56 protein-coding genes and 1 pseudogene (1 of these 57 cut by a window edge) are annotated in these 56,245 nt (G+C 72.1%); 41 read left to right on the forward strand and 16 right to left on the reverse strand.

The genetic code is table 11. From position 1 onward, the window contains the following. On the reverse strand, positions 1–838 hold an 838-nt coding region (gene pstS / locus VMS22_17500), incomplete at its 3' end, for a phosphate ABC transporter substrate-binding protein PstS (GenBank protein HXJ35830.1). Between the two features lie 255 nt (positions 839–1,093). Between pstS and VMS22_17505 the strand changes: the two genes are divergently transcribed. From VMS22_17505 to VMS22_17515, 3 genes are read left to right on the forward strand one after another with little or no spacing between them, the layout of a single operon-like run. Beyond that, positions 1,094–2,419 carry a putative porin gene (locus VMS22_17505; GenBank protein HXJ35831.1) on the forward strand — a complete coding sequence of 442 codons (1,326 nt, stop codon included), beginning with the start codon at positions 1,094–1,096 and terminating at the stop codon, positions 2,417–2,419. A gap of 14 nt (positions 2,420–2,433) precedes the next feature. Next, the gene (locus VMS22_17510) at positions 2,434–3,306 is read left to right on the forward strand and encodes an NAD(P)-dependent oxidoreductase (GenBank protein HXJ35832.1); all 873 of its coding nucleotides are present in this window, start codon (positions 2,434–2,436) and stop codon (positions 3,304–3,306) included. Positions 3,307–3,339: 33 nt separating this feature from the next. Continuing rightward, entirely contained in the window at positions 3,340–4,356 is a 1,017-nt protein-coding gene (locus VMS22_17515; GenBank protein HXJ35833.1) for a TIGR03617 family F420-dependent LLM class oxidoreductase, read from the forward strand. On the opposite strand, the gene VMS22_17520 is transcribed toward VMS22_17515, so the two are convergent. Further along, a complete protein-coding gene (locus VMS22_17520) occupies positions 4,337–4,897 on the reverse strand; it encodes an isoprenylcysteine carboxylmethyltransferase family protein (GenBank protein ID HXJ35834.1) in 561 nt (186 codons plus the stop codon). The two genes, VMS22_17515 and VMS22_17520, sit on opposite strands and share 20 nt — an antisense overlap. Before the next feature lie 65 nt (positions 4,898–4,962). Here VMS22_17520 and def point away from each other — a divergent pair, with 65 nt between their 5' ends. Both def and VMS22_17530 read left to right on the forward strand, forming a co-directional pair. Beyond that, on the forward strand, positions 4,963–5,511 hold the full coding sequence (gene def, locus VMS22_17525) for a peptide deformylase (GenBank protein HXJ35835.1): 549 nt from the start codon (positions 4,963–4,965) through the stop codon (positions 5,509–5,511). Between the two features lie 124 nt (positions 5,512–5,635). After that, complete coding sequence (locus tag VMS22_17530; GenBank protein ID HXJ35836.1) at positions 5,636–8,155, forward strand: ATP-binding protein; 2,520 nt, start codon at positions 5,636–5,638, stop codon at positions 8,153–8,155. Here the strand turns inward: VMS22_17530 and VMS22_17535 are convergent. Then, complete coding sequence (locus VMS22_17535; protein ID HXJ35837.1) at positions 8,152–9,666, reverse strand: Rne/Rng family ribonuclease; 1,515 nt, start codon at positions 9,664–9,666, stop codon at positions 8,152–8,154. The two genes, VMS22_17530 and VMS22_17535, sit on opposite strands and share 4 nt — an antisense overlap. After that, on the reverse strand, positions 9,663–12,503 hold the full coding sequence (locus VMS22_17540) for a TIGR03960 family B12-binding radical SAM protein (GenBank protein ID HXJ35838.1): 2,841 nt from the start codon (positions 12,501–12,503) through the stop codon (positions 9,663–9,665). Before VMS22_17540 ends, VMS22_17535 begins: the two co-directional genes overlap by 4 nt. 83 nt (positions 12,504–12,586) lie before the next feature. On the opposite strand from VMS22_17540, the gene tatA reads away from it, so the two are divergent. After that, entirely contained in the window at positions 12,587–12,787 is a 201-nt protein-coding gene (gene tatA, locus VMS22_17545) for a twin-arginine translocase TatA/TatE family subunit (GenBank protein ID HXJ35839.1), read from the forward strand. Positions 12,788–12,802: 15 nt separating this feature from the next. Here tatA and VMS22_17550 read toward each other — a convergent pair whose 3' ends face one another. From VMS22_17550 to nadA, 8 genes are all read right to left on the reverse strand, one after another. After that, positions 12,803–13,645 carry a zinc-ribbon domain-containing protein gene (locus VMS22_17550; GenBank protein HXJ35840.1) on the reverse strand — a complete coding sequence of 281 codons (843 nt, stop codon included), beginning with the start codon at positions 13,643–13,645 and terminating at the stop codon, positions 12,803–12,805. After that, entirely contained in the window at positions 13,642–14,676 is a 1,035-nt protein-coding gene (locus VMS22_17555) for an MlaD family protein (GenBank protein HXJ35841.1), read from the reverse strand. Before VMS22_17555 ends, VMS22_17550 begins: the two co-directional genes overlap by 4 nt. A gap of 1 nt (position 14,677) precedes the next feature. Continuing rightward, positions 14,678–15,412, reverse strand: coding sequence for an ATP-binding cassette domain-containing protein (locus tag VMS22_17560; GenBank protein HXJ35842.1), 735 nt, complete (start codon positions 15,410–15,412; stop codon positions 14,678–14,680). Further along, entirely contained in the window at positions 15,409–16,221 is an 813-nt protein-coding gene (locus tag VMS22_17565) for an ABC transporter permease (protein HXJ35843.1), read from the reverse strand. Before VMS22_17565 ends, VMS22_17560 begins: the two co-directional genes overlap by 4 nt. 33 nt (positions 16,222–16,254) lie before the next feature. Beyond that, on the reverse strand, positions 16,255–17,322 hold the full coding sequence (locus VMS22_17570) for a lysylphosphatidylglycerol synthase transmembrane domain-containing protein (GenBank protein HXJ35844.1): 1,068 nt from the start codon (positions 17,320–17,322) through the stop codon (positions 16,255–16,257). After that, positions 17,303–18,277 (reverse strand): hypothetical protein, encoded by a 975-nt coding sequence (locus tag VMS22_17575; protein ID HXJ35845.1) that lies wholly within the window; start codon positions 18,275–18,277, stop codon positions 17,303–17,305. Before VMS22_17575 ends, VMS22_17570 begins: the two co-directional genes overlap by 20 nt. Before the next feature lie 64 nt (positions 18,278–18,341). After that, complete coding sequence (locus VMS22_17580; protein HXJ35846.1) at positions 18,342–19,007, reverse strand: NUDIX domain-containing protein; 666 nt, start codon at positions 19,005–19,007, stop codon at positions 18,342–18,344. Continuing rightward, positions 19,004–20,014, reverse strand: a complete 1,011-nt coding sequence (nadA, locus tag VMS22_17585) for a quinolinate synthase NadA (protein HXJ35847.1) — start codon at positions 20,012–20,014, stop codon at positions 19,004–19,006. The genes VMS22_17580 and nadA overlap by 4 nt, the downstream gene beginning before the upstream one ends. 110 nt (positions 20,015–20,124) lie before the next feature. Here nadA and bioB point away from each other — a divergent pair, with 110 nt between their 5' ends. Then, on the forward strand, positions 20,125–21,171 hold the full coding sequence (bioB, locus tag VMS22_17590) for a biotin synthase BioB (GenBank protein HXJ35848.1): 1,047 nt from the start codon (positions 20,125–20,127) through the stop codon (positions 21,169–21,171). A gap of 20 nt (positions 21,172–21,191) precedes the next feature. Beyond that, positions 21,192–21,386: a hypothetical protein gene (locus tag VMS22_17595; protein HXJ35849.1), complete on the forward strand. Its 195-nt coding sequence runs from the start codon at positions 21,192–21,194 to the stop codon at positions 21,384–21,386. A gap of 11 nt (positions 21,387–21,397) precedes the next feature. Here the strand turns inward: VMS22_17595 and VMS22_17600 are convergent, their stop codons facing one another. Continuing rightward, positions 21,398–22,741 carry a metallopeptidase TldD-related protein gene (locus tag VMS22_17600; protein HXJ35850.1) on the reverse strand — a complete coding sequence of 448 codons (1,344 nt, stop codon included), beginning with the start codon at positions 22,739–22,741 and terminating at the stop codon, positions 21,398–21,400. Between the two features lie 6 nt (positions 22,742–22,747). After that, positions 22,748–24,175 carry a metalloprotease TldD gene (tldD, locus tag VMS22_17605; GenBank protein HXJ35851.1) on the reverse strand — a complete coding sequence of 476 codons (1,428 nt, stop codon included), beginning with the start codon at positions 24,173–24,175 and terminating at the stop codon, positions 22,748–22,750. A gap of 233 nt (positions 24,176–24,408) precedes the next feature. On the opposite strand from tldD, the gene VMS22_17610 reads away from it, so the two are divergent. Continuing rightward, a complete protein-coding gene (locus VMS22_17610) occupies positions 24,409–25,431 on the forward strand; it encodes a DHHA1 domain-containing protein (GenBank protein HXJ35852.1) in 1,023 nt (340 codons plus the stop codon). Positions 25,432–25,706: 275 nt separating this feature from the next. On the opposite strand, the gene VMS22_17615 is transcribed toward VMS22_17610, so the two are convergent. Both VMS22_17615 and queG read right to left on the reverse strand, forming a co-directional pair. After that, positions 25,707–27,467, reverse strand: a complete 1,761-nt coding sequence (locus VMS22_17615; GenBank protein HXJ35853.1) for a hypothetical protein — start codon at positions 27,465–27,467, stop codon at positions 25,707–25,709. Positions 27,468–27,500: 33 nt separating this feature from the next. Next, positions 27,501–28,622, reverse strand: a complete 1,122-nt coding sequence (gene queG / locus VMS22_17620) for a tRNA epoxyqueuosine(34) reductase QueG (GenBank protein HXJ35854.1) — start codon at positions 28,620–28,622, stop codon at positions 27,501–27,503. Positions 28,623–28,675: 53 nt separating this feature from the next. Here queG and VMS22_17625 point away from each other — a divergent pair, with 53 nt between their 5' ends. From VMS22_17625 to VMS22_17780, 32 genes and pseudogenes are all read left to right on the forward strand, one after another. Next, positions 28,676–29,497 carry a flagellin gene (locus tag VMS22_17625; GenBank protein ID HXJ35855.1) on the forward strand — a complete coding sequence of 274 codons (822 nt, stop codon included), beginning with the start codon at positions 28,676–28,678 and terminating at the stop codon, positions 29,495–29,497. A 57-nt stretch (positions 29,498–29,554) separates the two neighbouring features. Beyond that, complete coding sequence (locus tag VMS22_17630; protein ID HXJ35856.1) at positions 29,555–30,379, forward strand: flagellin; 825 nt, start codon at positions 29,555–29,557, stop codon at positions 30,377–30,379. Positions 30,380–30,440: 61 nt separating this feature from the next. After that, positions 30,441–31,790 carry a flagellar filament capping protein FliD gene (fliD, locus tag VMS22_17635; GenBank protein HXJ35857.1) on the forward strand — a complete coding sequence of 450 codons (1,350 nt, stop codon included), beginning with the start codon at positions 30,441–30,443 and terminating at the stop codon, positions 31,788–31,790. Between the two features lie 5 nt (positions 31,791–31,795). Further along, positions 31,796–32,188 carry a flagellar export chaperone FliS gene (fliS, locus tag VMS22_17640; GenBank protein HXJ35858.1) on the forward strand — a complete coding sequence of 131 codons (393 nt, stop codon included), beginning with the start codon at positions 31,796–31,798 and terminating at the stop codon, positions 32,186–32,188. Continuing rightward, entirely contained in the window at positions 32,185–32,604 is a 420-nt protein-coding gene (locus VMS22_17645) for a hypothetical protein (GenBank protein ID HXJ35859.1), read from the forward strand. Before fliS ends, VMS22_17645 begins: the two co-directional genes overlap by 4 nt. Before the next feature lie 128 nt (positions 32,605–32,732). Then, positions 32,733–33,800 (forward strand): DegT/DnrJ/EryC1/StrS family aminotransferase, encoded by a 1,068-nt coding sequence (locus tag VMS22_17650; GenBank protein HXJ35860.1) that lies wholly within the window; start codon positions 32,733–32,735, stop codon positions 33,798–33,800. Beyond that, entirely contained in the window at positions 33,781–34,674 is an 894-nt protein-coding gene (locus tag VMS22_17655; GenBank protein HXJ35861.1) for an N-acetylneuraminate synthase family protein, read from the forward strand. Before VMS22_17650 ends, VMS22_17655 begins: the two co-directional genes overlap by 20 nt. 10 nt (positions 34,675–34,684) lie before the next feature. After that, the gene (locus VMS22_17660; GenBank protein ID HXJ35862.1) at positions 34,685–35,593 is read left to right on the forward strand and encodes a DMT family transporter; all 909 of its coding nucleotides are present in this window, start codon (positions 34,685–34,687) and stop codon (positions 35,591–35,593) included. A gap of 753 nt (positions 35,594–36,346) precedes the next feature. Continuing rightward, positions 36,347–38,608, forward strand: a complete 2,262-nt coding sequence (locus tag VMS22_17665) for a hypothetical protein (GenBank protein HXJ35863.1) — start codon at positions 36,347–36,349, stop codon at positions 38,606–38,608. Continuing rightward, a complete protein-coding gene (locus VMS22_17670) occupies positions 38,598–39,497 on the forward strand; it encodes an ATP-binding protein (protein HXJ35864.1) in 900 nt (299 codons plus the stop codon). Before VMS22_17665 ends, VMS22_17670 begins: the two co-directional genes overlap by 11 nt. A 28-nt stretch (positions 39,498–39,525) precedes the next feature. Beyond that, the gene (locus tag VMS22_17675) at positions 39,526–40,890 is read left to right on the forward strand and encodes a sigma-54 dependent transcriptional regulator (protein ID HXJ35865.1); all 1,365 of its coding nucleotides are present in this window, start codon (positions 39,526–39,528) and stop codon (positions 40,888–40,890) included. Positions 40,891–40,961: 71 nt separating this feature from the next. Continuing rightward, positions 40,962–41,327, forward strand: coding sequence for a flagellar basal body rod protein FlgB (flgB, locus tag VMS22_17680; protein HXJ35866.1), 366 nt, complete (start codon positions 40,962–40,964; stop codon positions 41,325–41,327). Next, positions 41,327–41,776, forward strand: a complete 450-nt coding sequence (gene flgC, locus VMS22_17685; protein HXJ35867.1) for a flagellar basal body rod protein FlgC — start codon at positions 41,327–41,329, stop codon at positions 41,774–41,776. The genes flgB and flgC overlap by 1 nt, the downstream gene beginning before the upstream one ends. Positions 41,777–41,783: 7 nt before the next feature. Then, entirely contained in the window at positions 41,784–42,098 is a 315-nt protein-coding gene (gene fliE / locus VMS22_17690) for a flagellar hook-basal body complex protein FliE (protein HXJ35868.1), read from the forward strand. A gap of 16 nt (positions 42,099–42,114) precedes the next feature. Then, entirely contained in the window at positions 42,115–43,665 is a 1,551-nt protein-coding gene (gene fliF / locus VMS22_17695; protein HXJ35869.1) for a flagellar basal-body MS-ring/collar protein FliF, read from the forward strand. Between the two features lie 16 nt (positions 43,666–43,681). Continuing rightward, a complete protein-coding gene (fliG, locus tag VMS22_17700) occupies positions 43,682–44,734 on the forward strand; it encodes a flagellar motor switch protein FliG (protein ID HXJ35870.1) in 1,053 nt (350 codons plus the stop codon). Next, positions 44,721–45,335 (forward strand): FliH/SctL family protein, encoded by a 615-nt coding sequence (locus tag VMS22_17705; GenBank protein HXJ35871.1) that lies wholly within the window; start codon positions 44,721–44,723, stop codon positions 45,333–45,335. Before fliG ends, VMS22_17705 begins: the two co-directional genes overlap by 14 nt. A gap of 7 nt (positions 45,336–45,342) precedes the next feature. Further along, complete coding sequence (locus tag VMS22_17710) at positions 45,343–46,659, forward strand: FliI/YscN family ATPase (protein ID HXJ35872.1); 1,317 nt, start codon at positions 45,343–45,345, stop codon at positions 46,657–46,659. Between the two features lie 3 nt (positions 46,660–46,662). Further along, positions 46,663–47,091, forward strand: coding sequence for a hypothetical protein (locus VMS22_17715; protein HXJ35873.1), 429 nt, complete (start codon positions 46,663–46,665; stop codon positions 47,089–47,091). After that, positions 47,088–47,684, forward strand: a complete 597-nt coding sequence (locus VMS22_17720) for a hypothetical protein (protein HXJ35874.1) — start codon at positions 47,088–47,090, stop codon at positions 47,682–47,684. Before VMS22_17715 ends, VMS22_17720 begins: the two co-directional genes overlap by 4 nt. 173 nt (positions 47,685–47,857) lie before the next feature. Further along, positions 47,858–48,085 (forward strand): hypothetical protein, encoded by a 228-nt coding sequence (locus tag VMS22_17725; GenBank protein ID HXJ35875.1) that lies wholly within the window; start codon positions 47,858–47,860, stop codon positions 48,083–48,085. A 107-nt stretch (positions 48,086–48,192) separates the two neighbouring features. Continuing rightward, positions 48,193–49,788, forward strand: coding sequence for a flagellar hook-length control protein FliK (locus VMS22_17730; GenBank protein HXJ35876.1), 1,596 nt, complete (start codon positions 48,193–48,195; stop codon positions 49,786–49,788). Then, positions 49,785–50,480, forward strand: a complete 696-nt coding sequence (locus tag VMS22_17735; GenBank protein HXJ35877.1) for a flagellar hook capping FlgD N-terminal domain-containing protein — start codon at positions 49,785–49,787, stop codon at positions 50,478–50,480. The genes VMS22_17730 and VMS22_17735 overlap by 4 nt, the downstream gene beginning before the upstream one ends. A gap of 28 nt (positions 50,481–50,508) precedes the next feature. After that, on the forward strand, positions 50,509–51,765 hold the full coding sequence (locus VMS22_17740) for a flagellar hook protein FlgE (protein HXJ35878.1): 1,257 nt from the start codon (positions 50,509–50,511) through the stop codon (positions 51,763–51,765). Between the two features lie 157 nt (positions 51,766–51,922). After that, complete coding sequence (locus VMS22_17745) at positions 51,923–52,429, forward strand: flagellar basal body-associated FliL family protein (GenBank protein HXJ35879.1); 507 nt, start codon at positions 51,923–51,925, stop codon at positions 52,427–52,429. Positions 52,430–52,439: 10 nt separating this feature from the next. Then, positions 52,440–53,411, forward strand: a complete 972-nt coding sequence (locus tag VMS22_17750) for a FliM/FliN family flagellar motor switch protein (protein ID HXJ35880.1) — start codon at positions 52,440–52,442, stop codon at positions 53,409–53,411. A 52-nt stretch (positions 53,412–53,463) separates the two neighbouring features. Continuing rightward, positions 53,464–53,733, forward strand: a pseudogene (gene fliN, locus VMS22_17755) (flagellar motor switch protein FliN). Then, positions 53,730–53,987, forward strand: a complete 258-nt coding sequence (locus tag VMS22_17760; GenBank protein HXJ35881.1) for a flagellar biosynthetic protein FliO — start codon at positions 53,730–53,732, stop codon at positions 53,985–53,987. The pseudogene fliN and the gene VMS22_17760 overlap by 4 nt, the downstream one beginning before the upstream one ends. Beyond that, positions 53,987–54,646, forward strand: a complete 660-nt coding sequence (gene fliP, locus VMS22_17765; GenBank protein HXJ35882.1) for a flagellar type III secretion system pore protein FliP — start codon at positions 53,987–53,989, stop codon at positions 54,644–54,646. The genes VMS22_17760 and fliP overlap by 1 nt, the downstream gene beginning before the upstream one ends. Before the next feature lie 12 nt (positions 54,647–54,658). Further along, positions 54,659–54,928 (forward strand): flagellar biosynthesis protein FliQ, encoded by a 270-nt coding sequence (fliQ, locus tag VMS22_17770; protein HXJ35883.1) that lies wholly within the window; start codon positions 54,659–54,661, stop codon positions 54,926–54,928. Between the two features lie 9 nt (positions 54,929–54,937). After that, positions 54,938–55,714, forward strand: a complete 777-nt coding sequence (gene fliR / locus VMS22_17775; GenBank protein HXJ35884.1) for a flagellar biosynthetic protein FliR — start codon at positions 54,938–54,940, stop codon at positions 55,712–55,714. Next, a protein-coding gene (locus VMS22_17780; GenBank protein HXJ35885.1) for an EscU/YscU/HrcU family type III secretion system export apparatus switch protein crosses the window boundary here: on the forward strand, positions 55,707–56,245 show its 5' portion. It continues 535 nt past the right edge of the window; 539 of the gene's 1,074 nt are visible here — the first part of the coding sequence; the start codon lies at positions 55,707–55,709; its stop codon lies beyond the right edge, outside the window. Before fliR ends, VMS22_17780 begins: the two co-directional genes overlap by 8 nt.

The following is a 56,245-nucleotide window of genomic DNA, read 5'->3' on the forward strand; positions in this document are numbered from 1 at the left end:
TCGCGATCGGGTAGGCGTCGGGGGCATCCGGATCGGTGATCGAGACGCGGAAGTCGCTGGGCATCTTCGCCGCCGCTGCGGCGGCAGCGGCCGTGACGCTCTCGAGGGTCGGCGAGGCGAACGTGCCGGCCCGATTCTTGATGTCGGCGTAGGAGAGCTTGTTCTGGACCGCGTAGACCAGCTCGACGTACCCGATGGCATTCGGCGTCTGCTTCACGAGCCCCGTCACGCCCTCGTTCCCCTTCCCGCCGAGACCAACCGGCCAGGCGACCGACGTGCTGCGCCCGACGTTCTTCGACCACTCCGGGCTCACCTTGGAGAGATAGTCGACGAAGACGTAGGTCGTGCCGCTACCGTCGGAACGGTGAACGGGTACGATCGGCTGGGCAGGGAGCGCCACGCCCGGGTTCTCCTTGACGAGCGCGGGGTCGTTCCACATGGTGATCTTCCCGAGGAAGATGCCCGCGAGCGCTTCCGGCGTGAGACGGAGCTTGTCGACGCCGGCCACGTTGTAGGTGGCGACCACCGCGCCGAGGACCGTCGGAAAGTGCAGGATCGGGGTCTTCGCCTGCGCGAGCTGCTCGTCGGTCATGGGGCCGTCGGACGCCCCGAAGTCGACCGTCCCCTCGAGCACCTGGCGGATCCCGCCGCCGCTGCCGATCGACTGGTAGTTGATCTGGACGTCGGAGTTCTTCTTCCGATACTCGTCGAACCACTTGGAGTAGATGGGGTAGGGAAAGGTCGCGCCGGCACCGTTGATGAGCTTCGCGGCGCCTCCCAGGGAGGCCGTTAGGATCAGAATGGCGGCCGCGAGCAACGCGAGACGTCGTGTCAGCATACGTCCTCCTTCATTGCGCGCAGGCTACCAGACGGATTGTTACGACATGGTTACCCGGCAGTGAAGACCCTCCAGGCAAAGGGGGGAGTCTTGGGCCATTGTTACGAAAAGATAACAGATGGCGGAAATCCCAGTGAACCCGCCGTTGTGGGGCCGTGATGGCACTCGACTTTCGTCTCCGCGTTCGACAAGAGGGCGCCTCCACCACCGAACAGGGGGGACCTGATGCGACAACGTATAGCGCAAGGGTTGGCGGTGCTGGCGCTTCTGGGGATGTGTGTACCGGCGCGCGCGGCGATGACGACCGAGCAGCGCCTCGAGGCGCTTGAGCGCCTCATCCGCAGCCAGCAGGAGGAGATCCGCCAGCTGCGCAACGAGCTGAAGCAGCAGAAGGCGGTCGGCACGGCGACGCAGCAGCAGGCCGAGCGCGCCGAGGAGCAGGCGAAGACGGTCGAGAAGAAGCAGACCACGATGTCGAAGGTGCACGAACAGCTGAGCAAGTTCACGCCCTTCGGCGATTTCCGCCTGCGGTACGAGGGCTTCTTCGACCAGGCGACCAAAGAAGGCACGAAGACCACGGCGCGCAACCGCGTGCGTATCCGCTACCGGCTGGGCTTCACGTACAAGTACAGCGACGAGCTGTCGGCGACCATCCGCCTCGCCAGCGGCAACCCCGACGACCCGATCTCGACCAACGAGACCCTCACCGGCGACTTCACGCGCAAGCACGTGAATCTCGACTGGGCGTATATCACCGTGACGCCGGGCCAGACGTTCGGCTGGCGCCCCGGCATCTTCAGCATGACGGGCGGCAAGTTCCCGAACCCGATCTTCCGGGTGGGACAGATGGTGTTCGACGACGACCTGTCGCCGGAAGGCTTCAGCGAGACCCTGACGCTCCTCGACCACCCGTATGGCGGGCTCGATCAGGTGAGGATCTACGGCGAGCAGTGGACGTTCAACGAGGTCAGCAACGGGTCCGACGGTTGGATGTTCGGCGGACAGATCAATCCCGTGGGCCACGTGGGCGACGTCGTTCTGGAAGGCGGCATCGGCCAGTACTGGTGGAACAACGCCAACCTCATCGCCCAGGCCCTCAACACGAACTCGTCGCTCGTCAACACCAACCTGGTCTACAAGATGGCGGACGGCGACGTGGTCGCGTACCAGAGCGGCTACTACGAGACGAACGTCACGGCGGCAGCGACGATCCCCGAGGTCGCCGGCAAGCCACTGAAGCTCTACGTCGACTACGTGCACAACTGGCAGGCGGTCAACCACGACTCCAACGGCATCATGGGCGGCCTGCGCTTCGGTCAGACGAAGCAGGCCGGCGACTGGGATCTCTGGCTCTACTACGAGTACCTGCAGCAGGAAGCCGCGATCTCGGCCTTCACGTTCAGCGACTTCGGCAACGGCGGCACGAATGTCCAGGGCCCCGTCATCGCGCTCGACTACCAGCTCTTCGACCCCCTCACGCTGACGGCCACCAGCTACTTCACGTCGTTGATCGACCCGCCGCCGGATCTCGACAACCGCATGCAGGTGCGGGTGCAGCTGGACGCACAGATCAAGTTCTAGTACCCGACGACGCCATGCGCGTCGGGCTCGTCGGTACGGGCATCATGGGTGCGCCCATGGCGCGGAACCTCCTCCGCGCCGGGCACACCGTCACGGTGCACAACCGGAGCCCCGCGCGCGTGGCGCCGCTCGTCGAAGCGGGCGCGACGGTGGCGGCCTCGCCGCGCGAGGTCGCGGCGCGCGCCGACGCCGTCGTCACCTGCGTGCCCGACACGCCGGACGTCGAGGCTGTCGTCGCGGGACCGAATGGCATCCTCGATGCGGCGCAGCCCGGGCTCCTCGTCGTCGACATGAGCACGATCGCACCAGGCGCAGCGCGTGCGCTCGCCGAGCGTACCGCCGCGCTGCAGGTCGATTTCCTCGACGCTCCCGTGTCCGGCGGAGAGCAGGGTGCGATCAACGGGACGCTCTCGATCATGGTCGGCGGGCGGCGCGACGCGTTCGATCGCGCTGCGCCGATCTTCGCCGCCATCGGCAAGACGGCGACCTACATGGGCGCGTCCGGCCAGGGGCAGATGACGAAGCTCGTGAACCAGGTCGTCGGCGCGGCGACGCTCGCGGCCGTGGCCGAGGGCATCCAACTCGGCGCCCGGGCCGGTCTCGATCCGGCGGCGCTTATCGACGCGATCGGCGGCGGCGCGGCGTCGTCGTGGATGTGGACGAACCTCGGCCCGCGCATGCAGCGACGCGACTTCACGCCGGGATTCATGGTGAAGCTCCAGCAAAAGGATCTCCGGCTCGCGATCGCCGCCGCCGCCGAAGTGGGCGCGCCGCTCCCGCTCACTGCCCTCGTGCAGCGGCTTCTCGCCGCCGTCGAGGCGCGCGGCGACGGGGCCCTCGGCACGCAGGCGATCGTGACCGCCATCGAGGCGCTCGCGCGCGGTTGACCGGCCGCGTCAGCGTCGAGTAGGGGTCCCGGAATGCGCATCGACACGGGGCTCCTCTCCTCCGATCTCGCTGGCGTCGCCAAGGCCGCGCGCGACGCCGAAGCGTCGGGCTACGACGGCCTGTGGACGGCCGAGGCGGGGCACGATCCGTATCTCGCCTGCGCGATCGCGGCGACCGCGACCGAGCGCGTCTCGATCGGCACCAACATCGCCGTCGCGTTCCCGCGCAGCCCCCTCGTCCACGCGCAGATCGCGTGGGATCTGCAGGCGGCGTCGCGCGGGCGTTTCGTCCTCGGGCTCGGCACGCAGGTGAAAGGTCACAACGAGCGGCGCTACTCGACGGCGTGGCTGCCGCCGGGACCGCGTCTGCGCGAGATGATCCAGCTCATCCACCACATCTGGGACGTTTGGCAGAACGGCGTGAAGCCTGGATTCGCGGGCAAGTTCTACCAGTTCAGCCTGATGACACCGTTCTTCAGCCCGGGACCGATCGAGTGGCCGAAGGTGCCGATCTACATCGCTGGCGTGAATCCCTACATCTGCCGGCTCGCTGGCGAGCTGTGCGACGGCTTCCTCGTGCACCCGTTCCACTCGATCAAGTACATGCACGACGTCGTCCTGCCCAACATCGAGCTGGGCCTCGCGAAGTCCGGCCGCACCCGCAAGGACGTCCACCTTTCGACGACCGCCTTCGTCGTGACCGGCAAGAGCCGCGACGAGATCGAGCGCAACAAGGCGCCCGTGCGGCAGCAGATAGCCTTCTACGCGTCCACGCGCACCTACATCGGCGTGCTCGAATCGCACGGGTGGGGCGAAACGTGCATCCGTTTGAACGAGAAGGCCGCCAAGGGCGACTGGACCGGCATGTCGTCGCTCATCACGGACGAGATGCTCGAGGTCTACGCCGTGCAGGGAACGGTCGACGAGCTGCCCGACCTCGTCAAGAAGAAGTACACGGGCGTGATGGACCGGCTCGGGTTCTACGTGCTCCCCGGCGTGCTCGGCGATCCCGCCGAGCGTCGCGCGCTCGTCAAGGCCTGCCAGAGCTGAAGCGCGGGACGACGCACGGGACGCGCGCCCGATAGGCATCCCACCGCGGCCCGAACGCCGCTGCGAGCGCGCGCTCCTCGCGCGGGATCTTCGCCGCGAGTCCGGCGCCGAGGCCGACCGCCACGCTCGCCGTCGCGATCGAGGGGTGCGCGAGGAGCGTCCCGACTGCGACGAGCCCGATGCCGAGGTAGAGCGGGTGCCGCACGACGCCGAACGGCCCGTCCTCGACGAGGACCGGGCCCGACGGCGTGATGCGCGCCGACCACGCGGCGCCGAGCGTGCGGCGCGCGGCGACGTGCAGCGCGGCGCCCCCGACGGCGAGGGCCATGCCGAGCACCGCCAGGACCGGCGACGTCAGCCGCCGCCCGCCGCCCATCCGCTCGAGCGCGGCGATCGTGACGACGAGCACGGCGAGCAGCACGGCGCCGGCCACGCGGCGCGCGGGCCCGTCACCGGTGTGACCGCGCGCCGCGCGTATCGCGTCGTGCGCGAGCACCACGGCCCACGCGGCCACGACGACGCCGTCGGCGAGACCCGTCACCGTCGCCTGTAAATCATGTCGGCGGCCCCCCTTGCGACTCCAGGTCCGATCTGGGACACGAAGATATGGCCATCTTGAAGGTTGCGCGGCTCGGGCACCCCGTGCTGCGCAAGGTCGCCGAGCCCGTCTCGCCGGAGGCCATCGGCGCCCCGGAGATCCAGCGACTCATCGACGACATGCTCGAGACGATGCGCGAATACGACGGCGCGGGTCTCGCGGCGCCGCAGGTGCACGTGTCGCGCCGCATCGTGATCTACGGCGTGCAGGGTAACCCGCGCTATCCGGACGCCGAAGAAGTTCCCCTGACCGTCCTCGTCAACCCGAAGATCACGCCCACGACCAAGGAGATGGAGGAGGACTGGGAGGGCTGTCTCAGCCTCCCCGATCTGCGCGGCCAGGTCCCGCGCTACACGCGCGTGCGCGTCGAAGCGTACGGACGCGACGGAAAGCCGCTACAGTTCGTCGCCGAGGGGTTCCACGCGCGGGTCGTCCAGCACGAGTGCGATCACCTGGACGCGACGGTCTACGTCGATCGTATGCGTTCGATGGCGACCCTCACGTTCCTCTCCGAGTTCCACAAGTACTGGCTGGGCCGCGAACCCGAGCTCGAGTGAGCACGGACGCAGCGGCGCACCTCGGTGCGCCAGGGGACGTCGCGACGAGAAAGTGACGCTGCGCCGGCGGCCTCGGCTGGCCCCGTTCCGCCCGACTAGTGGCATAGGCGTTGCTTTGACGCCCGTGCGCGTGCGCCTCGATCTTCGTGTGCCCTTCGCCTGCCGCGCTGCGCTCGCGACCAGCGCGGCCGGGTGGCCTGCGGCGGGCTATGGCGCCCTCGCCATCTTCGTCGCCGGCGATTTCGCGCGCACCGGCTCCGGTTGGATCTTCGGCACCCCGTTCTTCGTCCTGCTCCTCGGGGCGACCATCGCCCACCAGCTCTCCATGGGACTCGGCGGCGGCCTCGGCATCCCGGCGGTCTTCCCGGGCGTCCGCGCGGTGAATCGCGTGCTCGACGGGTCGGGCCACCCGAGGCCGTGCGCGCCGGCCGATCTCGCCGAGGCGGCCCGCGGCATCGCGCGCCTTCCCATGTACAACGTCCTGCACGCGGGCGTGCTCAGCCTCGCCGTCGTGCTCGGTACCGAGCTGCTCGAGTGGTGGGGCGCCGGTCCCTCGTCGCCGAACTTCGGCGTCATCGCTCGGAGCGGTCTCATCGCGACCGGCCTCTACATGAGCGTCAGCTTGACCCTGGGCGAGCTGCTCGTGCGCCCCGCCTGTCGCGCCGTGCGGCGCGCGACGTTGCAGCACGGCGTGGTCGTCGACGACACCTACGTTCTCGCACGGAGGTGGCGCGTGCTCGCGGCCGTGGTCCCGCCCGTGGCAGCGCTCGCGGTCGCGGTCGAGTTCGGACGCTCCCAGCACGCGACGGCGGTGCCGTACGCGCTGCTGCTGGCACTGTCGGCGGTGGTCGCGGTCGCGATCGCGTGGCTCCAGTACGAGAGCCACGAGCGTGCCGCGCGCGAGCTGACGTTCGCCTGCCGCGCGCTCGCGGCCGGCGAGGACGGGCACCTGGTCACGGGCAGCATCGACCCGACGCTGCTCGGCATCGCGCAGGAGTTCAACGCCGCCGCGCACCAGGTGCGCGCCGATCGGCGCGCCTCCTCGGAGCGCTATCGCACGCTCTTCGACGGCGCCGGCGATGCCATCCTGCTGGTCGACGCGGACGACGGCCACATCGTCGAGGTGAGCGCCCGCGCCGAGCGGCTCTTCGCGAGCGCGCGCGGCGACCTCGTCGGCAGGGCTTTCACCGATTGCGTGGATGCCGGGACGAGGGAGCGGCTGCGCGAGTTCGCCCTCGACCGCCGGCCGAACGCCGAAGTGTCGCTCGTCAACGCGGGCATCGTCCGGAGCGACGGCGAGACCGTCCCCGTCGACGCGTCGCTCGCGATCGTGTCGGCCGGCGACGAACGCCTGCTCCAGGCGATCCTCCGCGACGTCCGCGACCGGCGGCGCATCGAGCACGAGCTGCGCAAGGTCGCGCGGCGGTTCGAGGAGCTCTACCGCCTCGCCGTGGCGCTCGGCGACGATCCGGGCGCACTGGCCGAGCACACGGTGCGCGCGCTGCGGGCGCTGCTCGAGTATCCGATCGCGTCGGTCGCACGGCTCGATGGGGACGAGACCGAGATCCTGGCCCTGGCCCGCGGGGACGAGGTGATCGGCCACGGCCGGCGGGTCCTGCCGGGCACGCCGTGCTCCGAGGTCCGGTCGCGGCGGAGCGCGTGCATCTTCACGGATGCCAACGACCGCTTCCCGAAGGATCGCGAGCTGGTCGCCGCCGGCATCCGCACCTATTGCGGCGTCCCCATCCTCGATGCCTCGGGCGACGTGGTCGGCATCGTGAGCGTCCTCGACACGCAGGCACGCACGGTGCGCGACGAGGACCTGCAGCTGCTCACGAGCTTCGCGCAGCGCATCGGGCAGGCCATCGATCGCGAGCGCTTCGCCCTCGCGCAGGAGGGTCTGACGCAACGCCTGATCGAGAGTGATCGCGTGAAGACCGAGTTCCTGGGCATGATGTCCCACGAGCTGCGCACGCCACTCAACATTCTGCTCGGGTACAACCGGATGTTGCTCGAGAGCCTCGAGGAGGGCGACGTCATGCCTCGCGCGGAGCGGGGCGAGATCCTCGAGCGGATGCTCTCGGGCGGCTTGCACTTGAGTGAGCTGGTCGAGGACACGCTCTCGGTCCTGCGGCTCGAGGCCGGCGTCGTGCAGATCGACGCGGCGCCCGTGGCGCTCCCCGCGTTCCTCGACGAGATCCAGGGCGTCGATCGCCTGCTGCGCCGTCCGAGCGACGTCGTCGAGCGATGGCACGCCGACGCAGAGGTGCCGACGCTCGTCACCGATCGCCGAAAGCTCCGGCAGGTGGTGACGAACCTGGTCGGCAACGCCCGCAAGTTCACCGATCGGGGCATCATCGAGGTGCACGTCGCCCGCGACCAGGGGACCGGGGGCGTGGTGCTCACGGTGCGCGACACCGGCTGCGGCATCGACGGGGCCCACCTGCCGCACATCTTCGATCTATACCGCCAGGCGCCCAGCCAGCGACGGCAGGACGGCTGCGGGCTCGGGCTCTACATCGTGCGCCGGTACGTCGAGCTGCTGGGTGGACGGGTCTCGTGCACCAGCGCCGTCGGACAGGGGACGACGTTCGTCGTGACGCTGCCCGCGAGCGCCGCGCCGGCCGCCGCTGCGGCCGCCTAGCCCACGGCGACGTCGATCGCGTCGCGCGCGAAGTCGCTGCTCGAATCCACGTTGATCGGCCGACCGAGGCGCGCCCGGAGCTGCTCCACGTGGCCCGCGGCGTCGCTGCGCAGGAACTCGGCGACGGCCGAGTGCACCGTCAGGGTGAGCGGCCGTCCGCCCTCGTGCTCGGCGGCGGCGCGCTGCACCCGGCGAAGCGCCTCGTACGCGATCGTCTCGGTCGCGCGCAGCCGGCCGAGCCCATCGCAGTGCGGGCACGGCTCGAGGAGCTGCTGTCCCAGGCTCTCGCGCGTACGCTTGCGCGTCATCTGGACGAGGCCCATCTCGGAGATCTGCAGCACGTTCGAGCGGGCCTTGTCGGTGCTCGCGGCTTCCTGGAGCGCGTCGAACACCTTCTTGCGGTTGGCGGGCTTCTCCATGTCGATGAAGTCGATCACGATGATCCCGCCGATGTTCCGCAGGCGGAGCTGCTGGACGACCTGCTTGGCGGCCTCCAGGTTCGTGCGCAGCACCGTCTCCTCCTGATCCTTCTTGCCGACGTAGCGTCCGGTGTTCACGTCGACGGTCGTCAGCGACTCGGTCTGGTCGAAGACGAGGTAGCCGCCCGACTTGAGCCACACCCGCCGATCGAGCGCCCGCGCGATCTTCGTCTCGACGCCGTGCTGCTCGAAGAGCGGCGTCGTCCCCTGGTAGAGGTGCACGTGCGAGGCGAGGCGCGGCACCAGCGCCTCGACGAACTCGATCACGCGCGCGTGCTCGGCCACGTCGTCGACGACCACGCGGTCGACCTCGGGCGTGAACAGGTCCCGCAAGACGCGCAGCACGAGGTCGAGATCGCGGTGCACGAGGGCCGGCGCGGTCGCGCCCTCCGCCACGTGCTGGAGGTGGGACCACAGGCGCGTGAGGAAGCGCACGTCGTCGCGGATCTCGCGCTTGGTCGCGCCGGCACACGCCGTCCGCACGATGAAGCCGCCGGGTCCCGAGCGCTCGGACTCGACGGCGTCGCGCAGCCGCTCCCGCTCCTCGGGATCTTCGATGCGTCGCGAGATGCCGACGTGATCCGTCCCCGGCATGTGGACCAGGTGACGCCCGGGCAGCGAGATCTGCGCCGTCACGCGCGCGCCCTTCGTGCCCATCGGCTCCTTCGAGACCTGGACCAGGAGCTCCTGGTTCTTGGTCAGGCGCTCCTCGATGGGCGCATACTGGACGCGGCGGCGCGGCGCGCTCTCCACCTCGACGTCGTCGGTGTCGATGCTTTCCTCGACGACACCGCGCACGAGATCGGGCCCGACGAGATCGGAGACGTGGAGGAACGCCGCCTTCTCGAGGCCGATGTCGACGAACGCCGCCTGCATGCCCGGCAGTACGCGCACGACGCGCCCCTTGTAGACGTTGCCCGCGAGGCCCTTGTCGCGGCCGCGCTCGACGTGGAGCTCGACCAGCGTCGTGTCCTCGAGGACGGCGACGCGGGTCTCCCACGGTGCCGCGTTGATGAGGATCTGCTTCGTCACGCCAGAGGTGCGGCGGCGTCCGGCACGAGCGCGGGCGCCGGCTCGCGAAGTCGTGTCGCGCGCTTGTGGATGCGCACGAGCGGAACCATCTCGTCGGGCAGCCCGAGCAGCGCGGTGAGGAGAATGCCGGGCTTGAGCGTGCCCCCCGGCCCGACCACGAGCTGGAGGCGCAGCTCGAGCGGCCCCGTCTGCGCGAGCCCGAGCACGGCGCCGCGGGCGTCGACCAGCCGCTCGCCGCGCGGCGTGCGCTTGCGGACGAGAACCTCGTCGCTCGCGTGGAAGCGCGCGACGGCGGAGGCGATCGCCTCCGGCGTCGGCGGCACGTCGAGGGTCGAGAGGTCGACGTCGTAGTCGAGGGCGATGACGCTCTGGTCGATGCTCGGGGTGCCGCGCCCGACGTCGAGCGCCGAGAGGGGCTCGAGGCCCTCGGGCAGCTCGCGTGCGAGCAGCGCCAGCACGGCTGCGGGCTCGAGGCGCGTCGTCAGCTCCAGGTCGACGAGCTCGTCGTCGCTCGAGAAGCCCACCGGCAGGGCGGGTCCGAAGCCGATGCGGGGCAGCGGGTGATGGCCGTTCGAGAACGCGATCGGAAGCCCGGCGCGGCGCGTGGCGCGGAAGAAGATCGTTCCCAGCTCGCGCGTCGCGATGAAGCGGGCCGGTCCCACCTTGCGATAGCGGACGCGCACGCGCTGCACGGGCGGGAGGGCCGCGGCCGCCGGCGCGAGCGAGGACGGCACGGCGCCGAGCCATTCCTCGGCGTTGCCCTCGCCGCCGGGCGCGGGGCTCGCTTGCGCCGTCGGTCCGAGCGCGGCGGGCGACAGGCCGTCGCCGGCGATCGCGGGCCGGGCCGGGACGGGCATCCTCGCGGCGCGTCGCTCGGCGACCCGCGTGCGGATGCCGCGCCACATGCGCGTCTCCCATGCCGGCAGCGGATCGTTCGCGTCGTCGGGTGGCACCAGGAGTTCCGCCCAGCGCGACACCATCTCGCCGCGATGGAGCGAGCCCTTGGCGCCCGCCGGATGGTAGTCGACGTTGCGCACGGCCTCGAAGTCGCAGGCGCCGCAGTAGGTGCAGCGCTCGACCGAGCAGTCCGGCGTGAGCTGTCCCGCGACCGCACGCGCGAGATCCTGCTGCAGGAACTTCTTCGAGGGCCCCGCGTCGAGATGATCCCACGGCAGCACCTCGCCGAGCGGCCGCCGGCGGAGGTGGAAGGCCGGGTCGACGCCATGCTCGGCGAGCGCCTGCTCCCAGACGCCGACGCGGCACTGGTCGGACCACCCGTCGAAGCGCGCGCCGCGGCGCTGCGCGGTCTCGATCACGTTCGCGAGGCGGCGATCGCCGCGCGAGAAGATTCCCTCCAGCCACGAGAGGCGCGCGTCGTGCCAGCGGAACTCGATGCCGCGGCGTCCGAGCTCCCGTCGCAGCAGGCTCTGTCGCGCCTCCGTTTCGGCGATCGACAGCTCGCCGGCCCACTGGAAGGGGGTGTGCGGCTTCGGCGAGAAGGTGGAGATGCTGGCCGTCACCTTGAGACGCCCGCCGGCTGCGCGCTTCACGCGCTCGGCGAGCAGCGCGATGCCGAGCACGTCCTCCTCGGTCTCGCTCGGGAGCCCGATCATGAAGTAGAGCTTCAGTGCGCGCCAGCCGAGATCGGCGAAGAGCTTCGCGGCGGCGAGCAACTCGTCCTCGCGGTACTCCTTCTGGATCACGTCGCGCAGGCGTTGCGTGCCCGCTTCCGGCGCGAGCGTGAAGCCGGTCTTCCGTACGCGACGGATCTGCTCGAGGATCTTGGGCGAGAGCGCGTCGACGCGCGTCGACGGCAGCGAGACGGCGACCCGCTCGGGCGCAAGGCGATCCATGAGCGCCTTCAAGACGGGATTGACGCCGCTGTAGTCGCCGGTCGAGAGTGAGAGAAGCGACACCTCCTCGTAGCCGGTGCGCTCCATGAGCGCCGTCGTGTGGGCGACGACCCGTTCGGGGTTGCGCTCGCGCAACGGGCGGTAGACGTAGCCGGCCTGGCAGAAGCGGCAGCCCTTCACACACCCGCGCATGACCTCGACGCTCGCGCGGTCGTGCACGACGCCGATGTTGGGGACGATCGGATCGGAGGGCGGCGGGAACGCGTCGAGGTCGGGCAGGATGCGCTTGCGGACGATCGGGCGCTCGGGATCGCGCGGGATCACCTCGGCGATCGTGCCGTCGTCCCGGTAGCGCGGCTCGAAGAGCGCGGGCACGTAGCAGCCGGGCACCTCGGCGAGGGCACCGAGCAGGGTCGCCCGCTCGCGACGATCCCAGCGCGCGACGACGTCGACCACGTCGCCGATCGCCTGCTCGCCGTCCCCCAGCACGACGGCGTCGAGGAACGGCGCCAGCGGCTCGGGATTGAAGGCGCAGGGGCCGCCGGCGATCACGACGGGATCGTCGGTCGTGCGATCGACGCTGCGGGGCGGAATGCCCCCGAGCTCGAGCATCGTGAGCAGGTTCGTGTACGTGAGCTCGTACTGGAGGCTGAACCCGACGACGTGGAAATCGCGCAGGGCGAGGTGGTTCTCGAGCGAAACGAGGGGCAGGCCGCGGGCGCGGAGAATCGCCTCGAGGTCCCGCCACGGCGCGTAGGCCCGCTCGGCGGCCACGTCGGGTCGCCGGTTCAAGATTTCGTAGAGGATCTGGAGCCCCAGATGGGACTGCGCGATCTCGTAGACTTCCGGAAACGCGAGCGCCACGCGGATCGCCACCCGATCCAGGTCCTTGCGGATGGCCCCGCGCTCGTTTCCGAGATAGCGCCCCGGCTTCTCGACGAGCGGAAGCAGGCGCTCGTACTCCTCGCGATAGGTGCGCAGCATGCGGAAGCGCGGAGTATAGGGAGGGGGTCCGGGCCCCGCAACGCGAGCTTGCCAGTCCGTACCACGTCCCCTATCATCGAACCATGTTCGGCCTGGGCATCGGCGAGTTGCTCGTGGTGCTCGTCATCGTGCTCGTGGTCTTCGGCGCCGGACGGCTGCCGGAGGTCATGGGATCGCTCGGCAAGGGCGTGCAGCAGTTCAAGCGCGGCTTGAAGGAGCCCCCCGAGATCGACGTCACGCCGACCGACGAGGCCGCGCCGGCGAAGCCCAAGAGCGACAGTTGACCGACGGCTGACCGCCTACGGTCTGCTGGTCGCGAACGCGTCGGGACGCCGTGTCCCGCCGCGCACCGAGACGACCTCGACCGTGAACTCCGTCAGCGGCAGCGGCGGATCGACGAACGCGACCAGGAAGCGGTCCTGCTCGCCGGGCGGCAGGTTCCAGTCCCCCGGCGGCTTCAGCGTCTGCAACAGCTCGATCTCGCGGATCCCGAGGTCGGCGACGTCCTGCGGAGCCGCGCCGCAGTAGACGACCTGGCGCCGCTCTTCGCTGCCGCTGATGCGGCCCTGGATCTGGACGCCTGCAACCGAGACCGGCGCGTTGTTGATCGCGGTGCCGGTGATGACGAACACCAGCCGATCGCCGTGCACGCGCTTGAATTCGCCGTGGACGTCCGCGAGCTGGATGTGGCCGGGGTGGAGCCGCGTCTCGCTCACCTCTCCACCCACGAGCGGAATCGACGCGAGCAGCGCGCGCGCCGTCGCCGCATGCGTGTAGACGTAGATCGACACGATGCCATAGACGATGAGGACGGCGAGCGCCGCGCGCGCGGCGAAGCGCGCCGGGGATCCGGCGGTGGGCACGTCGCTCCGTGCGCGATGCGCGGCACGACGCGGCTCCTCCTCCTTCTCGAGCTCGGGATCGCGCGCCACCGATTCCACGGTGAATACGGGCGCGTCGTCCTCGTCGTCGGCGTCGACGATCGGGTCGTCGTCCGGCTCGTCGAGCGTCGGCGCTTCGGCTTCCTCGTCGGGCGCGAAGACGTGACGGCAGCGCGTGCAGCGATAGGTGGGGTTGCGGCCGAGCCGCGAGCGGGGCGGCAGCCGATAGCGCGTGCTGCACTGCGGGCAGCGCACCGTCATGGCGTCTCCGCGGGCGCGGGAGGGCTCGGCGCCGGCGACGGCCACAGGCCGCGGATCGCTTCGTACATGCGCACGAGCCACGAGCTGCGCACCTCGCGGACGAGCGATTGCGTGTCACGGTAGAGCGAGGGGTCGTTGATCAGCTTCCCCAGCGTCCCCTCCTGGCTGTTCAGCTTCGTGGTCACCTCGGCGAGGTTGTCGACCGTTCGATCGAGCTTGGCAAGCAGGCGATCGCCGTACTGCTGGTCCTCGACGAGGCGGATGGCCGCGCCCCGGCCCTTGTCGAGCCGGGTCGTGAGTCGCTCGAGCGACTGCACGGACTTGGTGAGGCCGGCCATGATGTCGCGGCTTTCCTTCGAGTCGCGCAGGAGCCGTCCGATGACGCCCTCGCCGCGGTCGACCCGTGCCAGCACCCGATCGAGGTTCTGCGTCGTGCTGCGCACGTTCACGAGCGTGCCCTGGAGGTCCTCGAGCGTCGCCTTGCCGAACTCGCGGTTCTGCACCATGGCGCCGAGCAGGCCCTCGCCGCGCTGGATCGTCTGGAGCACGTCCTTCAACGCGGCCGTCACCTCGACGATGTTGGTCACGATGTCGCCGCTCTGACCGAACACGGCCTCGTAGTCGGTCGGATCGACGGACGGAATGACTTCGCCGGGCGGGATCGGGACGGCGTCGGACTGCGTGCCGGGGACCAGCTCGATGTACTTGTCGCCCAGCAGCCCGAGCGTGCGCAGCGTCGCCCGCGTGTCGGTGCGAATGCGGGGCGCGGCGTCGGCGTCGACGCGGATGCCCACCTCGATCCGGTTGATCCCCGGCTCGGTCGCGAAATGGAGCCGATCGACCGATCCGATCGGCAGGCCGGAGAGACTGACGGGCGCGCCCTTCTGCAGCCCGTTCGTGCGCGTGAAGTAGAGGATGTAGTCGACCTTGCGCTCCCACAGGTGCTGTTGGCGGCCGAGCAGGAACGTCGTGACGCCGAAGATCAGAAGCGCCGCGGCGACGAGGATGCCGACTCGGGTCTGCTTCGCCACGTTACTGCGCCGTCAGGAACTCGTGCAGCGCCGGGTCGGTCGCGGCGCGGGCCTCGGCGGGCGTTCCCGCGAAGCGGATGCGTCCCTCGGACAGGAAGGCGATGCGGTCGGCGACGTAGAAGGCGCTGGCGAGGTCGTGCGTCACGACGACCGACGTGAGCCCGAGGCGCCGTTGCAGGTCGCGGATCAGATGGTTGATCTTCGCGGCCACGACGGGGTCGAGCCCGGTCGTCGGCTCGTCGTAGAGGAGCACCTTCGGTTCGATCGCGAGCGCGCGCGCCAGCGCGGCGCGCTTGCGCATGCCGCCCGAGAGCTCGGAGGGCATCAAGCGTTCGGTGCGTTCGAGGCCGACCATCGCGAGCGCCGCGGCGACGCGCGCCGCCACCTCCGGCTCCGGGACGATGTGGTGCTCGCGCAACGGGAAGGCGACGTTGTCGCCGACCGTCAGCGAATCGAAGAGGGCGCTCTGCTGGAACAGCATGCTCACGTGCCGCCGGACGGGGACGAGGGCGTCCTCGTCGAGGGCTTCCAGCTGCACGCCTTCGACCTCGACGCTGCCCGCGTCGGGGCGGAGGAGCCCGTTCAGGTGCTTCAAGAGCACGCTCTTGCCGCTGCCGCTCCCGCCCAGCAGCACGAGCGTCTCGCCGCCGCGCACCTCGAGCGTGACGCCGCGCAGGACGGCCTTGTTCCGGAAGCTCTTCTCCACCTCGTGACAGCGGATCAGGGCGTCGGTCATGACACCTGAAGGAAGAGCTTGGTCAGGAAGAAGTCGGCGACCAGGATCGTGATCGAGGTGGCGACGACGGTGCCGGTCGTGGCTCGTCCCACTCCGTCCGCGCCGCCCGTCACGCGCAGCCCGTTGTGGCACGCGATGACGCCGATGAAGTACGCGAAGAAGAGGGACTTGCCGAGCCCCGAGAAGACGTCGTTCAGGACCATCCCGTAGAGCAGCGAGTTCCAGTAGAACTCGCTCGAGACCCGGAGCTCGGTCGTGCTGATGAAGAGCCCGCCCAGCACGCCGATGAAGTCGGCGACGACGGTGAGGATCGGCAGCGCGATCATCACCGCGAGCATCCGGGGCACTACGAGCACGCGGATGGGGCTCGCGCCGAGCGCCCGGATGGCGTCGATCTGCTCGGTGACGGCCATGGTGCCGAGCTCGGCGGTGATGCCGGCACCGACGCGGCCGCCGAGCATGAGCGCGGTCAGGATCGGCGACATCTCGCGGACGAGCGAGACGCCGACGATGCGCGAGACGAACATCTTGGCGCCGAAACGCTCGAGGAAGTTGCCGAGCTGGAGCGCAAGCACCATGCCCATGGAGAGCGCCGTCAGGTTGACGATCGAGAGCGAGCGCCACCCGATGTTCTCGAGCTGGTCGATCATCACGGCGAAGCTCGGCGGCCGCCGCACGAGGCTGCGCACCGTGTCGCGCGTGAGATACGCGATCTCGCCCAGCGCGTCGACGAACGCGACGACGCCGCTCGGCGTCCGCGAGGCGCGCGCACCGGCCTCGCCAGCGTGCACCACCCCAGCCCCCACCATCCCGGCGACGAATATCGACGGGGTTTCGGGGTGTCAACCGCGGGACCCGGAGGCGACCTGTCGCAACGCCTGCCGCACGAGGCCGTGGAAGAGGAAGAGGCTCACGAAGAGCGGCACCACCTGGTAGGTCAGGCGGAAGATCAGGACGGCGAGCACGGACGATTCGAGCGGCACCTTCAGGAACTTCACGAACACGTACGTCATCGACCCTTCCATGATGCCGAGGCCTGCCGGCACGAACGAAACCAGCGAGAAGAACAGACCGACGCCGAAGCCCATGATCACGATGCGCGGCGGGAGCGGGAAGTTGACGGCCTGGAACGCCGCCCACAGCACGCCCACCGTCAGCACCCAGTCGAAGAGGATCCACAGCGTCGGCGCGACCATCCGCGTCTTGCGCGTCAGCAGGAAGTCGAAGCCCTGGTCGAGGTTGCGCTGGAGTTGCACGAACCGCTCGCGCGGCGGCGTCCAGCGCCGCGCCACGCGGTGGAGCACGCGATGGAGGGTGACCGTGACCCACCGCAGGGTTCGTCGCCGGAGCGCCGGCCGGACGGCGAGGACGAACACGAACACGAGGACCACCGCGAAGGCGACGACGGCGAACGTCGTGATCCACAGGAAGGCGCCGCCCAGGTGCTTGCGCACGACGAGGGAGACGAACCCGCCCAGGATGAAGAAGAGGAGGGTGAAGTTGGTGAGGAAGGTCTGGACGAGCGAGATCAGCACCGCCCGGCTCGACGTGACGCCCTGCTGCGCCAGGAGGAGCATGCGCACCGCGAAGCCCGAGAGGCCGGCGCTCGTCACGATGTAGTTGGCGGTGTTCGAGACGAACGTGATGCGGAGCCAGTCGCGAAAGGACAGGCGCGCGCCCGCCGCGTCGGCGATGCCCTGGTAGGAGCGCGCCATCGCCCCATACGAGAGCACCGACAGGAGCATCGGAAGCGCCAGCGCTGCGGGATGCACGCTCTGCGCCGTCCGCAGGAGCTCCTTCGCATCGGCGAGCAGGAAAAGGACCAGAAGCGCGGCGAACCCGATCGCCGCCGCGACGATGAACGCGACGCGCGACGACCGCCGCGGCGGGTCAACGCGTGGCGTGGACAAGAGTCCGTCGCGCGATCGTCCAGACGAGCGCGCCGAGTACCGCGCCGAGCGGCCCGCCGAAGATCATCGACCCGATCACGCTCGAGAGCGTCGGGTGCACCGTGTTGCTGGTCAGCAGCGCGACGGCCGAGCCGAGGGCGCCCGCGGTCGCGAGCGTGAAGGTGCCGTCGGAGTCCGGAACGATGCGCGTGTCGACGAAGACCGCGCCGGCGAGGAGCGCGACCCCGAGGGCGACGAGCACGGGCAGCGGCGGCAGGTGATGCGCGTAGGCCGTGATCGTGACGGTGGCGCCGGTGGCCGGCTCGAGCACGACGCTCGTCACCGTGAGGTCGCCGCGGGCCGGATTCGACACCAGCCTTCGCGCCGCGTGGTGGGGCTGGACGACGGTCGCCGTGCCACGCCGGCCGAGGCGGCTCGTCCGGAGCGTGTCCTCGAACAGGCCGGACAGGACCTGCGGCGTCTTGGCGGCGTCTTCGACCGTGACCGTGAACTGGACCGGGATGCCCGTGCCGCCGCTCGGACCCGGCGGCAGCTCGCCCTCGAGGAGCAGGTCGACCGCGCCCCGTCCGGTGGTGGGGAGCACGACGGGGAGGGCGGCGTTCGCGCCACGCACGACGATGGGGTCGTGCAGCGCCGCGCCCGGGAAGAAGATCGTGTGGAACGGCAGGTAGCACGCGAGGATCCAGCCGATGCCGATCGCCGACACGAGGCCGACCGAAGCGCTCGCCTTGGTGAGCGCGCCGCGCAGGCCGCGGTCGGCGAGCAGCACGAGCAGGCCGAGCACGAGCGCTGCGAGCCCGAGCGAAGGGGCGACGAGCCCGGTCGCCGAGAGGACGGCGCCAATGATCGCCACCGCGAGGGCGCCGCCGGGAACACCCCAGGTGCCGAGCGTATCCGTCGCGAGGGCCGTCGCCACCCGCGGTGCTGGCTTCGACTTGGTGCGCGAGTCCGCCATGGCGAGCGCGGTACACTAACTCACGCCGGGCGGGACGGGCAAACCAACCGCACCGCGCGCCGCATCACAGCATGGCGACCGTCGCGGGGCGCCGCCGCCGGAAGCGATAGAGGGCGGCGGGGCGGTGCGCGCCGCGGCGCTCGCGGCCGAGCGCGGCCAGGAGCCCGGTCGAGAGCATCTTCTTGCGGAAGTTCCGGCGGTCGAGGCGCCGCCCCAGGATCGCCTGGTAGACGGCCTGCAGCTCCGAGAGGGTGAACGTCGGCGGGAGCAGGGTGTAGACCAGGTTCGTATACGCGAGCTTGGCGCGCACCCGCGCGACCGCGGTACGGACGACCTCGGCGTGGTCGTAGGCGAGCGGCGGCGAGCGGCGGACGGGACACCACACGACCTGCCGGTATTTCGGATGCTCGAGCGTGCCGGCGAAGCGCCCGCCGTGCGGGATCAGGCCGACGTAGGCGACCGAGACGACGCGTGCGTGGGGATCGCGGTCGGGGCTGCCGAAGGTATAGAGCTGCTCCAGGTAGGCGTCGCCGACGCCGGTGCGCGCGAAAAGCTCGCGCGCGGCCGCGTCGTCGAGCGGCTCGTTCTCGCGCACGAGCCCGCCGGGCAGGGCCCACGCGCCGGCGAACGGACCGCCGGCGGTCTGCACGACCAGCACGTGCAGGGCGTCGTCGCGCACGGTGAAGAGCGCGACGTCGACGGCGACGCGCGCGCCGGGCGCGGCGGTCACGCCGCCAGCTCGAGCATGCGGTCGAGGGCACGCTTGGCGCGCACCCGGACGTCCTCGTCGAGCGTGATCTCCGGCGCGAGGTCGCGGAGCGCGTCGCGCGTCCCCTCGAGCGTGATCATCTTCATGTACTGGCAGAGCTTGCAGCTCTTGTAGAACTTCTTCTCCGGCACCTCGAGGATCAGGCGGTCGGAGAGGCCGCATTCCGTCACGATGAGGAAGTCGTGCGCCGGGCTCTCCTTGGCGTACTTCACCATGCCGCTCGTCGACAGCACCGCGTCGGCGACCTGCAGCACGTCCTGCCGGCACTCGGGGTGCGCCAGGACCTTCAGGTGGGGAAGCCCCTTCTTCACCGCCAGGATCTGCTCGGGCGTGATCTGATGGTGGACGTAGCAGTTCCCGTCCCACGCGATGACTTCCTTCGTGGTCTGCGACTGGACGTGGGCCGCGAGGTTCTTGTCCGGGACGAAGAGGACGTGCCGGCCGGGCATCGCCTCGACGACGCGCACCGCGTTCGAGCTGGTGCAGCACGCGTCGCACTCGGCCTTCACGTCGGCCGTCGTGTTGACGTAGCCGACCACTGTGAGGTCCGGGTAGACCTTCCGCAGCTCGGCCTTGCGCTCGGCGAGCGCCTCTGCGGTGACGGCGTCCGCGAGCGAGCAGCCGGCACGCAGGTCCGGGAGGATGACCTTCTTGGCGGGATTCAGGATCTTCGCCGTCTCGGCCATGAAGTGGACGCCGCAGAAGACGATGACGTCGGCGTCGACCTTCGTGGCCTGGCGCGCCAGCTCGAGCGAGTCGCCGACGAAGTCGGCCACCTGGAAGATCTCGGGCCGCTGGTAGTTGTGCGCGAGGACGACGGCGTTGCGGGCTCGCTTGAGCGCGTGGATCTCGGCGATCGTGCCCGCGAGCGCCGCGCAGCGCGCGGGCGTGTACGCGGCGTCGTGCAGCGGGGCGAGGAGCGCCTCGAGGGCGGTCGCGTCGGGCGTGGTGGGGAGTTCGGCGTGCATGCGTGCTCCGGATCCTGGTTCGTGTATGGTGTACGCATACTCGGGCGGGTGCGCCCCTCTGTCAAGGCGCGGTTGCCAAGGGGCACCCGGCGGGCTAGGGAACGCCCCCGATGCCGCTCTCCGACGACGTGACCGCGGCGCTCGCGCGGGCGGATCGTTTCCGTCCGCTCGCCGAACGCGCGCTGGCCGACCGGGCGCTCGCCCCCGACGACGGCCGGAGCGTGATGGCCGCCGCGGACGAGGAGCTGGCGGCTCTCTTGTGGGCGGCGTTCGCGGTTCGCGTGCGACACTTCGATCGCCGCGTGAAGCTCTGCGTGCTGAACAACGCGCGCAGCGGGCTGTGCCCCGAGGACTGTGGCTACTGCTCGCAGTCGGCCGTGGCGACGTCCGACATCGCGCGCTACCGCCTGAAGGCGGTTCCCGAGCTGGTCGCCGCCGCGCGCCAGGCCGCCGCGAGCGGGGCGCGGCGCTACTGCATGGTGACCAGCGCGCGCGGTCCCTCGGACCGCGACATCGGCCACTTCGCCGGCGCCGCCCGCGCGATCCGCGCCGAGCTGCCGGAGCTCGAGCTGTGCGTGTCACTCGGCATCATGGACGACCGCGCGGCGACGCGCCTGCGCGCCGCGGGCGTCGACTTCGTGAACCACAACCTCAACACGAGCCGGCGCTTCTACCCGGAGATCTGCACGACGCACACCTACGACGACCGCGTCGCGACGGTGGAGAGCGTGCAGCGCGCCGGCATGTCGACGTGCTCCGGCGTCATCGTGGGCATGGGCGAGACCGACGACGATCTCGTCGACGTCGCCGGAGCGCTCGGCCGCATCGGCGTCACGTCGCTTCCGGTCAACTTCCTCCACCCCATCGACGGCACGCCGCTCGGCGATCGCGAGCCCCCCGAAGTCGGACGGTGCCTGCGCGCCCTCGCTCTGTTCCGCCTGACGAATCCGCGCGCCGAGATCCGTGCCGCCGGCGGGCGCGAGCGCTGCCTGGGCGCGGCCCAGCCGCTGGCGCTCTACGCCGCGAACTCGGTGTTCGTGCAGGGGTATCTCACCACCTCGGGGCAGCGACCGGACGAGGCGCTCGCCATGATCGCCGCGCTCGGCTTCGAGGTCGAGGAGGCGGCCGAGCGGATGGACAGCGCGGAGCAAATGTGATTCCACCCCGACTCGGAGGAGTGTCCATGCGCGACGACGAACTCGAGCTCGACCCGAGCCTCCTCGAGCTCCGCCTCGAAGACGACGATGACGACGACGATGACGACGACTTCGACGACGACGACGATGACGACGACCTCGAGGACGACGACGACCTCGACCTCGAGGACGACGACGACGACGACCTCGACGAGGAGGAAGAGGAAGACGAGTAGCCGTCCGGCGGCTACGTCCCCGCGACGGTCATCCGGTCGATCTTGAGCGTGGGCGACGCGGTCGACGTCCGGAAGCGCAGATCGTTCCCGACCATCGTGATGCCGCGGAACATGTCGAGCAGGTTCCCGGCGATGGTGATCTCCTCGACCGGGTAGGCGAGCTCGCCGTTCTCGATCCAGAGGCCGACCGCGCCGCGCGAGTAGTCGCCGGTGACGGCGTTGACGCCGAAGCCGATGAGCTCCGTCACGTAGAGCCCCTGCGGGACAGAGGCGATGATGGCCTCGGGCGCGTGTGGGCCGGCTTCCAGATGGAAGTTCGTCGGCGCGACACCGGGCGCATCGCCGGCCGCGCGCGCGGCGTGGCCCGTCGTGCGGAGCCCGAGGCGGCGCGCCGAGTAGGTGTCGAGGAGGTAGCTCCGCAGCACGCCGCGCTCGACGATCGTCCGTCGCGACGACGCGACGCCCTCGCCGTCGAACGGTCGCGAGGCGAGGCCGCCCGGGCGGAGCGGGTCGTCGACGATCGTCACGGCCGGCGCCGCGACCTGCTCGCCGAGCTTGTCGACCAGGTACGACGCCCGGCGGTAGAGCGCGGAGCCCGAGATCGCGCCCGCCAGGTGGCGCAGTAGCGAGGCGGCCGTGTCCGGATCGAAGACGACCGGATACGTCCCGGTCGCGACGCGGCGCGCGCCGAGCCGCCGGAGCGCGCGGCGTGCCGCTTCGCGCCCGACCCCGGCGGCGTCCTCGAGCCCGTCCAGGCGCCGGCTCGTCGTGTACCAGTAGTCGCGCTGCATCTGGCCGTCGCGCGTCGCGACCGGCACCACCGAGAGGCTCGCCGACGACGAGCGGTAGCCGCCGACGAAGCCGGCGCTCGACGCGAGCGCGACCTCGCCGCCGCCGCAACCGAACTCGGCGCCCTCGGAGTTCGTGATCTCCGGCGACGCGGCGCGGGCGGCTTCCTCGCCGGCGCGGCAGCGCGCGAAGCCGAGGTCCGGCGCGACGTCTTCGAGCGCGGAATCGTGGAGGGCGAGGTCGGGCGGGGCGGTCGCGAGGTCCGCGGCGTCGGGAAGACCGCCGTGCGGATCGGGCGCCGTGACGCGCGCGAGCGCGATGGCGTCGTCGACCAGCGACGCGAGTCCCCCGGCCGTGAGGTCGCCGCTCGACGCGATCGCGGTCGCACCGCCGACGAAGACGCGCAGCCCGGCACGCCGCTCGCGCGCACGCTTCAGCTTCTCGATCTCGCCGAGGCGGATCCCCACCTCGAGCCCGTCGCTCTCGCCGACGACCGCATCGGCCATGTCGGCGCCGGCCGATCGGGCGCGCTCGACGAGCGCCTCTGCCACGTCCCGGAGATCCATCGTCCGCTAGGCCTGCGTGCCGCCGACGGTGATGCCGTCGATGCGGACGGTCGGAAGCCCGACGCCGACCGGCACGGACTGACCGTCCTTGCCGCAGGTGCCGACGCCGTCGTCGAGCGCGAGGTCGTGGCCGACGCGCGTGATGCGCGTGAGCACGTCGGGGCCGTTGCCGACGAGCGTCGCGCCCTTCACGGGCCGTCCGACCTTGCCGCCCTCGATCTCGTAGGCTTCGCTCGCCGAGAATACGAATTTGCCGCTCGTGATGTCGACGCTGCCGCCGCCGAACGAGACCGCGTAGAGCCCGCGGTCGACCGAGCGGATGATGTCCTCGGGCGCGTCCTCACCGGCCAGCATGAACGTGTTCGTCATGCGCGGCATGGGTAGGTGCGCGAAGCTCTCGCGCCGCCCGTTGCCGGTGAGCGGCATGCCCATCAAGGACGCGTTCTGCTTGTCCTGCAGGTAGCCGCGCAGGATGCCGTTCTCGATGAGGACCGTCCGCTGCGTCGGCGTGCCCTCGTCGTCGACGTTGAGCGAGCCACGCCGCCAGGGGATCGTGCCGTCGTCGACGACGGTGCACAGCTCGGAGGCCACGCGCGATCCGATGCGTCCCGAGAACGCCGACGTCCCCTTGCGGTTGAAGTCGCCCTCCAGGCCGTGCCCGATCGCCTCGTGCAGGAGGATGCCCGGCCATCCGGGGCCGAGCACGACGGTCATCGTGCCCGCGGGCGCCGGCACCGCGTCGAGGTTCAGGATCGCCTGGCGCGCGGCCTCCCGCGCGAACGCGTCGGCGCGGGCGCCGAGCTCGCTGAACGAAAAGCGCCCGCCGCCGCCGTGCGAGCCCTGCTGGCGTACGCCGCCGCGCTCGGCGATGCACGACACCGAGAGGTGCACGAGCGGGCGCACGTCGCCGACGAGCCGCCCGTCGGGCGTCGCGACCAGGACGATGCGGTGCTCGACGGCCGCCGACGCGAGCACGTTCGTGATGTGCGGATCGACGCCGCGGGCGACGCCATCCAGCCGCGAGAGCAGGGCGGCGAGGTCGGCGACCGGCGTCTCGACCGGCGCCGGCGTCACGGCGTAGAGATCGTGCGGGCCTCCGTCGGACGCGCGCACCGGCACCGCGCCGTCCCCGCGCTGCTCGGCGATGTAGCGCGCCGTCCGCGCCGCGAGCTCCAGGCGCTCGAGGGACACGTCGTCCGTGTAGGCATAGCCCTGGCGCGCGCCGGCGAGCACGCGGACGCCGACGCCGTGCCGCAGGCTCCGCGTCGCCTTCTTCACGACGCCGTCTTCGAGCGACGCCGTCTGGACGACGCGATGCTCGAAGAAGAGGTCGGCATGGTCGGCACGCGTCGCGACGGCGGTTCCGAGGACGCGCCCGAGCGCGCTGCCCGTCAAGTCGAAGCGATCGAGGAAGAATCGTTCCGGCTGCGTCATCTCCGCCATCGGGCGGACGCTATCAGACGTGCCAGGACGTAGCGAGGTCGTGAGCGGGCCATTGCCGGCGCGCCCCGACCCGGTCTACAACCATCGCGGATGGCTGGTGACGCGCGGGTGGCCGGGGGTGGCCGCATCGCCGAGCGCCGTGCGCAATGGGTTGCGCACCCACGTCGGGGTCGCGATGATGGACACCGGCGGGCGGCCCGGGCAATAATCCCGCCCCGACCCCGATGAGCAGCGCTCCGACGCGCGGGATGCTCGCGGACCTTCTCCGTGTGCTGGACCGTCCCGGTCCCCTGGTGATCGTCCCGCACGACAATCCCGACCCCGACGCCATGGCGAGCGCCGTGGCGCTCAAGTACATCGTCGGTCACCAGCTCCGTAAGGACGCCTACATCGCCCTGGGCGGCATCGTGGGACGGGCCGAGAACCGCGCCATGCGGACGTACCTCAACATCAAGCTCGCCCCGGTGAGCGAGGTGCGCTTCGACGCCGACGTCCAGGTGGCCCTGGTCGACACCCAGCCGGGGCGGCCGAACAACTCCCTGCCCGAAGGCGTCGTCCCCACCGCCGTGATCGACCATCATCCGGCCTATGCCGAGTATCCCGGGGTCTCGTTCCTGGATCTGCGCGACGAGTACGGTGCCACCTCGACCATCCTCACCGAGTACCTGCGCGAGTCGCGGCTCGAGATCGAGCCGAAGATCGCGACCGCGCTCTTCTACGGCATCAACTCCGAGACGCAGGATCTCGGCCGCGAGGCGACGGCGGCCGACATCGAGGCCAGCCACTTCCTGTACCCCTACACGAACAAACGGCGGCTCGCGAAGATCGAGAACGCGCGCGTCCCGCGCGAGTATTTCCGCGTCTTCCGCGAAGCGATCGATCGCGCCGCGCTCTACGACCACAAGGTCGTGGTCTCGCTCCTGGGCGACGTGCAGTACCCGGACATGGTCGCCGAGGTCGCCGACTTTCTCCTCCGCCTCGACGAAGCGGAGTGGTCGGCCGCCATCGGCGCCTACAACGGGTGCCTCTACTGCTCCGTGCGCACGACCGACCGCGACACCAACGCCGGCGATCTTCTGCAGCGCGTCCTCGGCAGCAAGTCCGCCGGCGGCCACGACATGATCGCTGGCGGCCGCATCCCCCTCGGCGCCGACCCCGCCGACCGCCTGAAGGCCGCGTGCGAAGTCCGCACCCGCCTTCTCGAGGCCCTAGGCGTCGACCCCGAAAGCGGCAAGCCCCTAACATAGCCGACCCAAGACTCCGTCTTGGGTCGGAGCCGAGAGTGGCGCGTGGGTGATACGCGCGAGCAGCATGCCGCGGCCAGCGAAGCTGGCGCGGCACGCGAGGTACGCGCGACATCGTCGTAGGGTTGGGCATCCCCTGGAGTCGCCGCGTGGCCAGTCGACCCGAGGTGCGTTCCTCGTATGCGGCGCCGGCTTTGCCGGCCGCCGCACGCCGGTCGCGCGTACCACCCACGCCCCAACCTACGCGCTTCGCCCCGAGACGAAGTCTCGGGGCGAAACTAATACCCTCGACAGACGTCCGTCGGCAGCGTGCACGTGCTCGGCGCCTGCAGCGGCTCGCACGCCGTGATCGTACCGGGCAGCGTCATGCGGAAGAGCACGTCGTTGTACGGCGGCCCGCCCGAGAAGACCGCGCCCGCGCTGACGAGGATCATCTTCCGGCCGACTTCGCAGCACGCGCCCGACGCGGGCCGCCCCGCGATCGACGCGTTGTTCGGCTGCGACCCGGCGATGCTGCACCCGTCGGCGTTCGCATCCGTGAATCTCGCGCGTCCCGTGCCGGTCGTGAGGCTGAAGGCCGAATGGATCTCGGCGAGGACCGTGTCCGCGCCGGGATTGAGCGTGCCGTCGTGATCGGGGCAGGTGGCGTCTGCCGCCTGCCAGATCTGCAGGACGCCCGGCATCTCGAACTGGAAGTGCAGGCCCTGCGGCACGTTGGTGCCGCCGCCGAAGGTCGTCGTGATGGCGCCGAGCGTATCTGCCCCGGCGCCGCCGGCGGCAGTGCTGCACACGAGGCCCGTCGGCGCGCACACGCCGTCGCTCGTGTCGGCCGCCTTCGTGATGTTGGGATCGGCGGTCGTGCCCTTGCCGTCCCAGAACGTGCCGACGCCGAGGCCGTCGCCCGTGGCGCATCCGGTCGCCGTGAGCTGCGCCGTCGCGGTGAGCGATCCCACGCAGAACGGATTGGCCGAGAAGCCATCGGCCGGAACGGTCAGGGTGTGACGGCAGTCGGCATCGGGCGGGCCGGTGTCGAGCACGATCGCGATGCCGCCGGCCAGGCGCGGGATCGTGGGCGGCTGTCCGAGGTCGATCGTGCCGCCCTGGTCGGTCGTGAACACGATGCGCCGTGGCCCACAGCATGCCTGGCAGGCGTCGGGATAGGTCCCGGCCGCGGGCGCGGCGACCGCGTCGGCACAATCCGACGACGTCGTCGTCGAGCAGTCGAGACACTCGACGAGCTTGCGCATGGAATCGACGTGCGGCGGGCAGCCGACGCTCGTCCCGGGACAGGTGTCGGCGAACCCCAGGTCCGGCGGCGCGACGTCGTCGGCGCCGTCGCACTGGTGGTCGCGTCCCCCGCACGCCTTGCAGATGGCGGCGACCCGCCGCGCGGCCGCCTGCTGCAGCAGCTTCGTCGAGCCCTCGTTGGGACAGTCGTCGTGGTGGTGGCCGAGCAGGCGATCGCCGAGGCAGTTGGCGATGATGTTTGCGCGCGTGAAGAGGAGCTTCCCGGTCTCCTTGCCGATCGTGCGCGAGCAGCGCGCGACCTTCTTGGCCGGCGTCGACGCCGGGTAGACGGGAGCCAGCGATCGCTCGGCCGAGCCGAACGCCACGCACTCGATGCACGTCCCGATGTCGCTGCAGCTCGTGATCGGCGTCGTGCAGGCGGGATCGCTGCTCCCGATCAGACCCGGACAGCTACCGATCCCCCACCCGATCGAGGCCAGCGACTCGTCGTCGTCGTCGCCGCAGGTGTGATTTGGACCGCCGCAGGCCTTGCCGATCGTGCGGCCGAGGCGCTCGGCGGCGCGCCCGAGCACCGCCGCGACCTTCGGCTCCGTGCGACAGACCGTGTCCGGGGGCAGGGCGCCCTTGCGCTTCTTGGCTTCGCATTGCCCGAGCACCGTCAATACGACTTGCTGTAGGGCCGCCGTGCCGCGCAGGATGCGCAGCTGGCAGGTCATCGGCGACGCGAGCGCAATGCGCGGAATTCCCGCCGCGAGGACGAGCAGGAGCAGCAGGGATCGCCGCCTCGGCATGAACGAATTGGCTACGCGCTCCGTGCAAAGCGGTCAAGCCGGTTGGCGCGACGATTCGCCCAACGCCGCCTCGATCTCTGCCCGCGCTTCCGCCGACGGCTCGCCGCGCCGGACACCGTCGAGAACGCGGCGCGCCGCCGCGTCGCCGATGCGCCCGAGCGCCCATGCGACGTGTCCGCGCACGAGCGGATCCGCGTCGCGAATCGCCCCGGCGAGCGCCGGCACCGCGGCCGGATTGCCGCTGTTGCCGAGCGCCACGGCGGCGTTGCGCACCAGGCCGCGCCGGCCCGTGCGAGTGATCGCCGTGCCGCCGAAGCGGGCGGCGAAGCCGTCGGCGTCGAGCGCGATCAGCTCGGTGAGCGCCGGGGCGAGCCACGCGGCGGCTGCGACGTCGCGCGCGTCGCCGTTCCAGGGGCACACCTCCTGGCAGACGTCGCACCCGAACACCCAGTTCTCGAGCAGCGGCCGCAGCTCGTGCGGGATCGCCGAGCGGTGCTCGATCGTCAGGTACGAGATGCAGCGCCGCGGCTCCATCGTGTAGCCGTTTTCGAGGGCGCCGGTCGGACACGCGGCGACACAGCGGGTGCAGGTGCCGCAGTGGTCGCGCGGCAGCGGCATGGCGTCGACCTCGAGGTCCGACACCAGCTCGCCCAGGAAGAAGTACGAGCCGGCGTGGCGGTGCAGCACGAGCGTGTTCTTCCCGATCCATCCGATGCCGGCGCGGCGTGCCCACTCGCGCTCGAGGATCGCGCCGGTGTCGACGTACGAGAGGTAGCGCGTGCCGGGAAACAGGCGCGCCAGCGCCTCGGCGAAACGATCGAGACGCCGCCGGACGTCGCGGTGGTAGTCGGGCCCGACCGTGTAGGCCGCAATGCGGCCGCGCAGGTGGGTGCGCCAGTCGTCCCGCGGCGGGGCGGGGGGCCGGTAGGGGACACCGACGCACACGAAGCTGCGCGCCCACGGAAACTGCACGCGCGGATCCAGGCGGACGTCGGTGCGCGCCGTGAGGTAGCGCATCTCACCCGCCCGCCCGTCTGCGAGCCACTGCTCGAGCAGGTCGCCGAGCGGCAGCGGGGTGATCGGGACGCACCCGACGAGCGGAAAGCCGAGCGCTCGCGCCGCCGCCGCGACGACGTCTTCCCGACCGCGTGCCATCGCGCATGGCATTCAAGCCGAATCACGATCGTGCCGATAGGGCCTTCGGACCCGTGGGATTCGGAATCAACACCAACCTCCTGTCGCTGAACGCCCAGCGCCACCTCGCCGAGACGGACGAAGCGCTGCGCACGGCGTTCGAGCGGCTCTCGTCGGGACTGCGCATCAACCATGCCTCCGACGATCCGGCCGGCCTCGCCATCGCCGACCGGCTGAAGCGCGACCAGCGCGTCGCGGCGCAGGGTATCCGCAACGCCAACGACGGCATCTCGCTGCTGTCCCTGGGTGACCAGGCCCTCGGGCAGATCACGGACATCGTGGCACGCCTCTCCGAGCTGGCCTCCGAGTCGGCGTCGGGCACGCTCACGAACACCGAGCGTGCCGATCTCCAGGTCGAGTTCGCGCAGCTCGTGGCCGAGGTCGGGCGCATCGCGACCACGACCACGTTCAACGGCGTGGCGCTCCTCGCGGGCGCGACCACCATCTCGATCCAGGTCGGCCTCGACGGCACGGCGGCGTCGCGCGTCGACGTCGGCACGGTGGATGCCACCCCCGCCGCGCTCTTCGGCGGGACGCTCTCGGTCGCGACCGCGGCCGGCGCGCAGAGCGCCCTCGGCGTGCTCACGACCGCCGTCCAGACGGTGGCGAGCGCGCGGGCCGGCTTCGGCGCGGGCGAGAGTCGCCTCCTCACGGCGATCTCGACCCTGCGTGTCGCCGCGGAGAGCTACGCCCAGGCCGAGAGCCGGATCCGCGACGCCGACATCGCCGCCGAGACCGCGGCCTTGACGCGCGCACAGATCCTCCAGTCCGCCGGCACGGCCGTCCTCGCCCAGGCGAACCAGCAGCCCGCATTCGCGCTGCAGCTCCTGCGATAGCGCGGCCGGCGCTCAAGTTTTTCACGGGCTCGTCCGATAACACAGGAGGGCTCTCCCATGGCGTTCACGATCAACACGAACCTCCTCGCGCTCAACGCCCAGCGCCACCTCGCCGAGACGGACGAGGCGCTGCGCACGGCGTTCGAGCGACTGTCGTCGGGCCTGCGGATCAACCACGCCTCCGACGACCCGGCCGGGCTCGCCATCGCGGATCGCTTGAAGCGCGACCAGCGCGTCGCCGCCCAGGCGATCCGCAACGCCAACGACGGCATCTCGCTGCTCTCGCTGGGCGACCAGGCGCTCGGACAAGTCTCCGACATCCTCACGCGGCTCTCCGAGCTGGCTTCGCAGTCCGCGTCGGGCACGCTCACCGATCCCGAGCGCGCCTCGCTGCAGCTCGAGTTCGGCCAGCTCGTGCAGGAGATCGACCGCATCGCGACCACGACCACGTTCAACGGCGTCGTCGTGGCCGGCGGCGTCGGCACCGTCTCGATCCAGGTCGGGCTCGACGGCACCGCCAGCTCGCGCATCGACGTCTCGACCGTGAACGCGACCACCGCCACACTGTTCGGCGGCGCGACGCTCTCGGTCGACACGGCGGCCAACGCGCAGACCGCCCTGGGCGCGCTCACGACCGCGATCCAGAGCGTGGCGAGCGGCCGCGCGACGCTGGGCGCGGGCGAGAGCCGGCTCCTCTCCGCCGTCTCGACCCTGCGCGTGGCGCAGGAGAGCTATGCCCAGGCGGAAAGCCGCATCCGCGACGCCGACGTCGCCGCCGAGACGGCGGCCCTGACGCGCGCCCAGATCCTGCAGTCGGCAGGAGTTGCCGTCCTGGCACAAGCGAACCAGCAGGCGAAGCTGGTGCTCGAGCTGCTGAAGTAGCCCTCCCGGGCCTCGTGCCGGGGCCTGGAACTTGCACGATCCGGCGCGAAGGCGGACCAGCATGGCGGGAATCTCGTTCGGCGGCCTGGCGTCGGGACTCGACAGCGAGGCGATCATCGAGCAGCTGATGGGGCTCGAGCGCCGTCCGGTCGCGCTCCTGGAGCAGCGGCTCGCCGACCTCACCAAGACCCGCGACGCCGTCGGGACGATCGGGACGAAGCTCGCGAGCCTGCGCGCCGCCGTGGCGCCGCTCGGCTCGCCGGGCGGAGTCCTCGTCCGTCAGGCGACGTCCACCGACGCCGCCGTGCTCGGCGTCTCGGCCGGCACCGGTGCCACGCCGGGAACGTATACGATCTCGGTCTTGCATCCGGCCCGGCCGTCGGTTGCGACCTCCTCGGTGCTGCTCGCCGGCACGACCGGACCCATCTCCACCGTCGACGGCGTCCTGCGCTTCCAGGTGGGCACCGGACCCGTGCAGTCGGTGGCGGTGTCGCCGACCACGACGCTCGACGACCTCGTGGCGGCGATTGGTGGCCTCGCGGCCGGCGTCACCGCGTCCGCCGTGAACCTCGGAACCGCGAGCTCGCCGTCCTACACGCTGCGCATCGCGACCACCGCGACGGGATCGGATCAGACGATCACGATCCTGCAGGACGACACCGCCATCGGGATCACGACCGCGCAGGCGGGCGACGACGCGGTCTTCACGGTCGACGAGCTCGGCACGACGTACCAGCGTTCCACCAACACCGTCGACGACGTCCTTCCAGGCGTGACCCTGGTCGTGCGGGGTCCGGGGACGGCCGTCGTCACGGTCGCGGACGACGCGGATGCCGTCGTCGCGCGCGTGCAGACGCTCGTCTCGACGTACAACGACCTCCGCACGTTCATCGCCGGCGAGTCCGCCGTCTCGACCGACGCCGACGCCGGTCTCACGATCGGAAGCCTCGCCGCCGATGCGACCGCGGACCGCGTCGTGCGCGGGCTGCAGCAGGCGATCACGAGCGCCGTCTCGGGGACGACCGGAGCGTTCGTCAACCTCTCGGGCCTCGGCGTCACGACCGCACGCGACGGCACGCTGACGCTCGACGAGACGCGTCTGCGAGCGGCGCTCACCGCCGATCCCGACGGCGTGGCCGAGGTGGTCTCGGGTGCGTCCGCCTGCACGACGACGCTCATCGACGGACTCACGCAGACGGGCGGGGTGCTGCCGCTCCACGCCGACGCGCTCGCGCGCCAGTCGCAGGCCCTCGAAGCGTCGATCGCCGCCGGCGAGCGCCAGCTCCAGGGCGTCGAGGCGTCGCTGCGCCGGCAGTTCGACGCTCTGGAGACGCTGCTCGCGGATCTGGCGCGGCAGTCGAGCGCGCTCGACGCGCTCACCGGGGCCACCCAGGCCGGCTCGGCGTCGTGACCGCCATGTTCCCCGCCGAGTACGCGCGACGCTACGCCCACGCACAGATCACGTCGGTCGATCGCGGCCGACTGCTGCTGCTGGTGCTCGAAGGCGGGCAGACGTCCCTCGGCCGCGCCCGTGCCGCGCTCGACGCCGGCGATCTCGCGCGCTTCGCGCACGAGCGGCGCCGCGCCCAGGACGTCATTGCCGAGCTCCTGCAGACGCTCGACCATGCCGCCGGAGGCGAGATCGCCACCAACCTGGCGCGCCTGTACGCGTTCATGCTGGAGCACCTGACGGCCGCCAACGTCGAGCAGAGCGCGCGCCACGTCGACGAGGTGCTGCGCGCCTATGCGCCGATCGTCGACGCGTATCGCGCCGTCCTCGCGCGCCCGTTCGCGGGAGGAAAGACGTGACGACGGTGGAGCTGCAGGCGGCGAGCGAAGAGGAAGCGCGTCGCTATCGCGCGCTCGTCGCCGCCTACGAGGCGATGCTCGCCCTGGTGTCGGACGAGGGTCCGCTCGCGGTCGCCGGCCTCACCGCCGCTGGTGTGGCGGCCGATGCGGCGCTCGCGACGCTGCGTGAGGTGACGGCGAAGCTCGGGCCCGAGCGCCTGGCCGCACGCGTGGCGCCGCCGCCGGTCACCGCGCTGTGGCGCGAATCGGCCGCGATCGCCGCGCGCGCCGCCGAGCTCAACGCCGCGCTCGCCGCCGCGACCGCGGCGCGCCGCGACGCCGTCGCGGGGCGCCTCGCGACGCTGGCCGCGGGCCGCCGCGCGCTCGCGGCCTATCGACCGGCGAGCGTTCCCCGCACGGCCGATCAGCGCGCCTGATCGCCGCCGCGGGTCAAGCGCTTGGCGCCGGGGCCAAATCTCCGCGCCGGCGTACCCGCGTGGGCCGTACGCGCCGTCCGGCGCCGGGGCGACGGCGCCCTGGCATGACTTGCAACGGTCGCCCCGCGATGAAGCACGCGGGCCTCGGGCACGAGCTGCAGCTCGACCTCGACCGCTGGCGCGACGCCACGTCGACCCGCGCGGCGGCGTTCGAGGCGGCGATTGCCGAGCGGACCAGCGCTCGCCACGTGATCGCGGTCGCGAGCCCGGCCATGGGTTTTCAGATCGCCTTTCGGGCCGCCGGCGTGCCGATCGGTGCGACCGTCCTCACGACGTCGCTCGCCGACCCGTCGGTGGCGCGCGCGACCGTCGGCAGCGGGCTCCAGCCGCGCTTCGTCGACATCGACCTGCACGGGCACCTCGGCGCCGCCGCGGTGCGCGCGCACGTCGCGCTCCACGGCGAGCCCGCGGTGCTCGTGCCGTCGTGCTTCGCCGGTCATCCCTGCGACGTCGACGCGGTCGCCGCGGAGGCGCCGCACGCACTTCTCGTGGAGGATGCGACCGACGCGCTCGGCGGCGTGCGGCCGGACGGCCGTGCCGTCGGATCGCCCAACCCCGCGACCATCGCCGTGCTCGGCATTCCCGCCGTGCGCGCCGCGCCGGCGCAGGGCGCCGTGCTCGTGACCGACGACGACCTGCTGGCGGACCGCGTGCGCCGCCTGCGCGACGAGCGTGGCGAGCACCAGCTCTCGGAGCTCCACGCCGCGCTCGGGCTCGTCCAGATCGGGCGGCTCGCCGAGGTCGTGGCGCTGCGCGAGTCGGTCGCCGCGCGCTATGACGCCGTCGTCGCCGGCCTGGCGCTGGCGGAGCCCGTGCTGCCGCCGGCGCACGCGCGCTCGGCGTGGGCGGCGTATCCGCTCCGGGTTCCGGCGTGGCTGCGTCCGGCCGTCCTCGAGCCGCTGCGGGCCTGGGGCGTCGGCGGACATCGGCTGGTGATGCTGCTCCACCGCCATCCGTATCTCGGCCGCTACGCAGACGTGCTGCCTGCGGCGCTGCCCGCGACCGAGCGCTTCGCGAGCGAAGTCGTCCTCCTGCCGACCGGCTCGGTGTCCGGCGACGCGGAGGTGACGCGGGTCGCGGGACTCCTCGCGGCGACGGTGGGAGGCGGGGCGGAACGTGCGCATCGCGCTGGGTGAGCGCGCGCTCGGCGCCGACGCGCCGGCCCTCGTCGTTGCCGAGATCGGCTCCAACCACGACGGCAGCCTCGAGCGGGCGCTCGCGCTCGTCGACCTGGCCGCACGCGCCGGCGCCGACGGGGTGCAGTTCCACTCGTTCCATGCGGCCGCGCTGCCGCTGGAGCCCGGGCCCGATGGTGGCTCGGTGGCCGCGGAGGTGCACCGGCAGCTCGAGCGCGCGGAGCTGCGCACCGAATGGCATGCGCCCCTGCGCGAGCGCGCGCTGGCTCGCGGGCTCGTGTTCCTCTCGATCGCCTTCGACGCACAGCGCGCCGAGCTGCTGGCGGCGCTCGGCGTGCCGGCCATCGCCGTGGCGTCCCGCGATCTCGGGCGCGCGCCGTTGCTCCGGACGCTCGGCGGCTTCGGTCGTCCACTGCTGCTCGCCACCGGCGGCGCAGCCGAGAGCGAGATCGCGGCGGCGCTGGCTGCCATCGGCGAGGGCGCCGGCGCTCCGTCGAGGCGCCCGCCGGTCGTGCTCGTCGCCGGCCCGGACGGTGCGCGCAGCGAAGACGCCGATCTCCGTACCCTCGGCACGCTACGGACGCGGTTTGGCTGTCCCGTCGGCTGGACCGATCGCTCGCCGGGCAGCGCCCTCGCATTGGGAGCGGTCACGCTCGGGGCGTGCTTCGTCGTGAAAGGGCTCACCGACGACCGCGGCCGGCGCGGACCGGACCACGCCACGGCGCTCGAGCCGGGCGATCTCGCCGCCGTGGTGCGGGCCGTGCGCGAGCTCGGGTACGCGCTGCGACCCGCGCCGCGGAACGCGTCGGGCGTCGGACGCGAGGGTGACGTCCCGGCCGCTGCGAAGCGTGGCTTCGGGAGCCGGGCGGGGTAGAACTCGCCGCGTGTCCGCGCCGCCTCGTCTGGTCGCGATCGCGATCGTGGCGAATCTCATCGGGGGCACGTCGTACGTCCTCACCAAGATCGCGCTCGAGGGCCTGACCGAGACGACGCTCATCGTCGTGCGGACGGTCGTGGCACTGGCGGTGCTCGTGCCGATCGCGGGCCGGCGTCTGTGGCCGCTCCTGCGTGCCGCCGGCGGCGATCGGCGGCGCCTCCTCGCGATGGGCGCGCTCGGCTACGCGCTGCCGCTCGTGCTCGGGAGCTACGGCGTGCGGCGCTCGACCGCGACCAACGCGGCACTCCTCATCGGTACCGAGCCGCTGGCCGTGGTCGTGCTGGGCGCCCTTCTTCTGGGGGAACCTCTCACGAGAGCGCGCATCGTGGCGCTCGCTCTCGGCGTCTCGGGGGCGACGATCCTGGTCACGAACGGGATCCCGCTCCTCACCGTCGCCTACGCGCCGCACCTGACCGGCGATCTCCTGCTCGTGATCCACGGCGCGGCGTGGGCGATCTACACGATCGCGGGCAAGAGCCTGCTCGAGCGCTACGACCCGATCGCGGTCGCGACGGCGTCGCTCGCCGTCGCGCTGCCGCTGCTCGCCCCGCTGGCGGCGTTCGAGCTGCCGGGGATCGTATGGGAGTGGCCGCGCCTCGCTCCGGCCCTCGCGGCGGCCGTGACGCTCGGCCTCGTCGTGTCGGCGCTCATGACCGTGCTGTGGACGACGGCGCTCCGGGGCATGGACGCGTCGTACCTCGCCGGCTTCATCTTCCTGCAGCCGCTGGCCGGCGTCGCGCTCGGCGCACTCATCCTCGGGGAGCGCGTGACGCCCTTCGTGCTCGCGGGCGGCGGGCTCGTCCTTGCTGCCGTCTACGTCCTGATCCTCGAGTCGCGGGCTCGGGGGGCTTCGTAGGGCTGCGGCGTCGGTGCCGCGAGGTTGGGGGCAAGGCTTCGGCTTCGGCTTCGCCGCGCGACGACACACTCGCCTCGTCACGGCCGGGCGTTTCGTCGCGCCGCTACGCAGGCGCCTCCGCCTTGCCCCCAACCTCGCGACGCAACGCCTTGGCCTTCGGCCTCGCGCGCTCGAACTCGCTACCCGACACGACGCGGCCGCAGGCGTGCCGCCGGGAGTCGAGACGCGGGCGCCAGCGCTCTTTGTCCGGTGGGAGGAGCGCAGGATCGCTGCGTCGGTGGCGAAGGTGCGCGGGGCGGGTGGCGAGGGCGGAGCGCCCTTGAGCCGCGCCGGCGTTCCGCCCTTGCGGTGATTGTTCCGTCGGCCGTGCCGCGCGGCGAACTAAGCGGAGCCCTCGCCACCCGCCCCGCGCTCCGACGCCACGGGCACGCGAAGTCATTCCCTTGTCCCGCCCGGTCAGGACGCTGGCCGCCCTCGGCAAAAGAGACCACGTAGGCACGGGCTGCCGGCCTGGCACCCACCTTGCTCCCCATGCGTGTCGTGCGACGGACGCGGGTGTGGTGGTGGTGGAGCTGGCTCACGGTGGTTGTTGTGGCTGTGGGGTTGGCTGGAGCCGCAGATGAGGTTGATGGTCCGTCGCCGAACGGTGGTGTGACGGGGCGGGGCCGTGAGGCCCCGTCCCTCCCCATCGAAGTCCAGGACGTCCAGCTCTGGCGCGAGCCGCCCGCGCTGCGGGTGGAGACGTCGGGACCCGTGAAGCCGACTGTGACGGTGGTGCCGCCGACGCGTGAGACGCCGCCTCGCATCGAGGTCGAGGTGCCGGCGTGGGTGCCGGGGCGGACGACGCCGCTCGTGGGGCAGGGTCTCGTTCGCCGCGTGCGACTCGTGAAGACGCCGTCCCATGGGACGCGCTTCGTGATCGAGCTCACCGCGCCGGCCGGACACCGGCTGCGCGTGAACGACCGGACGATCACCGTTCAGCTCCGACCGGGTGAGGCGATGCCGGTCGTCGCCAAGGCCGCGCCGGAGGCCGCCGAGCCACGGCTCGCCAACATGACGCTCGTCGAGGATCCGGCCGCATCCGAAGCGTCGCCGGCGCCGCCCGCGCCGCCCGCGCAGGTCGAGCACCCGGGACCCGACGACGCCGAGCCGGTCGATCCGGCGCCCGCGCCGGAGCTCCGGACGCAGGAGGTGGCGGCGCCGCCGCAGGACGACGCGCCCGCGACGGCGGACCTCGGCCTCACGATCGAGCGTGGCGCGCGCTTCGCGTGGCCGAACCTCGACGCACCGTACTACGCCGACCAGAGCGCGGCGCCCGAACGTCTGGCGCTGAAGGCCTGGCGGCAGGGAACGCCGGCGCTCCCGGCCCCCGCCGCGTACGGGACGCCGGCGACACTCTATCTCGCCGCCGACGTGACGTATCTGCGCACCCTGCTGGGGCAGGACGAGCCGCTCGCCGGGCCGCAGGCATACGAGCGCGCCCTGCGCGTCGCGCCCGCCTTTCCGGACGCGCCGCGTGCGCTCGTGATGCTTGGCTTCGCGAACCTCGGCATCGGCCTCGCGCCCGAGGCGGAGCTCGCGTTCACGCGCGTCGTGCGCGAGCATCGGGACAGTCCCTACGCCGCGGTGGCGGCGGTGGGGCGCGCCTCGGCGCTGCGCGCCCGACGTCGCTTCGACGAGGCGCGCGCCGCGCTGGCGCCGCTCGGCGATCATCCGCCGGTCGAGATCGCGTGCGACGCGCTCGCCGAGCGTGCGGCGCTCGCCCGCGCCAGCGGCGCGCACGACGAGGCGGCGCCGCTCGACGAGCAGGTGGCGCGCGACTGCCCGCGCCTGGGCGCGCTCGCCTCGGTGATCGAGGGACGGGCGGACTCGCTGCTCGCCCTGGGCCGGCGCGCCGACGCGCGCGCGCTGCTCGCGCAGGAGAGTCAGGCGCTCACCGCCGACGAGCAGGCGCGCCTCCTCGTCCGGGCGGCCGAGCTGGCGCACGACGACGGCGACACCGAGGGCGCGCGCCGCGCGCTCGATCGCGTGCTCGGCCTGCGGGTCTCGACGGCGCTGCGGTCGATTGCCCAGGCGCACCTGGCGCGGCTCGACGGCCTGGTCGCGCCCGATCGCGCCGTCGAGTCGCTCGAGCACCTCGCGGCGACGGCGCAGACGCCCGCGAGCCGCGCCGGGATCGTGGAGCAGATCGCGGAGACGCTCGCCGACGCGGGTCGCTTCGAGGCGGCGCTCGCCCGGCTCGGGCGCACCGCCGATGCCGACGGCGGCTCGATGCGGTTCGACGCGCGCGCCGACGCGATCCTCGCGCGCTGGCTCGCCCGGCTCGCCGAAGCCGGCGACGTGGTCGGGATCGCGACCGTCTATGCGGCCCATCGCACGGCGATCGACACACGGGCACAGGTCGGCACGACGCTCATCGTCGCCGACGCGCTCGGACGGGTGGGGCTGCCGGTGGCGGCGCTGCGCCTCCTGCGCCTGCGAGAGAGCGACGACGATCCGCTGCTGGCGCTCACGATCGCCGAGGCGGCCGTCGCGGCGAATGAGCCGGTGGTCGCACACGAGGCGCTCGCGCGCGTGGCCGATCGGGACCTCGCGACCGAGCTGGCGACGCGCCGGGCGAGCGTCGGCGTGCGCGTGGCGATCCTCGACGGCGATCTCGAGCGGGCGACCGGCGAGGTCGACGACACCGGCGATCCGCTCGTCGCGCAGGCGCTCGCGGCGGCCTGGATCACGCGCGGCGACGCCGCCGCGGCACACGAGAGCTGGGAGACGGCGCGCGCGGCTTACGAGCGCGCGCGCTCGATCGCGACCGATCGGGTGCAGCGCACGACCGCGACGGCGGGGCTGGTGTCGGCGTCGGCGGCCAGCGAGCATGCCGTTCCCGAAGCCGTCGACGCGCTCGGGCTGCTCGACGATCCGGTCGTGAAGCAAGGGGTGGCGCTGCTCGCGACGACGCGGCCGTTCGGCGGGACGCTCGCGAGCGCCCCGGTCACCGAGGAAGCGAATGCTCGCTGAGCCCGCCACCCTGGGCGTCGAGCCCGCGACGCAGGTCCTCGACGTCGGTACGCTCACGCAGGCGTTCGAGACCTTCACTGCGGCCACGCGCCGGCTCGAGCGCGAGTACGCGGCCCTGCGACGCCGCGTGACCCTGCTCACGGCCGAGCTCGAGGAGAAGAATCGGCGCCTCGCCGCCAGCCTCGAGCGCGAGCGGGCGCTCGAGGCGACGGCGCTGCGCCAGAGCCGCCTCGCCGCGATGGGCGAGATGGCGGCCATGCTGGCGCACGAGGTGCGCAATCCGCTCGGCGCGATGGAGCTCTTCACGGGGCTGCTCCTGCAGGATCTGCAGGAACAGCCCGAGCCACAACGCCTCGCCCGGCAGGTGGCGGCCGGTATCGCCGACCTGAACCACCTGGTGACGAACCTGCTCGAGTTCACGCGCACGCGGCGCACGGTGGAACGCGGCGACGCGCGCGTCGAGTGTCGTGCGGCGGTCGAGGACGCGCTGCGCTACGCGAGCGATCTGATCGAGGCGGGCGGCATCACGGTCGTGCGCGATCTGCCCGCGGCGGAGGTGACGGCACGGGGCGACGCGGCGCTCCTGCGGCCGGCGCTCCTGAACCTCGTCCGTAACGCCGTCCAGGCGATGCCGGCGGGCGGCACGCTCACCGCGACGGTCGCGCGCGACGGCGGCGGCGTTGCCGTGACGATCGCGGACAGCGGGCCGGGGATCCCCGCCGAGGTGCGTGCGAGCATCTTCACGCCGTTCTTCACGACGCGCGCGAAGGGCACGGGACTCGGGCTGACGGTCGTGCGCGAGCTGGTGACCGCGCTCGGCGGCGAGGTGACGCTGGCGGACGGGGCCGGTGGGGGCGCCGCATTCACGATCGTCCTGCAGGCGGCGTGAGCGGGAACGACACGAGGGAGAGGCGACGATGGAGGGACGGAGGATCGTGGTCGTGGACGACGAGCCGGGCATGCGTGCCGGGCTCGCCGAGGTGCTGCGACGAGGCGGGTTCCAGGTGGACCTGGCCGCGACGGCGGAGGACGCGCTCGCGCACCTGCAGGCCGAGGGCGCCGATCTCGTGGTGACCGATCTCCGCCTGCCAGGGCTATCGGGTACGGAGCTCCTGCGCGAGCTGCGCACGACCGGCCTCGACGTACCCGCCATCGTCATCACGGCCCACGGCACGATCGAGGACGCGGTGGCGGCCATGAAGCTGGGCGCGCTCGACTTCCTCCCGAAGCCGTTCTCGCCGGGCGACCTGCTGCACCTGGCGACGCGCGCCCTCGAGCGCGCGGCGGCGGGGCCGGTACGCCGCGGGCGCACGGACACGCTCGCGGCCGCGCGCCGTCCGATCGTGACGCGCGATCCCGGGATGCTCCGCCTGCTCGAGATCGCCGACACGGTGGCGTCGAGCCGGGCGCCCGCGCTGATCCAGGGCGAGAGCGGCACCGGCAAGGAGCTCCTCGCGCGCCATCTGCACGAGCGCGGCGTGCGGCGGGGCAAGCCCTTCGTCGCCGTCAACTGCGCGGCGCTGCCGCGCGACCTCCTCGAGAGCGAGCTGTTCGGCCACGAGCGCGGCGCCTTCACCGGCGCGCTCATGCGCAAGATCGGCAAGTTCGAGCTCGCGAGCGGCGGCACCATCCTGCTCGACGAGGTGAGCGAGATGGAGCTCGGGCTGCAGGCGAAGCTCCTCCGCGTCCTGCAGGAGTACGAGGTGGACCGCGTGGGCGGCTCGAGCCCGGTCCCCGTCGACGTGCGCGTGGTGGCGACCACCAACCGCCGGCTGCGCGACCTGGTCGACGCCGGACGCTTCCGCGAGGACCTCTTCTACCGGCTGAACGTGCTGCCCTTCGTCGTGCCGCCGCTGCGCGAGCGGACCGGCGACGTGGAGCTCCTCGCCGAACACTTCCTGCAGCGCTACGCGAACGGCACCGTCCGGGCGCTCGACGCGAGCGCGCGCGAGGCGCTGCGGAGCCGCCGCTGGCCCGGAAACGTCCGCGAGCTCGAGCATGCGCTCGAACGGGCAAGCCTCCTCGCGCAAAGCGGCGTCATCACGGCCGCCGACCTGGAGGACCGCGACGGCGGCACGCCCCGCCTCGCGCTCGGGACGCTGGCCGGCCTCACCGTCCGCGAGATGGAGCGGCGTCTCATCGTCGAGACCCTGAAGCGCACCAAGAACAACCGCACGCAGGCGGCGCGCATGCTGGGCATCAGCATCCGCACGCTGCGCAACAAGCTCGCCGAGTACCGCAGCCGCGGCGAGCTCGAGCTGGCACTGGCGTCAGAGAGTTGACCCGTCGTCCGCCCCGCGGCCGCGACTCGGCCGTACGGCGGGAATGGAACTTGCGACACCGAGGGAAACATATGCCGTCTCCAATCAGCGATCCGGTCCTCGAAGGCCTCGCCCGCGCGCTCGACGTCCACCAGCGACGCCACGAGGTGCTGGCGACGAACCTGGCCAACGTCGAGACGCCGCGCTTCCGCGCCCAGGAGGTCGACTTCCGCTCCGCGCTGACGCGCGCGTTCGAGCAGTCGGCGCAGGCGGAGCCCGCGACGCCCGCGACCGTCGTCGAGGACGCGACCGCGCCGGCACGGGCCGACGGCAACACGGTCGACCTGGATCTGCAGATGGCGAAGCTCTCCGACAACGCGGGACGCTTCCTCGCGCTCGCACGGATCGCCGGCAAGAAGATCGCGCTCATGCGGCTCGCGATCGACGGAGGCCGTTGATGGACATCCTCTCTCCCACCTTCGCCATCGCGGCGAGCGCGCTGCGCGCCGAGCGCATGCGGCTCGACGTGGTCGCCTCGAACCTCGCCAACGCGAACACCACGCGCACGCCCGAGGGCGGCCCCTACCGGCGCCGGCACGTCGTGTTCACGACCGAGCCGATCGGGACCGGCAGCGACTTCGGCGACACGATCGCCGCGCTCGGCGCCGATCCCACGCGCCAGGGCGTCGAGGTGACGAACGTCGTGGACGACCCGACGCCGCCGCGCCTCGTCTTCGATCCCGGGCATCCCGATGCGAACCCCGAGGGCTACGTCGCCTATCCGAACGTGAACCCGGTGCTCGAGATGGTGGACCTGATGGCCGCGACGCGGGCCTACGAAGCCAACGTGCAGGTCGTGAACGCGACCAAGCGGATGGCCGAGTCGGCGCTCTCGATCTCGGGCTAGGTGGCCGATGGCGATCACCACCGACATCACACGCGTCGTTCCGGGGATCATCACGGGCCCCGGGGCCCCGGGCGCCGCATCGCAGCCCGCGAGCACCGAGGGTCCGTCGTTCGGCGGCGTCCTCAAGGACTCGCTCGCGCAGGTGAATCACCTCCAGCGCAGCGCCGACCAGGCGATCACCGACCTCGCCACGGGCGGGCCGACGTCGCTGCACGACACGATGATCGCGCTCGAGAAGGCCGACCTGTCTTTCCGCCTGATGATGCAGGTCCGCAACAAGATCGTGGAGGCCTACCAGGAAGTCCTCCGCATGCAGGTGTGAGGGCTGAGGCGCCATCATGAACGCACGACTCCAGCAGCTGTGGGCGAACCTCCAGGCGTTCTTCTCGAGCCAGCCGCCGGCGCGGCGCATCGCGATCGTCGCGGTCGGCGTCGGCTCCATGGCGCTCGTGCTGGGCGTCGCGTGGTGGGTGCAGCGGCCGCTCTACCGGCCGCTCTTCACGAACCTCTCGCCCGAGGACGCGTCGGCGATCGTCGAGACGCTGCGCGCCGAGAAGGTCGCCTACGAGCTCGACGACGGAGGCCACGCCATCCTCGTGCCCGCCGACCGTCTCTACGAGCTCCGGCTCTCGCTCGCGAGCCGCGGTCTGCCGGAGGGCGGCGGCGTCGGCTTCGAGATCTTCGACAAGCAGTCGCTCGGCCAGACCGACTTCCTGCAGCACCTGAACTACCAGCGCGCGCTCCAGGGCGAGCTCGGCCGGACGATCGCGCAGCTGGGGGGCGTCGAGGCGGCGCGCGTCCACCTGGCCATCCCGGAGCGCTCGCTCTTCGTGTCGCAGGACCGCCGGCCGTCGGCGTCGGTGGTGGTGAAGCTCCTGCCGGGCCGGGCCCTGTCGCGGGCGCAGATCGACGGCATCGTGCACCTGATCGCGTCGAGCGTGCAGGGGATGGCGCCCGACGCCGTGACCGTGGTCGACGAGGCGGGCCGGATGCTCACGCCCGAGCACCGCGGCGACGACGCGACGACCGCGTCGGGGACCGCGATCGAATATCAGCGGGGCATCGAGCGCGCGACAGAGGAGCGCATCGAGAGCATGCTCGGCACCGTCGTGGGATCGGGCAAGGTGATCGCCCGGGTCGCGGCGACCGTCGACTTCTCGCGCACCGAGCGCACCGAGGAGAGCTACGACCCCGACAAGACGGCCGTGCGCCAGCAGCACCTGACGCGCGAGGAGACGACCGGCGGCAAGCTCGCGCAGGGTGCCCCCGGCACGGCCTCGAACCTGACCAACGATCCGTACGCCGCGTCCGCGGAGGACACGGGCCCGCGCACCGAGCGTCGCGACGAGACGCAGAGCTACGAGGTCTCGAAGACGGTCTCGCGCACGGTCGGTCCCATCGGAACGGTGAAGCAGCTCTCGGTCGCCGTGCTGGTCGACGGCACCTACAAGGAGGAGAACGGCCAGCGGGTGTTCGTGCCCCGCTCGGACGAGGAGCTCGACAAGCTGAAGACGCTCGTCGCCAGTGCGGTCGGGCTCTCCGACGCGCGCGGCGATCGCATCGAGGTCACGAGCGCGGCCTTCCAGGCGCCGGACCTCACGGCAGGCGAGGGCATCCTCTCCACCGCCGCCGAGTGGGCGCCGTCGCTCATCGCGCGCGGCCTCGGCATCGCGCTCGTGCTGGGTGTGCTCATCTTCGGTGTGCGTCCGCTGGTGCAGAACCTCGGGACGTCGCGGGCGCTGCCGCGCCTGGGCGGCCTCTTCCTCGATCGCGAGGCGGCGGTCTCCGAGATCGCCCGCGAGAACGTCGCGTTGAGTCAGCAGAATCCGGAACGCGCCGCGCAGCTCGTGCGCCAGTGGCTGGTCGAGCACGGCCAGCGGACGGCGTGAGGGGGAGCGTTCGTCCATGGCCGAGCCCGTGACACCGCGCCCGCTGCCGCCGCCGTCGCACAGCGGCCTCGAGAAGGCGGCGATCCTCCTGCTGACGCTCGGCTCGGACGCCGCGACGGGCATCTTCAAGCACCTCTCCGAAAGCGAAGTGCGGCAGCTCTCGCAGGCGATGGCGCGCGTGCGGACGATCCCGCGCCTGCACGCCGCGCAGGTGCACGAGGAAGCGTGGCGCTGGCTCTCGTCGCGCGAAGGCTATCTCGTCGACGGCGAGGACTTCGTGCGGCGCCTGATCGCGACCGTCGCCGCCTCGCGCGTCGGACACGAGCAGCAGGCGATGCGCCAGCTCGCGCGCAGCGCCGAGCCGTCGGCGCCCTCGATCGCGTCGCGCCTCGAGGGCGTTCCCGCCGAGGTGATCGCCAAGGTGCTGCTCGAGGAGCATCCGCAGGTGATGGCGCTCGTGGTGGCGAACCTGGGAGCGCCGCAGGCGGCCGAGGTGGTCACGCGCCTGCCCGACGCGATCCAGGCCGACGTGCTCTACCGCATCGCCGAGCTGAAGGCCGTGCCCGAAGAGGTGCTGACCGACGTCGGCACGGCGATCGCCGGGCAGGTCGAGCGCCTCGGGGCCGCGGCCCAGCCGGGCGTGTCGACCGGCGGCGCGAAGCTCGCGGCCGACATCATGAACCTGGTCGGGCGGCCGGTCGAGGAACGCATCCTCGGCAGCCTCGACGAGCAGGCGCCCGACGTGGCCGAGACGATCCGCAGCCTGATGCTCACGTTCGAGGATCTGCACCGCCTGGACAACCGCGGCATGCAGACGCTCCTGAAGGAGATCGGTCGCGACGACCTGCTGCTGGCGATGAAGACCGCGAGCCCGGCGATGCAGGAGAGGATCCTCTCCAACATGTCGGCGCGAGCGCGCGAGATCATGCTCGAGGACCACGCGACCATGGGCCCCGTGCGCTTGAAGGACGTGGAGCGGGCGCAGGCGAGCATCGTGCTCGCCGCGCGGCGGCTCGCCGAGGAGCAGAAGCTCCGACTCGGCGTTTCCGGGGACGATGCCCTCGTGTGACGACGGCGCCGCGGGCTTCGTTCCGCTCGGCGGTACGCACGCGGCGGAGCCGTTCCGCCCGCTCGGCACGCCCGGCGATCCGCAGGCCGGCGCCGAGGCGGAGGTCGCCGCGCCCGCGCCCGATCCGGTCGCCGACGCGTTCGAGGCGGGACGCGCGCAGGGACGCGCCGAGGCGGAGGCGGAGCGGGTGACGCTCGCGCGCGACGTCGAGGCCGCCGTCGGCGCGATTCGGGCGTGGCGCGACGAGCTGCGCACGCGCTACACGCAGACGCTGGTCGAGCTCGCGATGGCCGCGGCGCGCAAGGTCGTGGGCGACGAGATCGAGGCGCGCCCGGAGCGCTGGAGCGCGATCGTCGCCGCGGGCGTTCGCGACTTGGTCGATCGCGAGCAGGTGACCGTGCGCGTGGCGCCGCGTCTGGCGGCGCTGCTGCGCGCGCAGGCGCCCGCGCTCCTCGCGGGCGACGGCGCCGGTGAGGTCGTGATCGTGGAGGACGCGACGCTCGCCGACGGCGCGTGCCGCGTCGAGGGCCGCACCGGCGACGTCGAGTGCGGCATCGACGTGCAGCTCGCGACCATTGCCGACGCGCTCGGTACGCGCTGAGGATCGCATGGCGAGCACGCTCGATCTCGATTTCGCCCCCGCCTTCGATGCCCTCGCGGACACCGAGCCGCGGCGTCCGGGCGGGCGCGTGACCGACGTCGTCGGCCTCGTCGTCGAGGCGACCGGACCGGCGGCGCCCGTGGGCGCCCTGTGCGAGATCACGACCGCGGGCGCATCGATTGCGGCCGAGGTGGTCGGCTTCCGCGATCGCCGCGCGCTCTTGATGCCGCTCGGACCGCTCGCCGGCGTGGGACCGGGGAACCGCGTGCGCCTGGCGCGCACCCAGCCGACGGTGGCGGTGGGGGAGGGGCTCCTCGGGCGCGTCCTCGACGGGCTCGGCGCGCCGCTCGACGGTCGTGGCCCGGTCGCGCCGGCGGTGCGCTACCCACTCTACGGCGTGCCCATGAATCCGCTCGAGCGCGAGCCCATCACGGAGCCGCTCGACCTCGGCGTGCGCGCGGTGAACGCGCTCCTCACCTGCGGGCGTGGCCAGCGGCTCGGGATCTTCGCCGGCTCGGGGGTCGGCAAGAGCGCGCTGCTCGGCATGATGGCGCGCTACACGCGCGCCCAGGTGAACGTGATCGCGATGGTCGGCGAGCGCGGGCGCGAGGTGCGCCACTTCCTCGAGCGCGACCTCGGGCCCGACGGGCTCGCGCGCTCGGTCGTGGTCGCCGCGACGTCCGACCAGCCGGCGCTCGTCCGCATGCGCGGCGCGTTTCTCGCGACCACCATCGCGGAGTACTTCCGCGACCAGGGCCTCGACGTGCTCCTGCTCATGGATTCGCTCACGCGCGTCGCGATGGCGCAGCGCGAGATCGGCCTCTCGATCGGCGAGCCGCCCTCGGCGCGCGGCTACACGCCGTCGGTGTTCACGGTCATGCCGCGGCTGCTCGAGCGGGCCGGGCGGAGCCGGAAGGGCAGCATCACGGGGCTCTACACCGTGCTCGTCGAGGGCGACGACATGAACGAGCCCGTCGCCGACACCGCGCGCGCGATCCTGGACGGCCACGTCGTCCTCTCGCGACGACTCGCGGCCGACGGCCTGTTTCCGGCGATCGACGTGCTGGCCAGCATCTCGCGCGTCATGTTGGACGTGACCGACACCCTCCAGCAGACGGCGGCGCAGCGCGTGCGGAGCTGGCTGGCGACCTACCGCGACGCGGAGGACCTGATCCAGATCGGCGCCTACACCCGCGGCGCGAGCCCCGTGATCGACGACGCCGTGGCGCGCATCCCGGCCGTGACCCAGTTCATGCGCCAGCCGCTCGACGAGCCCGCGTCGCTGAGCGACTCGGCGGCTGCCCTGGCGGCGCTGGCGAGGTAGACGATGATCGCACACCGGCGTCTCGAGCGGTTGCATCGACTGCGTACCCGTCTGCGCGAGCAGGCGAGCCAGGAGCTCGCGCAGCGCGCCGCGACGGTGGTGCGGATCGAGACGGAGATCGACTCCGCGCGCGAGGCCGAGGACGCGGCCCGCGCCGATGCCGGCGGCGTCGGGACCGGCGCCGCCGTCGCGCTCGGCTGGGCCTACGCCGACGCGCTGGCGCGGCGCGCCGAGCGGCTCGCGACCGAGCGCGCCCAGGCCGTGATCGCCGCCGACGCGGCGCGCGACGTCGTCCTGCGCCGTCGTCGCGACGAGGAGCAGCTCGCGCGGCTCGGCCGGCGGGTCGCTGCGCGGATCGACGAGGCGGCCCGGCGGGCGGATGCCGTGCACCTGGACGAGCTCGCGGTGCGGCAGCACGGGAGGGAGTCATGAGGACGATGCGGATCCTGGCGGTGGTCGTGGCGATGAGCGTTGCGGCCAAGCTCGTGGGCCTGGGCACGCTCCTGCAGCGCAGCGCCGTCGCCGCGGCGGAGGCGCCGCGTCCGCCTGCGACCGCCGAGCCGGAGGGCGGCCCGTGCGAGGAGGCCGCACGCGGGTTCCGCGATCTCCTCACGACCGTGCACGCGCAGGCCGACGACCTCGCCCGCCGCGAGGCGGACTTGAAGGCGCGCGAGGCGAGCCTCGGTGCGCTCAAGCGCGCCGCCGCCGCCGAGGTCGCGCGTCTCGAAGGCGTCGCGAAGACGCTCGGCATCACGGGCGGCCCAGGCACCGGCCTCGCCATCGCCAAGGTCTACGAGAGCATGCGCGCCGAGGACGCGGCGCCGATCCTGGATCGTCTCGACGACGCGACGCTACGGATGCTGCTCGGCCGCATTCGCGAGCGGCAGGTGGGTGCGCTGCTCGCCGCCATGAACCGCGATCGCGCCGTGGCGGTGACGAAGGCGCTCGCCGGCCCGACGCTCGCCGCGGTGCCGCCGTCGCCGCCGCCGGCGGACAAGCCGGCCGCGGAGTCCACGAGCCACTAGGAGGCCGAGCCAAGACTCCGTCTTGGCTCGGGGTAGGACGCGAGTGTGTCGCGTTCGTGGCACGCGCGACCGGCATGCCGCGGCCAGCCAAGCTGGCGCGGCAGACGAAATACGCGCGTTGCAGCGCGACGACGGCATACGGTCGATGGGAACGATGTCCTCGCGCGCAGCTGGTGGCGTGGGCGGGCTACCTCTACACGACCTACCAGCGCGATCTCGTCCGCGATCGCCCCACGGGCGTGCCGCGTCGCCCACGCGAGCAGATCATCGGCGAGGTCGAGCGCTCGATCGAGTTCTACCACCTGCAGGTGCGCGCCGGCGCCGCGCCCGCCGCCTCGCCGGCCGAGGACGACTTCAACGCCGTGCAGGAGTGGCGGAACAAGAACCGGCTCGGACGCTAGGCAGATTCTGACTACACCTGGGACGATCGTGCCTGGCCGCACACGCCGCGCTCGCGGCCTGCGTCACCGAATCGGTGGCACCCCGCTTGCTGCCCGACGTCGCACGGATGAACGTCGTCCCGGCATCGCTCGGCGCGATCGGCGCGATCGGCGTGGACGCCGCCGCGCCCCCCGGCGTGGCCGGACCCGGCTTCGACTTCACGAGCCTGCTGGTCGCGCTGCTCGGCCGGCCGGCCGAGGTCGTGGCGCCGCCCGTCGCGGCGGACGGCGACGTCGCGGCTCCCGAGGAGATGACGAGCGGGGAGGGCGAAGCGCCGGAGGTCGCGCGCCCGGCCGAGGAAGACGGCCAGCCGATCGCTGCGACGATGCTCGCGGCCGCGGCCGCGGCCGCCACGCCGGTCGTCGCCGTTCCGATCGCGACGGCTCCCGCCGTCGAATCGGCCGATCTGCCTCGACCGCAGTCGCCCTCGCTCCTTCCGGCGGCCGTTCCCGGCGAGGACGCGAAGCGTCCGGCCGCCCCCGTGCGATCGACGGACGAGGTGCCGCCGGCGCCGGCGAACGTCGCGACGCTCGCGCCTCGGCCGCCGGACGTCGACGCGATTCTCGGTGCGACCGCGACGCCGACCGCCACGCCGCCGGCGAAGCCCGTCGTCGATGCAGTCCCCGCACCGGTCGACGATGCTCCGGTCGTCGTGCCGAGCGGATCCGCTCCCGATGCGCCCGAGCCGGCCGTCGTTCCGTCGAGCCCGGTCCTCGCGCAGGCGATACCCGCTGCCGCCGCTACGCCGGGCACGGTCGTCGGCACGGCGCCCGTGAGCGCGCCTGCGACGGAAGCGGCGCCGATCGCGGCAAAAGCGCCGATCGCGATCGCATCCGCGACGCGCATCCCGTCGTCGGACTCCGAAGAGAAGCCCGCCTCTGGCCCGGCGGCGGCGAGGGCGCCGGCGAAGCCGTTGGCGCACGAGAGCACAGCGGCTGCGTCTGCGGTCGTGGAGACGCCGGCGGCGCAGGGCGCCGTCGATCGCGGCCGCCGCGAGCCGCAGGAGCAGGTCGCTCGCGAGGCCAAGGCGCCCGCGGCGAGCCCGGCGAACCCTTCGAGCCCGGCATCCGGGCACGAGATGGCGCCGCGGCGTGTGGAGCGCGCCGAGGCGAGGGCGGACGTCGACGCCCCGGCCCTGGAGCGTCCAACGCCTCAGCACACCGAGCCGGCCGTGACGGCGGCGCCCGCGGCGCCTCGCCCCGAGCACGCTCCGGCGCCACCCGCTCGGGATGCCGCGCCCGCTCCGTCGGTCGACGTCGATCGCCTGCTCGCCGCGCACGAGGCCCGGCCGGCACGCATGCACGACGACGGCGCGATGCGCCTGCAGGTCGAGCACGAGAAGCTCGGGCCGATCGACGTGCGGGTCGCGGTGCGCGACCACGGCGTCCACGCGGACCTGCTCGCCAGCCACGGCGACGCGCGCGAGGCGCTGGTCACGAATCGGCCCTCGCTCGAAGCGGCGCTCGGCCGCGCGAACCTCCGCCTCGAAGGCTTCACCGTCGGCCTCGGACAGCATCACGACCCGCAGCACGCGCCCGGACGCGAGCCGCAGCCGGCGCTGCCGGCCGCTCCCGCCTCCGAGCGCCTTTCACCGCCGTCGATCGCGACGGCCGAACCCGCCCCGGTGGTGACCACCGCCGGGCGCCTGAGCCTACGCGCATGATCGACCCGGTGACCTTGAACGCCCTGAACGGGACCTCTGGCACGTCGTCGCCCACGTCGCCGATGTCGGCGGCGAACGACCAGATCAGCCAGCAGCAGTTCCTGACGCTGTTCATCGCACAGCTCCAGCATCAGGATCCGCTCTCGCCGATGGAGCCCGAGCAGCTGACGGCGCAGCTGGCGCAGCTCTCGAGCCTGGAGCAGCTCCACGGCATCAACGACCGCCTCGACACGCTGGCGGCGACGAGCAAGCAGACGACGGCGACGACCGCGCTCGGCCTGCTCGGCCGCACGGTCGACGTCGATGCCTCGACGCTCGCCGTGAAGAGCGGCGCGGCCTCACCGATCGCGTTCACGCTCGGACAGGGCGTGGCGGACGTCACGGTGAAGATCACGAACGGGTCGGGCCAGACGCTGCGCACGGTGAGCCTCGGCCCGACCAGCGCCGGCGAGCACGAGTTCACGTTCGACGGCAAGACGGACGCCGGCGCGGGCGTGGCCGACGGAACGTACACGGTGAGCGTCAGCTCGCAGGCGACGGCCGGCGCGACGCCGGTCGCGGTGCCCGCCCTCATGCGGGGCCGGGTCGAGGGCGTGGACCTCTCGAGCGACCCGCCCACGCTCACGGTGAATGGACAGACGGTGACGTTCGACCGGGTGCGCTCGGTGCGCGACTCCGGCGACGACGCCTAGCACGAACAAACGGAACGAGGGAGGAAGCATGAGCATCTTCGGATCATTCTCGACCGCCCGCAGCGGGCTCACGGCCCAGTCGGCCGCGCTCTCGGTGATCGGCAACAACATCGCCAACGTGAGCACGGTCGGCTTCAAGGGGAGCCGCACCGAGTTCGCGGATCTGCTGTCGGCGGAGCAGGGCGGCCAGGTTGGCAAGATCGGCCTCGGCACGCGCGTCGGCGCCATCCGCACGCTCTTCGGCCAGGGCTCGATCGAGGCGACCGGCCGCGGGCTCGACATCGCCATCGAGGGCGAGGGCTTCTTCGTGCTGCGGCAGGATCAGGGCCTCGCCTACACGCGCGCGGGCAACTTCCAGCTCCAGGCCGACGGCACGGTGACGAACCTGATCGGCGACGCGCTCCAGGGAACGCCCGTCGACGCCACCGGCAATCCGGTCGGCCAGCGCGGCGACATCATCCTCAGCGGCGCCCTCACGTCGAATCCGAATCCGACCACGACGCTCAGCCTCGGCGGCAACCTCGACGCCAACGCAGCGACCGGGACGTTCGACGGCACGTCGTTCACGACCGCGTACGCGACGAGCACCTTCCAGGCCTCGGTGCAGGTGTTCGACGCGCTCGGCGCCTCGCACAACGTGACGGGCTTCTTCACCAAGACCGGACCGACGACCTGGAGCGTCAACCTCGCGGTCGACGGCGCCGACGTGCAGGGCGGCACGGCCGGCCAGATCACGAGCGTCGGCAGCGGCACGATCACCTTCGACCCGACCAACGGCACCGTCTCCGGCGGCGCGACCCAGACCGCGACCTTCGCGGCGTGGACGTCGGGCGCGGCCGGCTCGTCCGTCACCGTCGACCTCTCGCAGTTCACGCAGCACGCGGCGCCGTCGGCGCTCGCGACCATCACGCAGGACGGCTACGGCAAGGGCGGCCTTCTCGGCCTCACCGTCGACGGCAAGGGCATCCTCACCGGCACCTTCGACAACGGGCAGACGCGTGCGCTCTACCAGCTCGCGATCGGCTCCTTCGAGAACCCCGAGGGTCTCACGCCGACCGGCAACCAGATCTATCGCGAGTCGATCAGCTCGGGACCGGTCGTGCTCGGCGTCGCCGAGGCGGCGGGCAACGGCTCCATCGTCGGCGGCGCGCTCGAGAACTCGAACGTCGACCTGGCGCAGCAGTTCATCGACCTCATCAGCACGCAGCGCGCCTTCCAGGCGAACGCCAAGGTCATCACCACCAGCGACCAAGCGCTCACCGATCTGCTCAACGTCGTACGGTAAAGTCACGAATCCCCTCCGCCCGGCGGGGCGGATGACAGAACCTTGACCCGGGGCCCGGCGATTTTCGCCGGGCCCTGCAGGATCTTCCTGCTGGCACTCCCGTTGCTCCAGCGTCAGGCCCGACGTGTCGGGCGTCGCAGGGGGTTGGGGAGGAGCCATGGCGGACGAGGACAAGGCGCAGGACACGGCGCCGGCGAAGCAGCGGGGCGGCATCATGCACGCCATCGCGCTCGGCTGCGCGCTCGCGCTCGCCCTGGGCGGGATCGGCGCCGCCGCCTGGCGGCTCGGCCTCGCCAACGTCGGGCAGCGCGCCGACGCGGCGATCGACCCGGCACGCGGCGGAGCCCGCCGGATGGCCGGTGACGGCGCGCTCGAGCCGATGGACCCGTTCATCGCGAACCTCTCCGACGACGACGGGCACCGCTACCTGAAGGCCACGATCCAGGTCGAGTTCTACGACAGCATCGTGCCGCCCGAGTTCCACGGCCGGCTGCCGCAGGCGCGCGACATGCTGCTGACGCTCTTCTCGAGCAAGAACTTCGCGGAGGTGCGCACGCCGCAGGGCAAGGCGGTCCTGCGCGAGGAGATCGTGAACCGTCTCAACACCGTCCTCAACCAGGACGCCGTGAAGGCCGTCTACTTCACCGAATTCATCGTCCAGTAGGCCGCTGCGCATGAGCGACATCCTGACGCCGGCCGAGGTCGAAGCGCTGCTCGCCGCGTTCTCGAGCGAGGGTCCGGGCGAGCGCCACGAGCCGATCGGCAGCGTGCGCACGATCGACCTCATGAGCTCGGAGCGCCCCCTCGCGGGACGCCTGCCGGGACTCGAGCTCGTGCTCGGCCGGTTCGCGCGCGGCGTGCGCGGCGCGCTCGCCACCTTCTTCGGCGACGTCCCCGGCGTGACCGTGACGGCGACCGATCTCGTGCGCTTCGAGCGCGTCCTCGGGAAGCTCGAGCAGCCGGTCGGGCTCGTCCGCTTTCGCCTGACGCCGCTGCGCGGGCACGGCCTGCTCGCGGTGCCGGCGTCGCTCGTGGGCGCGCTCCTGCAGGTGGCGTGCGGCGGGACCGCGGGCCGGGCGGTCGCCATGCCGGTGCGCGAGTTCTCGGCGATCGAGCAGCGCCTGATCGAGCGGCTCGCGCAGCGCGTGCTGGCCGAGCTGCACGCGGCGTTCGAGCCGGTCGCGTCGGTCGAGTGCGGCTACGTGCGGATCGAATCGAGCCCCCTCTTCGCGACCATCGCCGCGCCCGACGAGCTCGTGGTGCAGGTCGAGCTGGCGGTCGCGGTCGACGGCCTCGCGCCGGCGACGCTCGTCGTGGCGCTCCCGAATGCGTCGCTCGACGCCATCCGCGCGAGCCTCCAGACGGTGCGCGCGGTCGACGACGGCGCGAGCCCGGCGCCGGACGCGTCCTGGGCGGCGCGGCTGCGCGACCGGCTCGCGGACGTGCCGGTCGACGTCACGGTCGACCTCGGCACGCAGCGCATGGCCCTCTCACGGCTCGTCTCGCTCGCCGTCGGCGACGTGTTGTCGCTCACGACGGGGCGCGACGGACCGGTCGTGATGCGGGTCGCGGGCGCGCCGCACTTCGTGGGCGCGCCGGGGGTCGTGAACGGGAACAACGCCGTGCGCGTGACGGCGCGGATCTAGCGAAGGCGAGGAGACGACGATGACCGAAGAGACGGCGACGGTGAGCGCGAGCGAGCAGACGACGCGCAACTTCGACCTCCTGCTCGACATCCCGCTCGAGGTGACGGTCGAGCTGGGCCGCACGCGGCTGCCGCTGCGCGAGCTGCTGGCGCTGACGGCGGGATCGGTGGTCGAGCTCGCGAAGCTCGCGGGCGAGCCGCTCGACGTGCTCGTCAACGGCAAGCTCGTGGCGCGCGGCGAGGCCGTCATGGTGAACGACAAGTTCGGTCTCCGCCTGACGGACATCGTGTCGCGGACCGAGCGGATCGCGGGGCTCGGATGACGAGCGCTCTCGTCACGGTCTTCGGGACCGTGTGCGCGCTCGTCGGGGTGTGGGGGCTGTGGATGCGGCGCGCGGGCGCGCCCGGCGCCGACGCCATCCGCGTCGTCACGAACCGCTACCTCGGCGGCAAGCGATTCCTCACGCTGGTCGAGGTCGACGGCGAGCGGCTCCTGCTCGGAGTCGCGGGCGAGCAGGTCTCGCTGGTCGCGCGCCTCGGGCACGCCGAGCCCGCACCGGAGCAACCGGGGGCCTGATGCCCGCCGTGTCCCTCCAGATCGGGGGCGAACAGGTCGCGGGGCCGCTGCAGGTCGTCGCGCTGCTGACGCTGCTCTCGCTCGCGCCGGCGATCCTGGTGACGGTCACCGGCTTCGTGCGGATCGTGATCGTGCTCTCGTTCCTGCGCCAGGCGGTGGGGACGCAGGGCATGCCGCCGAACCAGGTGATCGTGTCGCTGGCCCTGTTCGTCACGGGCTTCGTCATGATGCCCGTCTTCGAGACGATCCACACCGACGCCTACGTGCCGTACCAGCGCGAGGAGATCGACGCGGCCGAGGCCGCGCGGCGCGCGTACGAGCCGCTGCGGCAGTTCATGCTGCGGCAGACCCGCGAGAAGGACCTCGCGCTGTTCGTCGAGGCGACGGGCGCCGCGCGTCCGGCTGCGCCCGAGGACGTGGCGCCGCAGGCGCTCGTGCCGGCGTTCCTCATCTCGGAGCTGAAGACCGCCTTCGAGATGGGCTTCCTCGTCTACGTGCCGTTCCTCGTGCTCGACATGGTGGTGGCGTCGGTCCTGACCTCGATGGGCATGATGATGCTGCCGCCCGTCCTGATCTCGCTGCCCTTCAAGCTGATGCTCTTCGTGCTCGTGGACGGCTGGAACGTGCTCGTGGGCTCGCTCGTGCAGAGCTTCCACTGAGGCGGAGGACCGATGGGGATCGAGACGGTGATGGGAGTCGGCCGCGGCGCGCTCGAGCTGACGCTCGTGCTGGCGGGCCCCGTGCTGCTGTTCGGTCTCCTGGCCGGGCTCGCGGTCAGCATCTTCCAGGCGATGACGCAGATCAACGAGATCACGCTCACGTTCATTCCGAAGATCGCCGCGAGCGTGCTGGCCCTGCTCATCTTCGGGCCGTGGATGCTCACGCGGCTCGTCAACTACACGACCGTCCTCTTCCAGAGCCTTCCCAACTACGTGCGCTGACGTCCCCGTATGGCCATTCCGGATCCCGTCCCGTTCCTGCTGGTCGTGGCGCGCCTATCGGGGCTCGTCCTGGCGGCACCGATCTTCGGGCACCTGCTCGTGCCGATGCGGGTGCGAGCGGGATTCGTCGGCGTCCTCGCGCTGGCGCTGGCACCGGCCGTCGGCGGACCGGGCGTCGAGGCGTCCGTGCCGTGGGGGCTCGCCGGGCTCGTCGCCATGGAGGCAGCGATCGGCGTGCTGATCGGCTTCGTGGCCCAGCTCGTGTTCGCCGGCGTCCAGCTCGGCGGGCAGGTGGCGGGCCTGCAGGTCGGGTTCGGCATCGCGAGCCTCATCGATCCGGGCTCCCAGGCGTCGACCACGGTCGTCGCGCAGTGGCAGCAGCTCGCGGCGCTGCTCGTGTTCCTCGTGCTCGACGTGCACCACGTCGTGTTGCGTGCGCTGATCGAGAGCTTCCGGGTGGCTCCGGTTGGACACGTCGTCGTCTCGGGCGCCCTTCTCGAAGGCATGATCGCGCAGGCGGCGAGCCTCTTCGCCGTCGGCGTGCGGATCGCGGCCCCGGTGCTGGTGACGCTGCTGCTCGTGAACGGCACGCTCGGCGTCCTCGCACGCACCATCCCGCAGCTGAACGTCTTCGCGGTCGGCTTTCCCGTGAACGTCGGCGTCGGGCTCCTCGTGCTCGGCGCGTCGCTGCCGCTCACGGTGCGGTTCCTCGCCGGTCGCTTCGACGATCTGGCCGGCGTCCTCGCGACGCTCGTCCAGGGACTGGGGGCGCTGGCCCATGGCTGAAGGCGCCGATCGCACGGAGAAAGCGACACCGAAACGACGCGAGGAGGCGCGCAAGCACGGGCAGGTCGTCGTCTCCTCCGAGATCGCGCCCGTGGCGGCGCTCTTCGCCGCGCTGGGTGTCGCGACCTGGGGCGCCCCGGTCCTGCTCCGCCACGCGCGCACGATGCTGGCGAACTGGCTCGCGGCCGTGGGACCGGCCGCCGCGCACGACGATCCGGTCGGACCGCTCCTGTGGCGCGCGACCGGCGAGCTCGCCGGCGTTCTGGGTCCGTTCTTCCTCGCCGTCTCGGTGGTCGGCATCGGCGCCGTCATCGCGCAGGTGGGATGGCACGTGAATCCCGAGCTGGTCGCGCCCGATCCCAAGCGGATCGGATTCGAGAGCGGGCGCAAGCGCATCTTCTCCCTGCAGGGCGTGGCGAGCCTCGTGAAGGCGATCGTGAAGATCGTCCTCGTGCTCGCGATCGCGCACCGCGTGGTCGTGACCTTCAGCGACGGCGCGCTCAGCGCGGCGCTCATGCCCGTCGAAGCGAT

The sequence above is a fragment of the Candidatus Eisenbacteria bacterium genome, from assembly GCA_035577985.1.
Taxonomy (GTDB): Bacteria; Desulfobacterota; Binatia; order DP-6; family DP-6; genus DATJZY01.

What these genes read in the sequence shown, in the direction of transcription:
- VMS22_17740 (HXJ35878.1), top strand. Translation starts at nt 50,509, where the DNA reads ATGAGCATCTTCGGATCATTCTCGACCGCCCGCAGCGGGCTCACGGCC.
- tatA (HXJ35839.1), top strand. Translation starts at nt 12,587, where the DNA reads ATGTTCGGCCTGGGCATCGGCGAGTTGCTCGTGGTGCTCGTCATCGTG.
- VMS22_17675 (HXJ35865.1), top strand. Translation starts at nt 39,526, where the DNA reads ATGGAGGGACGGAGGATCGTGGTCGTGGACGACGAGCCGGGCATGCGT.
- VMS22_17615 (HXJ35853.1), bottom strand. Translation starts at nt 27,467, where the DNA reads ATGCCGAGGCGGCGATCCCTGCTGCTCCTGCTCGTCCTCGCGGCGGGA.
- fliQ (HXJ35883.1), top strand. Translation starts at nt 54,659, where the DNA reads ATGGGGATCGAGACGGTGATGGGAGTCGGCCGCGGCGCGCTCGAGCTG.
- VMS22_17510 (HXJ35832.1), top strand. Translation starts at nt 2,434, where the DNA reads ATGCGCGTCGGGCTCGTCGGTACGGGCATCATGGGTGCGCCCATGGCG.
- bioB (HXJ35848.1), top strand. Translation starts at nt 20,125, where the DNA reads ATGCCGCTCTCCGACGACGTGACCGCGGCGCTCGCGCGGGCGGATCGT.
- VMS22_17575 (HXJ35845.1), bottom strand. Translation starts at nt 18,277, where the DNA reads ATGGCGGACTCGCGCACCAAGTCGAAGCCAGCACCGCGGGTGGCGACG.
- VMS22_17745 (HXJ35879.1), top strand. Translation starts at nt 51,923, where the DNA reads ATGGCGGACGAGGACAAGGCGCAGGACACGGCGCCGGCGAAGCAGCGG.
- VMS22_17515 (HXJ35833.1), top strand. Translation starts at nt 3,340, where the DNA reads ATGCGCATCGACACGGGGCTCCTCTCCTCCGATCTCGCTGGCGTCGCC.
- VMS22_17650 (HXJ35860.1), top strand. Translation starts at nt 32,733, where the DNA reads ATGAAGCACGCGGGCCTCGGGCACGAGCTGCAGCTCGACCTCGACCGC.
- VMS22_17610 (HXJ35852.1), top strand. Translation starts at nt 24,409, where the DNA reads ATGAGCAGCGCTCCGACGCGCGGGATGCTCGCGGACCTTCTCCGTGTG.
- fliR (HXJ35884.1), top strand. Translation starts at nt 54,938, where the DNA reads ATGGCCATTCCGGATCCCGTCCCGTTCCTGCTGGTCGTGGCGCGCCTA.
- flgB (HXJ35866.1), top strand. Translation starts at nt 40,962, where the DNA reads ATGCCGTCTCCAATCAGCGATCCGGTCCTCGAAGGCCTCGCCCGCGCG.
- flgC (HXJ35867.1), top strand. Translation starts at nt 41,327, where the DNA reads ATGGACATCCTCTCTCCCACCTTCGCCATCGCGGCGAGCGCGCTGCGC.
- VMS22_17750 (HXJ35880.1), top strand. Translation starts at nt 52,440, where the DNA reads ATGAGCGACATCCTGACGCCGGCCGAGGTCGAAGCGCTGCTCGCCGCG.
- def (HXJ35835.1), top strand. Translation starts at nt 4,963, where the DNA reads ATGGCCATCTTGAAGGTTGCGCGGCTCGGGCACCCCGTGCTGCGCAAG.
- VMS22_17630 (HXJ35856.1), top strand. Translation starts at nt 29,555, where the DNA reads ATGGCGTTCACGATCAACACGAACCTCCTCGCGCTCAACGCCCAGCGC.
- fliE (HXJ35868.1), top strand. Translation starts at nt 41,784, where the DNA reads ATGGCGATCACCACCGACATCACACGCGTCGTTCCGGGGATCATCACG.
- queG (HXJ35854.1), bottom strand. Translation starts at nt 28,622, where the DNA reads ATGGCACGCGGTCGGGAAGACGTCGTCGCGGCGGCGGCGCGAGCGCTC.
- tldD (HXJ35851.1), bottom strand. Translation starts at nt 24,175, where the DNA reads ATGACGCAGCCGGAACGATTCTTCCTCGATCGCTTCGACTTGACGGGC.
- VMS22_17735 (HXJ35877.1), top strand. Translation starts at nt 49,785, where the DNA reads ATGATCGACCCGGTGACCTTGAACGCCCTGAACGGGACCTCTGGCACG.
- VMS22_17600 (HXJ35850.1), bottom strand. Translation starts at nt 22,741, where the DNA reads ATGGATCTCCGGGACGTGGCAGAGGCGCTCGTCGAGCGCGCCCGATCG.
- VMS22_17550 (HXJ35840.1), bottom strand. Translation starts at nt 13,645, where the DNA reads ATGACGGTGCGCTGCCCGCAGTGCAGCACGCGCTATCGGCTGCCGCCC.
- fliD (HXJ35857.1), top strand. Translation starts at nt 30,441, where the DNA reads ATGGCGGGAATCTCGTTCGGCGGCCTGGCGTCGGGACTCGACAGCGAG.
- fliS (HXJ35858.1), top strand. Translation starts at nt 31,796, where the DNA reads ATGTTCCCCGCCGAGTACGCGCGACGCTACGCCCACGCACAGATCACG.
- VMS22_17540 (HXJ35838.1), bottom strand. Translation starts at nt 12,503, where the DNA reads ATGCTGCGCACCTATCGCGAGGAGTACGAGCGCCTGCTTCCGCTCGTC.
- VMS22_17720 (HXJ35874.1), top strand. Translation starts at nt 47,088, where the DNA reads ATGAGGACGATGCGGATCCTGGCGGTGGTCGTGGCGATGAGCGTTGCG.
- nadA (HXJ35847.1), bottom strand. Translation starts at nt 20,014, where the DNA reads ATGCACGCCGAACTCCCCACCACGCCCGACGCGACCGCCCTCGAGGCG.
- fliG (HXJ35870.1), top strand. Translation starts at nt 43,682, where the DNA reads ATGGCCGAGCCCGTGACACCGCGCCCGCTGCCGCCGCCGTCGCACAGC.
- VMS22_17730 (HXJ35876.1), top strand. Translation starts at nt 48,193, where the DNA reads ATGAACGTCGTCCCGGCATCGCTCGGCGCGATCGGCGCGATCGGCGTG.
- VMS22_17670 (HXJ35864.1), top strand. Translation starts at nt 38,598, where the DNA reads ATGCTCGCTGAGCCCGCCACCCTGGGCGTCGAGCCCGCGACGCAGGTC.
- fliF (HXJ35869.1), top strand. Translation starts at nt 42,115, where the DNA reads ATGAACGCACGACTCCAGCAGCTGTGGGCGAACCTCCAGGCGTTCTTC.
- VMS22_17705 (HXJ35871.1), top strand. Translation starts at nt 44,721, where the DNA reads ATGCCCTCGTGTGACGACGGCGCCGCGGGCTTCGTTCCGCTCGGCGGT.
- VMS22_17565 (HXJ35843.1), bottom strand. Translation starts at nt 16,221, where the DNA reads ATGGTGGGGGCTGGGGTGGTGCACGCTGGCGAGGCCGGTGCGCGCGCC.
- VMS22_17760 (HXJ35881.1), top strand. Translation starts at nt 53,730, where the DNA reads ATGACGAGCGCTCTCGTCACGGTCTTCGGGACCGTGTGCGCGCTCGTC.
- fliP (HXJ35882.1), top strand. Translation starts at nt 53,987, where the DNA reads ATGCCCGCCGTGTCCCTCCAGATCGGGGGCGAACAGGTCGCGGGGCCG.
- VMS22_17715 (HXJ35873.1), top strand. Translation starts at nt 46,663, where the DNA reads ATGATCGCACACCGGCGTCTCGAGCGGTTGCATCGACTGCGTACCCGT.
- VMS22_17710 (HXJ35872.1), top strand. Translation starts at nt 45,343, where the DNA reads ATGGCGAGCACGCTCGATCTCGATTTCGCCCCCGCCTTCGATGCCCTC.
- VMS22_17560 (HXJ35842.1), bottom strand. Translation starts at nt 15,412, where the DNA reads ATGACCGACGCCCTGATCCGCTGTCACGAGGTGGAGAAGAGCTTCCGG.